Source organism: Kushneria aurantia DSM 21353, from assembly GCF_000382245.1.
Classification (GTDB): domain Bacteria; phylum Pseudomonadota; class Gammaproteobacteria; order Pseudomonadales; family Halomonadaceae; genus Kushneria; species Kushneria aurantia.
In genome coordinates, this window is sequence record NZ_KB907877.1 from 1 (window position 1) to 57,671 (window position 57,671).

The window sequence follows — 57,671 nt, forward strand, 5'->3', positions numbered from 1 at the left end:
CCTCGTTCATGGGGGCCGTCTCCAGGACGATCTGGAACTTCTCCTGGCTGGTCCACTGATCGGGCTGGTTGGATCGTGATGGCAAAACCTGTCCTCGTGCTCTGGCCTGTTTCCGCCAATTGTAGAGGGTTGTCGCGGTGATGCCTTCCTGCTCGGCCAGTTCCGGGATGGTCATGCTCATGGGCGGCGCCATCTTCCGGAGGATGGCTTCCTTACGCTCTGCGGGATAACGCACGTTGATCACCTCTCAATCCGCTTGGGTGACAACTACGCTGACGCATAGGGAAGGTGGCGACTATCAAAAGGTGGTGACTTTCAGCGCAGTGCCCCGTCCGCTCAAAAGTTGTAGACCACCGAGCCCGTGGTGGTGCGGTCGGTGTTGACGTCCGCCTTTCGGGGAGGGTTGGAATTGCTGCGCAGGTCGTGGGAGAGGCGCAGTGACAGGCTCGAGTTGATCGATACCGACAGCGCCGTATAGGAGCGCACGATGACATTGCGGCGAGCGGCCTCGATGGAGAACTGCTGAATGAAGCTGGCGGTGTCGGTAAAGTCTATTTGGTAGTCGGAGGCCAGATAGGTCAGCTCCAGATGTTCGCTGCCGCTCTCCTCGAAGTCGTCGAAGCGATAGCCCAGTCCGCCTTCCAGCGACAGGTCATGCAGGCTGGTATCAAAAATCTGCCGCCCGTAACCGAGGATGGTGGTGAACTGGTTGTCGTAGCCCGAAAAGCGCTCCTTTTCATAGCGGGCAAAGCCGAACAGATAGTTGGGCGAGTCGCTCAGTGAGTAGCGCTCGCGCTGTGCCACCAGATATTGCTCGGCGGTGGTGCGGTCGCTGTCGCTGACGTTCTTGATCTCCGCCCGCGTGGTATGGGTCCAGGCGTCGTCAAACCAGGTGATGCGCCCCTTGCCCAGCAGCGTCTCGGTGTTGGTATTGCCCGACAGCGCCGTGTAGCCCAGCTCGATGGCGCCCGAGAAGGGCACGGCATCGTCACTACCGGCCGGTGGAGCGTAGAAGAGGTTGTCATCGCCATGAGCATGGAATGCAATGCTCAGCGCCGCGACGGCAAGACACAGACGCGATGCAGTGTGGTGGCGGCTGTCTCGGATTCTGGGTCGCATTGTCATCGTGAGTGGATATGGCTGCCTCGCGCCGGGGCGCGAGGCAGGAGCCGAGGTTTAAAAGATGGCGTCATAGCTGCCGGTACCTTCGGAACCGCTCTGCGACTCCAGCTCGGGGCGCACCGAGCGTTCCTGATATGGCGGCAGGTTGTCGGCGCGGAAGATCTCGCTGATGCCGCCGCTCTGGTCGTCGCGTAGGCGCTTGCCGGTATCCGGATCGATGCGCGCCTGTACGATATCGGCGGGAGCCGGCGGTGTGCTTTCGGGGGTCCCCTCCAGCGCCTGGCTCATATAGTCGATCCAGATCGGCAGTGCCGCCTGGGAGCCGTACTCGGCGATCGACTCATTGCTGTCCTTGCCCACCCAGACACTGGTTACAAGGCTCGAATTGAAGCCGGAGAACCAGGCATCGCGCTGATCGTTGGTGGTGCCGGTCTTGCCGGCGATATCGCTGCGGTTCATCGACAGCGCCGCACGCCCGGTGCCGCGCTCGATGACATCGCGCATCATGCTGCGCAGGATGTAGACCGAATCGGGTGAGGCCACGCGCTCGGCGATCGGATAAGTACGGTCGTCGATGGTGACGGTCGAGGCCATCGGGTCGCAGTCACGACAGGCCGCCGGCGGGTTGGTCTCGTTGAGCAGGTTGGTGTCGTCATCACCTTTGGTGACGCGGCTGATGAACCAGGGCTGAACCCTGAAGCCGCCGTTGGCGATCTCGGCATAGCCGCGAGCGATCTCCAGCGGGGTCAGCTCGGCGGTCCCCAGACCCAGCGACAGGCCGTGCGGCAGCCGGTCGCGGGCAAAGCCCATGCGAACCAGAAAGTCGATGGCGTCGTCCAGCCCTATCGCCTGCAGGGCTCGAATGGTGACCAGGTTGAGTGAGCGGTAGAGGCCCACCCGCAAGCGGGTGGGGCCGCCAAAGCTGCGCTCGGCGTTCTCCGGGCGCCAGTCTTCCTGATTGCCGATACCGGCCTGTACGATGGGGGCGTCGTTGATGATGGTGGCGGCGGTCATGCCGTCTTCGAGTGCCGCCAGATAGATGAAGGGCTTGAAATTGGAGCCGGGCTGGCGGCGTGCCTGGGTGACGCGGTTGAACTTGCTGTCGGCAAAACTGAAACCGCCCTGCAGCGCTTTCACCGCACCGGTGTCGGGGTCGATCGACACCAGCGCGCCGGCAGCGTCCGGTACCTGTCCCAGGCGCCAGCCGTCGCCGTTCTGACGCGGCATGATACGCACCAGGTCGCCGCGGCTGGCGATATCGGCAGCACTGCTCGGCGCCGCGCCGCGACTGCGCGGACTGCGGTAAGGGGCCGCCCATTCGAGGCCCGGCCACCCGATGGTGATCACTTCGTCGTTATCGCTCAGTACCTGCATGGTGCGCCCGTCGGTGCCGATCACGATGGCGGGCTGCAGCGGCCCCAACTGCGGTGTGGCGTCCAGGGTGCGCTGCCAGTTGCTGACGTCGCCCTCCACGCCGGGCACCGTGGTCCGGCTGCGGGCGGCCGCTTCGCGTGCCGTCGACTCTACCTCGGGAGACTCCGACAGCTCCTCTTCGAGACCGGTACGGTCGGTCTGCGCCTGCGCCTCGGAAAGGCTCGGCGGAATATCGCTCTCTTCCGGACCGCGCCAGCCGTGGCGGGTATCGTAGGCGATCAGGCCGTTGACCAGCGCCTGCTGCGCCTCCTGCTGCAGGCGGCTGTCGATGGTAGTGGTGATGCGGTAGTTGCCGGTATAGGCCTCATCGCCGAAGCGCTCGACGGCATACTGGCGCGCCATCTCGGCGACCCAGGGGGCCTGCAGCTCGTTGTCTCTGCGGTGGCGGTTGGTCTCTATCGGTGCCTGGGTGGCGCTGTCGTAGGCCTGCTGATCGATGAAACCGAGCTGATGCATGCGCAGCAGCACCCAGTTACGGCGAATCAGCGCACGCTGCGGGTTGCTGATCGGATTGAGGCTGGAGGGGGCCTTGGGCAGCCCGGCCAGAGTGGCGACCTCGGGCAGACTCAGCTCGTCCAGCGGCTTGTCGAAGTAGGTTTCCGCAGCGGCACCTGCGCCATAGGCGCCCTGACCGAGAAATATCTTGTTGACGTAGAGCTCGAGGATCTGCTGCTTGGAGAGAATCTGCTCCATCTGCAGCGCCAGCAGAATTTCGCGGATCTTGCGGGTGAAGGTCTGGTCCAGGGTCAGCAGATAGTTACGCGCCACCTGCATGGTGATGGTACTGCCGCCGGAGCGGATCCGGCCGCTGGAAACCAGTTCGATAGCGGCTCGCAGCAGAGCGCGGGGGTCGACGCCGGGGTGCTGATAAAAGCCGGCATCCTCGGCGGCCAGCAGGGCGTTGATGAAATCCTGCGGAATTTCATCCCCCTCGACCAGCTGGCGGCGCTGAGTACCGAACTCTCCCATCAGTCGGCCATCGGCGCTGTAGACGCGCAGCGGCATCTCCAGCTCGTAGTTCTGTAGCTGGTGAACGTCCGGCAGGCTGGGGGCGAAATAAAGTGCTGCACCGGCAACGGAGAGCAGGGCGCCGGCGGTCAGGGCGACCAGCAGGCAGACAACATGAAAGACCAGGCGCTTGATGAACGTCATGTAAAACCTGTTGCTTGGAAGGCGTGGCCGGTGTGCTCGTGTCCCCGGCATGGTAGCGCTGACACTCTGAATCGGCGTCGTGTGAACCTGAAGCCGCACATTATATGTAGCCCCGGGCCGGGCGACCAGTGATGAACCGTAAACGTACCGATCGATCGTGATGTTACGGCCGCAAATGCCGGGTCAGGCGCGGTAGGCGTTCGCTTTTTGTTGCTTTGCCGAAGTGCCTCGCACGCTATAAAGAGACCTGATTCAAGCGGCCGATGTACACGGCCGATACGTCAGTTCTGTTCTGTTATCGCTGGAGATTGCCACAGTGCTCGGCTTGCGACGCTCCGTAAATGGCCTGATCGGTGTGGACATCACTTCCGCGACCGTCAAGCTGCTGGAACTCGAGCATCATGGCGATCGCATGCGCGTCGAATCGTGGGCGGTTCGGCCGCTGGCCGACAACGCCGTGGTGGAGCGCCGCATTCGCGATATGGGCCAGGTGGTCATGGCGCTGTCGCGCGCCGTCGACCACGCCCGTCCACGCTCGCGCCGGGCGGTCGTGGCGGTGCCTACCGGCTCGGTCATCACCAAGCTGCTGAGTATGCCGCGTGCCTTCGACGACGACGAAATTGCCGAGCGTATCGCTGCCGAATCCGACAAGCATATCCCTTTTCCGTTCAACGAGGTGGCGCTCGATTTTCAGAAACTGGGCGTCAACGCCCGCTACAGCGACCAGCAGGATATCCTGCTGGTCGCCTGCCGGCTGCAGGACGTGCAGCTGTTGACCGACGCGCTGGAACAGGTCGGGCTGGAGCCGGCGGCGGTGGATGTCGAGTCCTTCGCCATGGAGCGCGTCAGTCGCCACCTGCGCGCGCAGTGGGCGCGTGACAGCGATAACGCCACGGCGCTGCTCGACATTGGCGCCAATATGACCGCCTTCCACGTTATTCATCGCGGCCGCATCGTTCACTCCCGCGACAACGTGCTGGGCGGGCGCCAGCTCACCGACGAGATTCGCCAGCAGTATCGCGTCACCTACGATGAGGCCGGCCGCGCCAAGAAGGTCGGCGACCTGCCCGAATACGAGCAGCGCGTGCTGTCGCCGTTCCGTGAAACCCTGGTGCAGCAGGCCATGCGCCTGCTGCAGCTCTACCACACGACGGCCGGTGCCCATGACATCGACCGCCTGGTGCTGGCCGGCGGCACCAGCATGATCGACGGTCTGGCCGAACGGCTGGGGGAAGAGAGCCGGCTCGAGGTGGTGCACGCCAACCCCTTCAGCAGCATGCAGGTCGGTACCCGTATCGATCGTGACTCGCTGGGCCGCGACGCCCCGGCGATGATGACCGCCTGTGGTCTGGCGATGAGGTCGCCGACATGAGCGAGCTCGGATTGTCGCATCAGAGCGTGGGCATCGAGATCAATCTGCTGCCCTGGCGTGAAAAGGCCCGCGAGCGGCGTACCCGTCAGCTCTACGGCTGGATGCTGGGCTGCGCGCTGCTGGGCGTGGCGGTGGGGTTTGCCGGTCAGCAGTGGCAGCAGTGGCGGCTCGAGCGCGTCAACGCCGAAGTGGCGCTGGTCGAGGGGCGGATCGCGGCGCTGGAGCGCGATATCGCTCAGGTGCAGACGCTGGATCAGCAGCGCCAGCAGATGCAGGAGCGTATCCGGCTGATCAGCGAGCTGCAGTTCTCGCGGCCGCAGGTCGTGGCGCTTTTTCAGGCTCTCAACGACAGCCTCGTCGACGGCGTGGTCTACGACCGTGTCGAGCGTCACGATGGCCGTCTTGATATCAGTGGCACGGCGACCACCAACCGCCGGGTGTCGGATCAAATGCGCGCGCTGGCCGCTGCCGAGGTGTTCGGTGATCCGCTGCTGATGGACGTCTCGGCCGCCGAGCAGGGCGCGCGTCGACGCTTCAATCTGCAGGTACCGGAGCGCCGCCTGCAGGGTGCGGCGCCGCTCGAGGCCGATGGCACCGGAGGCGGCGCATGAGGGGGGGCGACTGGCGGCTCGAGTGGCAGCGCCTGCGGCGTGTACGCCCGGGCGAGATCACCCTCGAGGAGGGCGGCAGCTGGCCGCTATTGCTGCGCATTCTGGTCTGCACGCTGATCGCCCTGATCTTCGCCGTGGGGGCGCTGTGGTTTTTCGCCCTGCCGCGTGCCGATCAGGTCGAGCAGGCCGACGCGCGGGTCGAGGAGCTGATGTCGCAGTACGCCACACGCTCCTTTCAGGCGGCCAACCTGCCGCTGCTCGAGGAGCGCATGGCGACCCTCGAAGCGCGCATGGCGGAGCTTGTCGACATGCTGCCCACCGATACCGAGATGGCAGCGCTGCTGGACGACATCAGCGAAGCGGCGCGTCGCCAGCAGCTCGATATCGACTATCTGCGACTGGGCACGCCGCAGCCACAGCCCTTCTACGTCATTCAGCCCTTCGATATCCAGGTGCGCGGCGGCTATCACCAGCTCGCCGAGTTCGTGGCCAGGGTGGCGGCGCTGCCGCGCATCGTGACGCTGCACGACATGACGCTGGTGCCCGCCGATGGCGACGGCCTGGTGCTGACCATCGCCGCCGAGACCTATCGCTACGAGCCTGAAAGCGGCAGCGACGACGAGGGGGGTGCATGAACATCAGGGGGCCGGTCGTCGCTGCAGCGCTGCTGGTGCTGGCGGGCTGCGGCGACGATGGGCAACGTGATCTGACGGCGCGGCTCGATGAGATGCGCAGCCGCCCGGAAGGCCATATCGAACCACTGCCCGAGCGTCCCGAGTATCAGCCGTTGCGCTATCGCGCCGGCGACGAGCGCAGCCCCTTCGAACAGGGCGCGATAGCTGCCGCGCCGACGCTGTCGCAGGCCGATGCCGAGCCCGCCGACAGCGGGCCGCGGCCCGACCCGCAGCGCACCAGGGAGCCGCTGGAGCGCTTTGCCCTGGAAGCGCTGCAATTGACCGGCACTCTGACCGTTAACGGCCGCACCATGGCGCTGATTCGTACCCCGGAGGGCGAGCTGGTGAGGCTCTATCGCGGTGACTACCTGGGGCAGAACAACGGACGTGTGGTGGCTATCGACCGCAGCGGTATCGATATCGTCGAGCTGCAGCCCGGGGGTGACGGCTACAGCGAGGTGTCGCGCCGGATGACCATGAGCGGCACCGGCAGTGACAGCGGCCGCAACGATATCGGTTATAACAATCGGTCATAGCAATCGGTCATAACAACAGGAGCGACATGAGATGAGCCTGCCGAAGCCGATGCGAGTGGCGCGCTGCGGCCTGATACTGCTGCTGACGGTGCTTTTGATGGCGCTGTCGTTGGCGGCCGGGGCACGTTCGCTGACCGATATCGCGGTCAGCGAAGGGAGTCGTGGCGCCATGGTACAGCTGACCTTCGACACGCCGGTCAGCGAGCCGCAGGCGGTGGCGCTGACGGCACCGCCGCGGCTGGTGCTCGACTTTCCCGCCGCCGACAGCCAGCTGATGACTGCCCCGGGAGCGCTGGCGGGCGCCGGTATCGCCTCCATCGACGTAGCCGACAGCGGTGACCGTCTGCGTGTCACCCTGGCTCTGGCGCGGCCCATGGGGTGGCAGATCGATGCCGACGGCCGGGTGATTCGGTTGGCGCTTGATGGTGGTGCACAGGCCGCCACCGCCATGGCGGCGGAGGGCTTTTTCGACAGCGTGGCTACCGGCGCCGCGGGCGCCATGTCGGCCGATAACGGATCATCGGCGCGCAGTCGCTCTGCCGGCGCTACCACGGTGAATAGTCGCGTCTCGCCGGTTTCAGGGGCCAGTAGCGGCGCGGGCAGCCTGGTGGAGGTCAACGATATCGATTTCCGCATTACCGGCGATGGCAGCGGTGAGCTGTTGGTCGGTCTCGGTCGTGACGGTATTTCGCCGCAGCTTGATGTCGACAGCGGCCGTGCCACCCTGCGCCTGGCCAATGTTCGCCTGCCGCCGCAGTGGCGCCGCATTCTGGACGTCAGCGACTTCGCCACGCCGCTGTCGCGGGTCATACCCGAGCAGCAGGGCAGTGACACCCTGATGACGCTCGTCTTCGCACCCGGTGCGGTGCTCTCCGCCACCCAGCGCGGCCGTCAGGTGGCGGTCGAGGTATCGCCCGCCGGCTCCGATCAGGCGCGCGAGCAGCGCGAGCAGTTTCCTTTCGGCGGTCAGCGCGTGTCGCTCAACTTCCAGCGCATCGATGTGCGCGGCGCGCTGTCGATTCTGGCCGAGGAGGTAGGGCTCAACCTGGTGGTCAGCGACGCGGTCGGCGGCAACGTCACCCTCAACCTGCAGGACGTGCCCTGGGACCAGGCGCTGGAGCTGATTCTGCAGAGCAGCGGGCTGGCCAGCCGGCGCAGTGGCAACGTATTGATGGTGGCACCCGGTGACGAACTGGCGGCCATGGCGCAGCGCCGCGCCGAGGCCGAACAGGGCGTTGCCAACAACGAGACGCTGACCACCGACTATCTGCGCATGCGCTACGCCCGTGCCGCCGACCTGGCGACCCTGCTGCGCGGCGAAAACGGCCTTGGTCTGCTCTCCGAGCGGGGCCATATCTCGGTCGACGAGCGCACCAATACCCTGGTGGTACAGGACACCCGGGCGCGCATCGAGGCGATCCGCCGCACCATCGATCAGCTCGATATTCCGGTGCGCCAGGTGCAGATCGAGGCGCGCATCGTCATCGCCCGCGAGCGGGCGGCCAGCGAGCTGGGCGTACGCTGGGGCGCGACCTCGACCAATCAGGTGGATACCGGCTCGCGTAGCGTCAACGACAATGCCAGTGGCAGGGGGCGCGCCTTCGGCGGTCTGGCGGTGGATTACGGTGACGGCGAAGCGGCCAATACCACCTTCGGCATCGGTTATCTTTCCAGCGACGTGCTGCTCAACCTGACCCTCAACGCGCTGGAGTCGGAGGGCGACAGCCAGACCATCTCCCAGCCGCGGGTGATTACCGCCAACCAGCGCCCGGCGCTGATCGAGCAGGGCCAGGAGATTCCCTACCAGGAGGGCAGCGACGACGCCCTGACCGGCACCTCGGTAGAGTTCAAGGAGGCGCTGCTGTCGCTGCAGGTTACCCCGCAGATTACGCCCGACAATCGCATCATCATGGATCTGGTGATCCAGAACGACGACGTCTCCAGCACCCAGTACAACGGCGTGCCGGCGATCGACACCAATCGCATCGAGACCCAGGTGCTGGTCAACAACGGCGAAACCGTGGTGTTGGGCGGCATTCTCTCCAGCGAGCAGGTCAATAACCTGTCGAAAACACCGCTACTGGGTGACCTGCCCGGCATTGGTCGACTCTTTCGCTATACCGAGCGAAGCAATGAAAAGGTAGAATTGCTGGTATTCATCACCCCGAGAATCCTTGAGGATACACTCACGGTGCGCTAATGCAGGCTCTACCCAATCTGTTTCTGATCGGTCCCATGGGCACCGGCAAAAGTACCATCGGCCGCTATCTGGCGGCCGAATTGCAGCGCGATTTCTTCGACAGCGATCATGTGATCGAGCACCGCTGCGGCTGCGATATTCCCTGGATCTTCGATGTCGAAGGCGAGTCCGGCTTTCGCCTGCGCGAGGCGCAGGTGATCGACGAACTGAGTCAGCGCGCGGGCATCGTGCTGGCCACCGGCGGCGGCGCCGTGACCCATCCGGTCAGTCGGCGACTGCTGCACGAGCGCGGCATCGTGGTCTATCTTTCGACCACCGTGGAGCAGCAGCTCAGACGCACCGCCCGCGATCGTAACCGGCCCCTGCTGCAGTGTGACAATCCCGAAAAGCGTCTGCGCGAGCTGCAGGAAGTGCGCGATCCGCTCTACCGTGAAACCGCCACCTTCATTGTCAGCACCGATCGCCGCGGCCCGCGCTCGGTGGCCGCCGAAATACGCCGCCGGGCCCGTCGCTTCGGCATCGAGATACCGGCGCAGGCCTCCGGCTGAGCCGCGATCGCGTTTCCGTTCGCCGGCACGTCGGGGGTCGGCAGTACCTCCGTTTTCCCTCTCTGTTCATGGACACTGCTATGCAGACGCTTCAGGTAGCCCTTCCCCAGCGCCACTATCCCATCCATATCGGTCCCGGAGTGATGGATGACGCCTCGCTGCTGGCGCCCCATATTGCCGGTCGCCAGGTGATGATCGTGACCAACGACGCGGTGGCCGCCTGGTATCTCGAACGTTTGAAGGCGACGCTGGCCGGCTACGAGTTGGCCGAAGTAGTGCTGCCCGACGGCGAGGCGGCCAAGACCCTCGACCATGTCGAGCTGATCTGGGACGCGCTGCTGGCCGCCGGCTTCAACCGCCGCGCCACGCTGATCGCCCTTGGTGGCGGGGTGGTGGGCGACATGACCGGCTTTGCCGCGGCCTGCTACCAGCGCGGCGTGGGGTTCATTCAGATCCCCACGACCCTGCTGGCCCAGGTGGACGCCTCGGTGGGCGGCAAGACCGGCGTCAATCATCCACGCGGCAAGAACATGATCGGCGCCTTCCACCAGCCGCGGGCGGTGATCGTCGATACCGACACGCTGGCGACACTGCCTGCTCGTGAGCTCTCCGCCGGTCTTGCCGAGGTGATCAAGTACGGCCTGATCCACGATATCGCCTTTCTCGACTGGCTCGAGGTCAATATGGCGGCACTGCGGCGGCTGGAAACCGGGCCGCTGAGCGAGGCGATCCGGCGCAGCTGCGAGATCAAGGCCGACATCGTGGTCGAGGACGAGACCGAACAGGGCATTCGTGCTCACCTCAACCTGGGGCACACCTTCGGCCACGCCATCGAGACCGCCATGGGTTACGGCAGCTGGCTGCACGGCGAGGCGGTGGGGGCCGGCATGGTGATGGCGGCGGGGCTGTCGCAGCGGCTGGGGTGGATCGACGAGGCCTCATTCGAACGGGTCGAACGCGTTGTCGAGGCGGCGGGCCTGCCGCGTCATATGCCGTCGGCGATCAACGCCGACCGCTTTCTGTCACTGATGCATCTGGACAAGAAGGTGTTCGATGCCCGCCTGCGGCTGATACTGCTCAAGCCGTTGGGGCAGGCCTGCATTACCGACGAGGTGGGCGAGTCGGCGGTGCGTGAGCTGCTGGAGGGTTGGCCCAGGCGCTGATCTGGCTGATGATCAAAAACGGCATGGGTTATGCACGATCGGCATGGGTGTGTGTGCTGCTGTTAAATTGCGCGCTGACACCGCGCATGCTGATGACGTGACAATAACGTTTTGATAATAGATTACTTTTTCACCGGAGAGGGGGCGCTGCGACGATTTCAAGGGGCTTTCTTGTGCCCTGCGTAAGGCGTGGCGTTTGCGGTAGCGCCACGGTGTCGATATGCTCGGTGTCTCTCTTATTCCCGCCTCGCGCGCTCACAAGGCGCCTATGCAATAAAAATAACCGGGTAAGGTAACCTGCTTTTTAGTCAGTTTCAACTCTGTGACCCTAACGATGTTTCGCTGTTTTCAGCGGATTATGGAGAGGCGTGTCCATGACAAGAGGTCTCCATCGGCCCGACGAGTTTCGTGACAACTGCGGCTTTGGCCTGATCGCTCATATGGAAGGCGAGGCGAGCCATCATCTGCTCGAAACCGCGATCGAATCCCTGACCTGTATGACTCACCGCGGCGGCATCAACGCCGACGGCAGGACCGGTGACGGCTGTGGCCTGCTGTTGGGCATGCCGCAGGCCTTCATGCGCGCCATCGCGCGTGAATCGCTGGATGCCGAGCTTAACGACAACTTCGCCGTGGGTGTCGTGTTCTTCCCCGACGACGATGAGCGCGAAGCTCATGCCAAAAACGTTGTCGAGGAAGAGCTCGCCACGCGCCATCTGCACTGTCACGGCTGGCGCGATGTGCCGGTCGATATCGAGGTGTGCGGCCCGCTGGCGCGCGACTGCATGCCGCGCATTCGCCAGCTTTTCGTCTCCCCGGCCGAGGGCCGCGAGGGCGATCTCGACTTCAACGTCGATCTATTCATGGCGCGCCGCTACGCCGAGCAGAAGCTCAAGCGCGAGTCGGAGTTCTACGTCTGCTCGCTGTCGTCGAAGGTGGTCTCCTACAAGGGGCTGATGATGCCGGCGGACCTGCCGACCTTCTATCACGACCTCGGCGATACGCGCATGGAAACCGCTATCTGCGTTTTCCATCAGCGTTTTTCGACCAATACCGCGCCGCGCTGGCCGCTCGCCCAGCCGTTTCGCTTTCTGGCCCACAATGGTGAAATCAACACCATCGAGGCCAACCGTAGCTGGGCCAACTCGCGCAAGGAGAACTTTGCCACCGAGCAGCTCAAGGGTATCGAGGGGCTCGACGAGCTGGTCAATACCGAGGGCTCTGACTCTTCCAGCATGGACAACATGCTGGAGCTTCTGCTCACCGGCGGCATGGAGCTCTATCGCGCGGTGCGCCTGATGGTGCCGCCGGCGTGGCAGAACGTCGAGACCATGGACGCCGAGCTGCGCGGTTTCTACGAGTTCAATTCGATGCACATGGAGGCGTGGGACGGTCCCGCCGGCATCGTGCTGACCGACGGCCGCCACGCCGTCTGCATGCTCGACCGCAACGGCCTGCGCCCGGCGCGCTGGGTGATCACCGACAACGGCTATATCACCCTCTCCTCCGAGATCGGCGTGTGGCGCTACCGCCCCGAGTCGGTGGTGGCCAAGGGGCGCGTGGGACCGGGGCAGATCCTGTCGGTGGATACTCACACCGGCGAGGTGCTGCACACCGCCGACGTTGACGACCGCCTCAAGCGGGCCTGGCCCTACAAGCGCTGGTTGAAGGAGAACGCCCACTATCTGGAGTCGGCGCTGACCGAACTGGCGGTGTTCCAGCCGATCGATGAAAAGCAGCTGCTGGCGATGGAGAAGATGTTCCTCGTCACCAATGAGGAGCGCGACCAGGTGCTGCGGCCGCTGGCCGATACCGGCCAGGAAGCGGTCGGTTCGATGGGCGATGACACGCCGATGGCGGTGCTGTCACGCCAGCCGCGGCTGCTGAGCGATTTTTTCCGTCAGAAGTTTGCCCAGGTGACCAATCCGCCCATCGATCCGCTGCGCGAGGCGATCGTGATGTCGCTGGAGACCTGCCTGGGCGCCGAGCGTAGCGTCTTCAACCCCACGCCCGAGCACGCTCACCGGCTGATTCTGACCACGCCGGTGCTGTCGCCGCGCAAGTTTACCGCGCTCACCGAGCACGACGATCCGGCCTTTGCCAGCTGCCGCCTGCCGATGCTTTACAGCAGTGAAGAGAAGGGGCTCAAGCAGGCGCTGCAGAATCTGTGCCGCGACGCCGAGGCGCACGCGCGCAGCGGCTGCGTGGTGCTGGTGCTGTCCGACAACGGTATTGAAAAGGGGCAGCTGCCGATCCATCCGGCGCTGGCCGTGGGGGCGGTGCATCAGCATCTCGGCGCGCTGGCGCTGCGTCCCAGGGTCAATATCGTGGTGGAGACCGGCTTTGCCCGTGACGCCCACCAGATGGCGGTGCTGTTCGGCGTTGGCGCCACCGCGGTCTATCCCTGGCTGGCCTATCAGACCATGGCGGACATGTATCGCAGCGGCGAGCTGAGCGGCAACCCTGCCGACGGCCGCGAGAACTACCGCCGCGGGCTGCAGAAGGGGCTTTTCAAGATTCTCTCCAAGATGGGCATTTCGCACATCGCCTCCTATCGCGGCTCCCGGCAGTTCGAAGCGGTAGGGCTGGCCGCCGAGATCATGGAACTCTGCTTTCGCGGCATGACCTCGCGTATCGAGGGCACCGGTTTTGCCGAGCTGCAGCTACAGCAGGAGATGCTGGCGCGCGATGCCTGGCAGCAGCGCAAGCCGATCCGCCAGGGCGGTATCTACCGCTATGTCCACGGCCACGAGTATCACGCCTACAACCCGGATGTGGTGAAGAAACTCCAGGAGGCGGTGCAGGAGGGCAGTTACGAGAAGTGGAAGGGCTTCGCGGCGCTGGTCAACGAGCGCCCGGTGGCCACCATTCGCGATCTTCTCGGGCTCAGGTCCGGCTCTGAACCGGTGGCGCTTGAAGAGGTCGAGCCGGTCGAGAATCTGCTGCCGCGCTTTGACAGCGCCGGTATGTCGCTGGGTGCGCTGTCGCCGGAGGCGCACGAGTCGCTGGCCCAGGCGATGAACGAGACCGGCGGTCGCTCCAACTCCGGTGAGGGCGGCGAGGACCCGGCGCGCTACGGCACCATCCGCTCGTCGAAGATCAAGCAGGTCGCCTCCGGGCGCTTCGGCGTGACGCCGGCCTACCTGGTCAACGCCGAGGTGATGCAGATCAAGGTGGCTCAGGGCGCCAAGCCCGGCGAGGGCGGTCAGCTGCCCGGCGGCAAGGTCAACGAACTGATCGCCCGGCTGCGCTATGCGGTGCCCGGCGTCACCCTGATCTCGCCGCCACCGCACCACGACATCTACTCCATCGAGGACCTGGCGCAGCTGATCTTCGATCTCAAGCAGGTCAATCCCGAGGGTCAGGTGTCGGTCAAACTGGTCTCCGAGCCCGGCATCGGCACTATCGCCACCGGGGTGGCCAAGGCCTACGCCGATCTGATTACCGTTTCCGGCTACGACGGCGGCACCGCGGCCAGCCCGCTCACCTCGATCAAGCACGCCGGCTCCCCCTGGGAGCTGGGGCTGCCCGAGGTGCACCAGGCGCTGCGCATCAACGGCATGCGCGGGCGCATTCGGCTGCAGACCGACGGCGGCCTGAAAACCGGTCTCGACGTGGTCAAGGCGGCCATTCTGGGCGCCGAGAGTTTCGGTTTCGGCACCGCGCCGATGGTGGCGCTGGGCTGCAAGTATCTGCGCATCTGCCATCTCAACAACTGCGCCACCGGCGTTGCTACCCAGCACAAGGGGCTGCGCGAGGAGCACTTCCGCGGCACCGTGGACATGGTGAAAAACTATTTCCGCTTCATCGCCGAGGAGGTGCGCGAGCTGATGGCGATGCTGGGGGTGCGCCAGCTCACCGATCTGATCGGCCGGGTCGATCTTCTGGAGAAGATCGAGGGCCAGACCGCCTCGCAGCGCCGGCTCGAGTTCGTATCGCTTCTGCACAACGATTACGTTCCCGAAGATGCCGATCAGTTCTGCAAGGTGGAGCGCAACGTGCCCCACGACGCCGGCAACAAGAATCGCGAGATCATCGAGGCGACCCGCGAGGCGCTGGAGCATAAAAGCGGCGGTGAGTTTCATTTCACCACCACCAATTGCGACCGCTCGATCGGCGCTACGCTCTCCGGTGCCATTGCCAAACGTTACGGCGAGGCGGGGCTGGAGGATGCCCCCATCACGCTGCGCTTGAACGGCGTGGCGGGGCAGAGCTTCGGGGTGTGGAACGCCCGCGGGCTCAATATGTACCTCGAGGGCGATGCCAACGACTACGTCGGCAAGGGCATGAACGGTGGCCGGCTGATCATCACGCCGCCGCGGGGCAGCCGCTTCGAGAGCCAGCACACGGCGATCATCGGCAACACCTGCCTGTACGGCGCCACCGGCGGCACGCTCTACGCCGCCGGGACCGCCGGCGAGCGCTTCGGGGTGCGCAACTCGGGCGCCTTCGCGGTGATCGAGGGGGCCGGCGATCACTGCTGCGAGTACATGACCGGCGGGGTGGTCACCGTGCTGGGGCGCACCGGGCTCAACTTCGGCGCCGGCATGACCGGCGGTTTCGCCTTCGTGCTCGATCGCGACCGCGACTTTGTCGATAACTACAACCACGAGCTGGTCGAGATTCAGCGCGTCAACACCGAGTACACCGAGGCCTATCGGCGCTATCTGCGTGAGGTGTTGCAGGACTACGTCAACGAGACCGGTTCTGCCTGGGGCGCCGAGATCCTCGATGATTTCGCCGAGTTCGTGCGTTATTTCTGGCTGGTCAAGCCCAAGGCGGCCAGCCTCGGTGGCCTTCTGGCCCAGTCACGGCGTCAGGCCGAGTAAACGTGTATTCAAGACGTGCGTGTCCCGAGCGCTCTGTGCAGATTAAAACAAGGGTCTTCCATGAATGGCGGACTGAAAGGTTTCATGGCGCCCTTGCGGAAATCTGCATTGGGCAGAGGGGCGACACATTGCCAGGCCGAAGCGTGCTCTGGAGGAGATAATCATGGCAGAACAGCTCTCCAACGATTTTCAGTTTATCGACGTTGGCCGTCGCGACCCGGACAAGAAGGAGGCGCACCTGCGCGTGCAGGAGTTCGCCGAGATCTACGAGGAGTATCGGCCGCGCGACGCCGCCAGCCAGGCACACCGCTGCCTGCACTGCGGCAACCCGTACTGCGAGTGGAAGTGCCCGGTACACAACTACATCCCCAACTGGCTCAAGCTGGTCAGCGAGGGCAACATCCTGGAGGCCGCCGAGCTTTCCCACCGCACCAACTCGCTGCCCGAGGTGTGCGGCCGGGTCTGTCCGCAGGATCGCCTCTGCGAGGGGGACTGCACCCTCAATGACGGCTTCGGGGCGGTGACCATCGGCTCGATCGAGAAGTACATCACCGATACCGCCTTCGCCATGGGTTGGCGCCCCGATATGGCGGGCGTGGAGTGGACCGACAAGCGCGTGGCGGTGATCGGCGCCGGCCCCGCCGGGCTGGCCTGCGCCGACGTGCTGGTGCGCAACGGCGTCAGGCCGGTGGTCTATGACCGCTATCCGGAGATCGGCGGGCTGCTGACCTTCGGCATTCCCGAGTTCAAGCTCGAAAAGAACGTCATGCAGCGCCGCCGCAAGGTGCTCGAAGAGATGGGCGTCGAGTTTCGCCTCGGCGTCAATGTTGGTCGCGACGTGAAAATCGAGGAGCTGCTCGACAACCATGACGCCGTCTTCATGGGGATGGGCACCTACAAGTACATGGAGGGCGGCTTCCCCGGCGAACAGCTCGAAGGCGTGCACAAGGCGCTGGATTACCTGGTGGCCAACGTCAACCATAACCTCGGCTATAGCGCCTGCGACGATGACTTTGTCTCGCTGAAGGGCAAGCGCGTGGTGGTGTTGGGCGGTGGCGATACCGCCATGGACTGCAACCGCACCGCCCTGCGCCAGGGGGCCCGCGAGGTGACCTGCGCCTACCGCCGCGATGAGGCCAATATGCCCGGTTCGCGCCGCGAGGTGAAAAACGCGCGCGAGGAGGGCGTAGAGTTCATCTTCAACCGCCAGCCGATTGCCCTCATCGGCGAGGAGAAAGTCGAAGGGGTCAAGTTCGTGCGCACCCGCATGGGCGAGCCGGATGACAACGGTCGCCAGCGCGCCGAGGTGGTGCCGGATTCCGAAGAGATCATCGACTGCGACGCGGTGGTGGTGGCCTTTGGGTTTCAGCCCCACGAGGTCGACTGGTACAGCGACCATCGGGTCGAGATCGACGCGCGCGGTCGTGTCGTGGCGCCCGAAAAGGGCGACTTACAGGCGCGGCGTTTCGCCTTCCAGACCGGTAACGAGAAGATATTTGCCGGCGGCGACATGGTGCGCGGCTCCGATCTGGTGGTCACCGCGGTGTGGGAAGGGCGCCAGGCGGCCGAGGGAATTCTCGACTACCTGGAGGTTTAGCAGCCTGTCGGACCTGACGCTGAGCGGCTGCAAATCCCGGACTCTGCCGCTTTCGCTCCAGGCAAGAGCGCCGGCCTACGGGTCGGCGTTTTTGTTGCACGACTGCCGCCGATCAAGGGTATGAACAGGGCGGTTGAATCATTAGAGTGGCGCCTTCGCAAAATCCGCCATCTCATCGACAACACAAGGGAACGACATGATCCGACTGGAGCGCAACATTCTCGACCAGGCCAACAATGACCTGCGCGAGCTGGAAGAGCAGGTGCTGGAGGGCAACAACGCCGACCGTGACCGGGCGGTAGCGGCCTATCATCAGCTGAAGGCCATGTTCACCCTGGCCGGGCTGCCCGACAGCGGCATGTCGGATGAGTGTGTCGGCATGCTGGAGGAGATCGAGCGGCGCGCCGGCATGATGACTCAGAGGCTGGGTTTGCTGTAGCGCCGCCGACTGTCTGTTGGCTTCGAGGAGGGTCGCCAGCCCCCGTACGATAAAAGAATCGCGTTGAGTCAATGTCGACAGGAGGCGGCATGAGTGCAAGACACTATCTGGTGCGTTTTTTAATGGAAGCGCTGACCACTCTGGGTATTGCGGTCATCGCTGCTGCTCTGGTTTCGGCACTGATTACCCGTGAAGGTGAGACGCTACTGAGGTGGCTGGCAGCCAGTCTGGGGGTTATTGTAGTGCTATTGAGTATTTTTCTACGTAGTCGCCTCAGGGCCAGGGGAGGATCGGAATGAGTAACCTTCTTTTTGTTCTTGTGCTGCTCGGCATTATGTTGGCCGGATGTGGTTATGGCGCCTGGTACCTCTACCGCACCGGAGGCAACGACAGGGGCTGATGACATTCGGAGCGGAATGATTTGTGATCGCCTTCGGCTGTATCGGCGCCCGTGTGGGCGCCGATGTCGTTGGCGGCAAGCCCCGTCGTTACACCACCTCGATCCGCCCGATCAGCGTCTCGGCGCTCTGCGGCGCGTCATCCGCCAGTACAGCGCGGGCGTCGTCGAGTTTCTCCGCCTCGACGTTATAGAGCAGTACGCCCTTTACCCGCTCGCCTTCGAGGTAGTAGTAGATGGCGCGCTCGGGGCCGTTCGGCGCGTCCTCGATGACCGCCATGGTGCTGTCCAGCGTGCCCACCGCGCGCCATTTCATATCGAAAATCATCGAGTAGAAGAAGGGCGTATGGGCGTACTGCTCGTCCGAGCCGGCCATGATGCGCCCCACGGCTGCGCCCATCCGGTTGGCGTTGTCGACGTGCTCGGCGCGATTGCTGCCCAGCAGCGGGTCGGGGTAGCGGGCCACGTCGCCGGCGGCGAAGATGTTGGCATCCGAGGTGGTCAGCCGTTCGTTGACGACAATGCCGTCATCGACCTCTATGCCGGCCTCGGCGACGAAATCCACCGCCGGTTCGACACCCAGCCCCAGCACCGCGGCGTCGGCCTCGATAGTACTGCCGTCGTCGAGCTCGACAGTGACGCTGCCGTTCTCCTCGCGACCGCCGGTCACCTTGCGCCCGCCCAGCAGCATCACGCCGTTGTCGACGAAGCGCTGATGGAAGCGGCTCGCCAGCGCCGGTTCGAACATGGCGCTGCCCAGCACCTCTTCGGTGTGCACTAGAGTGACCCGGCAGTCGTTTTGTACCAGCGCGGCGGCCATCTCGGTGCCGATGTAGCTGCCGCCTACCACAACGATATGACGGCCCTCGCCGGCAATTTTCTTGATCGCGTCGAAGTCGCTGACGTTGCGGTAATAGCGCACCCGCTCGCTCTCCGGCAGTTCCAGCCGGATGGGTGCGCAGCCGGTAGCCAGCAGCAGTTTACCGTAGCCCCAGTGCTGGCCGTCCTGGGTAGTGACCTGGCCCTTGTCGCGGTCGATGGCGGTCACCCGGCTGTCGGTGTGCAGGGTCGTGCCATCGTCTTCTTCCGGCGTCATCCAGATTTTGTCGTAGGTGAAGTCGGGGTCTGTCCACAGTAGTTTGGACAGCGCCGGCCGCGTCACCGGGCCATTGGGCTCCTCGGTGAGAATGCCGATGGTGCCCTGTTCATCCCGCTCGCGGATGCCCTTGACGGCGTTGGCGGCGACCATGCCGCCGCCCACGATCAGATAGTCATAGCTGCGCATAACGTCTCCCTGTCTGCGGCCTGGCTGATGGTGTTACGCCGCAGCCGAAAAAGCGCCTCTCGGCGCTGCGCCGGCCGCGAACGATATATAAAAAGCGTAGCCCAGCCGGACGCCGCTGTCCGTAGCACCGGCGGATAGTGTTCGGTTCGTACGCTATATGCCCTTCGCGCGTTAGCGCGTTCGGGTTAGGCTAGGGCTTTGATGCTGCGGCGAGAGCCTTCCATGTCTGAACCCGAGCGCGGCGACAAGCCGCTGGCCATGACCCGCGAGGTGCTCGAGGCCGATCTGATTCGCGATCATTTTCGTCAAAATCATCCCGAAGAACCGCTGCTCTCCAATGAGGACTTCGAAAACTCGATTCGTTCGCTGCTCGATCATCGGCCGGCGGGCTCGGAGAGAATCGACGGCGTCTATCTGTTCGCCTACGGCTCGCTGGTGTGGAACCCCTGTATCGAGGTGGCGGAACGCAGGCGGGTTGTGCTGGAGGGGTATCACCGCGATTTCTGTCTCGACCTCGAGCAGGGGCGCGGCACTCCCGAGTGTCCGGGTTTGATGCTGGCGCTGGTGCCGGGCGGCGACAGCGAAGGCGTGGCGCTGCGGGTCGCCGAGGACGATCTGGCCAGCGAACTGCTGCTGGTGTGGCGTCGCGAGATGATTACCGGCGCCTATGTGCCGCACTGGGTCACGCTGGATACCGATGAGGGAGCACTGCCCGGTATCGCCTTTATTGCCAACCCGGCGCACCCTCGCTATCAGCCGGGGTTGGATGACGCCACCATCGTGGCGCGGCTGGCGGTTGCCAGCGGCGTACTGGGCAGCTGCCTCGAGTATCTCGATAATACCGTCGAGGGGTTGCGGGATCTGGGTATCGGGGACCACTACCTGGCGCGTATACAGCGGGCCGTTCACGCTCGCCACCGTGCGCAGCAGCGCTCGCGCTGACGCTCGCAGGGCGATCAACAGGATATGGCAACAGGGTATGGTGATAATGAAAAAACCGCAGACGCTCTACTTCCAGGACGATGGCCGTACCCCCAACAGCCGGTTTCCGGTGCTGCTCTACCGCGGTTTCGAGGCCAGCACGCCGGAGGCGCTCGCCGACCACTTCGAGGCGCTCTATAAGCAAAACGGCTGGCCGGCCCAGTGGCGTGGTGGGGTGTTCGACTACCATCACTATCACAGCCGCTCGCATGAGGTACTGGGCATCTACCGTGGCGCGGCGACGCTGCGCCTGGGCGGCGAAAACGGCGAGAATATCGAAGTGGGCGCCGGCGATGTCATCGTGCTGCCGGCGGGCACCGGCCACTGCCGCATCAGTGCCGGCAACGATTTCGCGCTCACCGCCGGCTATCCGTCCGATCAGCAGGACTGGGACCTCTGTGTCAGCGGCGAAACGCCCATCGAAGCGGCCCGCGAGCGTATCGCCGCCGTCGGCCTGCCGAAGTGCGATCCGGTGGCGGGTGAGCGCGGCGGTGTCGTCAGCGACTGGCGTTGAGCCGGGTCATCTTGATGGAGAAGCGCGCATGAGCGAAGCGAGTCAGCAGCACGCCGCGGTGCTCGGCCGGCAGGTCGTGGCCGCGCTTGGTGACTTTGGCGATTTGAAGCAGCTGGTACTGTTCGGTTCGCTGGCTACCGGAAGGGGCGAGGCGGAGAGCGATATCGACCTGGCTGTGGATGTCGGCGCGCCGCTCTCCCCCGCCTGCCGCATCGCCATGATTGAAGCCCTGGCAGCGGCGCTGGGACGAACGGTCGACCTGATCGATCTGCGCAGCGCCGGTCAGCCGCTGCTCAGTCGGATCGTGACGACCGGTATACGTCTCAAGGGCAGCGATACTGACTGGGCCGCAGTGATTTACCCTAACATCATCGACAACGAGGATTTCGTGCCGCTGCAGCGCAGAATTCTTGTCGCCAGGCAGAAAGCATGGATCAGGCACTGATCAATCAGAAGCTGGAGTCCCTGAGACGCTGTGTCATGCGCCTCGGGGACCGCTGTCCCGCCAGGGTTTGCCATTCCTGCTGCTTGTGACCACGCTTCAAGGATAGCCGTTCGGCGGTCGATAAAGACTCCCGAGCGGCGCCTGCCAAGAGGGCAGGGTCAGAAAACGGCGGAGAAGCGAGAATGGCAGCGTGACCAGACGTGACGCGACAAAAGAAGAAGAGCAGGGCAGCAGCGCCATCGTCTTCGAGGGTGTCAGCAAGCGCTATCCGGACGGCACGGTGGCGGTCGAGCACCTCGATCTGACGCTGCCGGCCGGTGAGCTGACGGTGCTGGTCGGCCCCTCCGGCTGCGGCAAGACCACGACACTGCGCATGATCAACCGGCTGGAAAACCCCAGCGAAGGGCGGTTGATGATCGGCGAGCAGGACGTGATGCGCATCGACGCCACCCGCCTGCGCCGTCGTATCGGCTATGTTATGCAACACTCCGGGCTCTTTCCTCACCATACTATCGCCGACAACATCGCCACCGTGCCGCGGCTGCTGGGCTGGAACAAAAAGCGCCGACGCGAGCGCGTCGATGAGCTGATCGAGCTGGTGGGGCTGGAACCGAGCCTTGCCTCGCGCTATCCCCATCAGCTCTCCGGTGGTCAGCAGCAGCGAGTGGGGTTGGCGCGCGCGCTGGCCGCCGATCCGCCCATTTTGTTGATGGACGAGCCCTTCGCGGCGGTCGATCCCATCGTGCGGCATCGCCTGCAGCAGGAGTTTCTCGACCTGCAGCGGCGGGTGCAGAAAACCATTGTGATGGTCACCCATGATATCGACGAGGCGATGAAGCTGGGTGATCGGGTGGCGATCTTCGAACCCGGTGGTGCTGTCGCCCAGTTCGATACACCTTCGCGGCTTTTGGCCGCACCGGCCAGCGATTTCGTCATCGATTTTATCGGCGCCGACCGCGAGCTGCGGCGACTGGCGCTAAAGCGTCTCGACAGTCTGACGCTGGACAGTGGCCTGACGGCGCCCTTCGACGAGGTGGTATCGCGCGCCCGAAGCTATCTGCAGCAGGCCGGCAGCGGCGGTATCGTGGTGCTGGATAGTGACCATGCGCCGCTGGGCTGGCTGGGCTGGGAACAGCTCAAGCGCGCCGGCGATGCCACCCGCCTTGACGCCCTGGATCTGCAGCCCTGGCGCCACCGGCTTTATCTGCACGACAATCTGCGTACTGCGCTCAATGCCCTGATCAGCGCACCCGGCGAGGTGGTACCGGTGGTCAACGACGAGGGGCACTACGTCGGCGTGATCGACCGCCTGCAGTTGACGAGACAGCTGGTATGAACTGGCGCTGGATCGCTTCCAATCTCGATACCATTCGCGATGCGCTGATCCAGCATGTCCAGCTCACCGGGCTGGCGCTGCTGTTCGGCTTTCTGATCGCCTTCCCGCTGGCGCTGCTGGCGATCCGCTGGCCACGCCTTTATACCCCCTCGCTGGCGCTCACCGGCGTGCTGTTCACCGTGCCGTCACTGGCGCTGTTCATTCTGCTGATGCCTTTCACGGGTTTGTCGATGGCCACTTCGCTGATCGGCCTGACGATCTACACCCTGCTGATTCTGTTTCGCAACATCGTTCAGGGGCTGCGCGGGGTAGCGCCCGACGTGCGTGAGGCGGCGCGAGCGCTGGGCTATTCGCGGGCGCGGCAGCTGTTTGGGGTGGAACTGCCGATCGCGCTGCCGGTGATCGTCGCCGGCATCCGCATCGCCGCGGTGACCATCATTGGCATGGTGACGGTCACTGCCCTGATCGGTCAGGGTGGCCTGGGGCGGCTTTTCATTACCGGTTTCACGCTGGATTTCACGACGCCGCTGGTGGTCGGTTTCGTGCTCTCGGTGGCGCTGGCCGTGGCGGTCGACCTGCTGCTGGTGGCGCTGCTTTACTGGCTGACTCCCTGGCAGCGAGGCGTGCGCGGATGAACGATGCCTTCAGCGAACTGCTTGCCGGCGTTATCCGCTGGTTTGGCGACCCGGCACACTGGAGCGGCGCCGGCAGCATACCGGCGCATACACTCAAGCACGTCTTTTATATGCTGATCTCGACGGTGATCGGTGCCCTGATTGCCCTGCCGATCGGCATCGGCCTGGGTCACAGCGGGCGTGGCGGGCTGTTGGCGATCAACATCACCAATATCGGCCGCGCGGTGCCTTCATTCGGGGTGATCATCTTTGTCTTTCTACTGGTCGGCTACGGTCTGGTGCCGGTCATCGTGGCGCTGGTGGCGCTGGCGATACCGCCGATGGTGACCAACAGCTATGTGGGCATGCGCGAGGTCGACCCTGCGGTGCGTCAGGCCTCGAAGGCGCTGGGTATGACCGGCTGGCAGCGTCTCACCCGGGTGGAACTGCCGATTGCCATGCCGCTGATCATGGCCGGCGTGCGCACCTCGGCGGTGCAGGTGATGTCGACCGCTACTCTGGCGGCCTATGTGGGCCTGGGTGGGCTGGGACGCTATCTGATCGACGGCCTGCAGCTGCGTGACATGGCGCAGGTGCTGGTGGGGGCGATCCTGGTAGCGCTTCTGGCCATCGTGACCGAACTGCTGCTGGCGCTTTTGCAGCGGCTGGTGACGGCCCGCGGATTGCGCGGGCGCCAGGGAAGCGCTGAGTAAATCGCCGAACGAGATGAAGGGCAAGGCGCACGGAACGCAGAAGGCGAGACATAACATGGGGTTAGGCGAGCCTTCGACCGGGCTGGCGCACCAGCACCGCGCAACGTAGTCATTCGCTCGTGCAGGCATTTATGCAGTGGTTCCCTAGCGGCCATCCGATTCATGCGCCATGCTGATGGCATGACACAACGGGAGCCATGATATGAGCGGGATCACGACATTTTCGACGCGCCTGTGGAAGCCGGCGCTGGGGGTTCTGGCGCTGGTACTGCTGGCCGGCTGTTCGGGCGGAGATGACGAGCAGCAGGCGTCCAGTGACCAGCAAAGCGGCGAGCAGGCGCAGACCTTCACCATCGGTTCGACCAACTTCCCCGAGCAGCTGGTTCTGGCCCATATCTACGCCGATGTGCTGGAAGCCGACGGCGTTGACGTCAACACCCGGCTCAACCTTGGCTCCCGTGAAGTGGTGTTTCCTGCCCTGCTCAACGGCGAGATCGATATGCTGCCGGAGTATACCGGCGCGCTGATGGCCTATCTGGATGACAACAATGCCCACGCCGATGCCCGTACCGAGCAGCAGGTAACCAGCGCGCTGCGCGAGGTGATGCCGCAGGGCATTGTGGCCCTCGACCCCTCGCCGGCACAGGATCGCGACGTGCTGGTGGTGACCAGCGCTACCGCCTCGCAGTATGACCTTCAGACCTACTCCGACCTTGCGCCGGTCGCCGGCGAACTTACCATGGGCGGCCCGCCCGAGACCCGCGAGCGCGACACCGGGCTGCCGGGTCTGGAGCGGGTCTACGGTATTACCTTCGGCAACTTCCGCTCGCTGGATGCCGGCGGCCCGCTGACCCGTGGCGCGCTCTCCAATGGCGATATCGACGTGGCGCGGATGTTCTCCACCCAGGGGGCGATCGCCGAGAACGGCTGGGTCATTCTGCGGGATGACAAGAATCTGGTGCCGGCCCAGAACATCATTCCGGTAGCGCGTGAAGATGCCCTGACGCCGGAAATTCGCGATGTACTCAACCGCGTCTCGGCGGCGCTGACCACCGAGGACCTGCAGCAGCTCAACCGTCAGGTCGAGGTCGACAAGGCCGACCCCGCTGACGTGGCGCAGCAGTGGGTGGATGACAATATGAGTGCCGAGGAGAGTTAGAGTTGATGCCTCGCTGCCAGGAGAGAGAACGTAAAGCTGTCCCTTGATGAACGTCTGGTGAGGCCCTGTTGCCGTTGCCCGGCGTTCGACATGAGCATTGACAGCTATACGCTAATAGCGTACTTGTTTGACATATGACGGCGCCCATTACCTTCGATCCTGCGAAGAATCGTTTTAATCTCGATAAACATGGCGTTCCATTGTCCCTGGCGGCGGGTATCCTTGCCGCCAGATCCTGTACTTTCATGGATGAGCGGCGCGACTATGGTGAGGATCGGTTTGTCAGCTTCGGCTATCACGACAGTCGACTTTATGTCGTGATATGGACGCAGCGGGACGTGACGCGACGCATTATCAGCGTCCGAAAGGCCAACCAACGTGAGATTAAGCGATATGGCAGACATGAATGAGGCCGACGACTTCGAGGACGTCGACGACTGGACCCGGGAGGAGAGACTGAGACCGCTTGATGCTGCGGCCATGCTCAAGGTGGCGCGTGGCGACCTGCAACTGAGCCAACAGGCCATGGCGCAGCTGATGCAGGTATCGCTAAAGAGCCTCAGAAACTGGGAGCAGCGTCGCACCCAACCTGAAAAGGCGGCAAGAGTGCTGATTCAGATGCTCTACAAGCGCCCCCAACAGGCCCGTGAACTGCTCGAAGAGGTGGTGGCCTGACAGGCTCGATGCCAACAGTCTGACAGGTCTGCCTCTGGCCAAAAAGCTCGTCCTTCCTGCTTTCCGCACCATCCTGTACAGAAAAAAAACTCTGTTGCACCACGCGAACCAGAAAAAATTCCTGCCCCGCGCACTGATGTCAGCAAAAATATCGGCACCGGCTTTGCCACACTGGGTCTGGCATCAACCTGCCTCATCGAGGCCAATCTTACCGACCTCTTTTTGTAACAAGAGGCCCGACAGCGGCGCAACGCCGCCCGGAGAACGTCATGCAGCTCAACGACCCGCGTCTTTTTCGCCAGCTTGCCTATATCGACGGCCGCTGGACGGCCGGTAACAGCAACCGCGATGAAGCGGTACTGGATCCCGCCAACGGCGAGACCCTTGGCCACTGTGCGCTGCTCGACGCCGAGCAGATTACCGAGTCGGTGACCGCTGCCGAAGGCGCCTTCGATGCCTGGCGGGCGCTGACGGTTGACGAGCGCGGTGCGCGTCTCAAGGCCTGGTATCGGCTTTTGCATGAACACAAGGAGGATCTCGCCCGCATCATGACGCTGGAGCAGGGCAAGCCGCTGCACGACGCCCGTGGCGAGATCGACTACGGCGCCAGCTTTATCGAGTGGTTTGCCGAGGAGGCGCGGCGCGCCTACGGCATGACCATCCCCAGCCATATTCCCGACGCCATGCTGGGTACGGTCAAGGAGCCGGTCGGAGTGTCGGTGATGTTCACCCCCTGGAACTTCCCGCTGGCGATGATCACCCGCAAGGCCGGGGCAGCGCTGGCGGCGGGCTGTCCGGTCATCGTCAAGCCGGCCAACGAGACGCCCTTCTCGGCGCTGGCGCTGGCGGAGCTGGCCGAGCGCGCCGGCATTCCCGCCGGGGTATTCAACGTGGTGACCGGCGACCCGGCCACCGTCTCCGAGATTCTGTGCGGCGACAACCGGGTACGTTCGGTGTCGTTCACCGGCTCGACACGGGTTGGCAAGTTGCTGATTCGCCAGAGTGCCGGTAGCGTCAAACGCATGTCGCTGGAGCTGGGCGGTAACGCCCCCTTTATTGTCTGCGAGGACGTCGACGTCGACTGGGCGGCGCGCGAGGCGGTGGCGGCCAAGTTCCAGACCGCCGGTCAGGACTGCCTGGCGGCCAACCGCATTCTCGTGCATCGCCGCATCTACGAGCGCTTTGTGGAGCGCTTCACAGCGCACATGAAGGCGCTCAAGGTCGGCAGTGGCATGATGGAGGTGGATATCGGGCCGCTGATTCATACCCGTGCCGTGGGGATGGCTCGTGAGCTGGTGGAGGACGCCACCTCACAGGGGGCGCGACTGATTCACGGCGACCAGTCGATGGCACCGGGAGCCAACTTCTTCATGCCGACCCTGCTGGCCGATATCACGCCGGGTATGAAAGTCTTCCGCGAGGAGAACTTCTCGCCGGTCGCCGGGATCGGCGTGTTCGACAGCGATGAGGAGGTGGTCGAGCTGGCCAACGACACCGAGTACGGCCTGGCCGCCTATATCTACAGTGACGACGTGCGCCGCATCTGGAAGATGATGCGCGGCCTCGACTACGGCATGGTCAGCGTCAACACCCTCAAGATGACCGGCGCGCCGATCCCCTTCGGTGGCATCAAGCAGTCCGGGCTGGGCCGCGAAGGCGGCGCCCAGGGGCTGGAGGAGTATCTCGATACCAAATACTTCTGCCTGGGCAACATGCCGAGTCCCTCGGGCAGCTGAGTCGGCAAGCGTATCGCCAGCGCTGGGGTTTGGGTCTGACGTGGCGGGTGGCATGAAGGCAGCGGGGTTGGCCGCCCAGCGCCAACCCCGAGTGAGACTACCTGCGTCTCGAATCCCCCGGTACCGGCGCGATGCCCGGGCCGGTAAACTCGCCCACCTTGTGCCATTTGCGACCGTCACGCTCGAGCAGTTCATGAGCGCCTGCCGGACCATCCTCGCCGGCGGCATACCCCTCGACGCTATCGTCTTCGGCCCAGGCGTCCAGGAAGGGCTGCACCGCACGCCAGCCGTTTTCAATGGTGTCGGCGCGCTGAAACAGCATCTGGTCGCCGGTCAGGCAGTCGTAGATCAGGGTTTCGTAGCCGGTGGCGGCGGGCAGGTCGTAGAAGTCCTTGTAGGCGAAGCCCATCTTGAGCGTATCCATCGCGAGCTCCGGCCCCGGCCGCTTGCCCTGAAAATCGAACCACAGGCCTTCGTTGGGCTGGATCTGAATAATCAGCCAGTTGGAGGCCATGCGGTCCACTTCGGCATCGCGGAACTGGGCATAGGGGGCCGGCTTGAAACAGATCGCGATCTCGGTATCGCGAGCGCTCATGCGCTTGCCGGTACGCAGGTAGAAGGGCACGCCTATCCAGCGCCAGTTATCGATCATCAGCTTCATGGCGGCGAAGGTTTCGGTATTGCTGTCGTCAGAGATATCTTCTTCTTCACGATAGCCGGGGACTTTCTCGTCGTTAATGCTGCCCGGGCGGTACTGGCCGCGTGCCGAGTTGTGGCGTGCTTCCTCGGTGTTCCAGGGGCGTACCGCGCTGAGCAGCTTGGCCTTTTCGCTGCGCAGGGCGTCGGCACCCAGCGCCGAGGGCGGTTCGATCGCGACCATCGCCAACAGCTGGAAAAGGTGGTTGGGCACCATATCGCGGGTGGCGCCATTGGCGTCGTAGAAGGCGGCGCGCTTCTCGACGCCCACCGTCTCGGCGGCGGTGATCTGGACGTGATCGATGTAGTGGTTGTTCCAGAACGGTTCGAACATCACGTTGGCGAAGCGCGCCACCAGAATGTTCTGCACCGTCTCCTTGCCGAGGAAATGGTCGATCCGGTAGATCTGCGTTTCGTCCATCACATCAAGCAGTTGGGCGTTGAGTTCACGGGCGCTTTGCAGATCGCGGCCGAAGGGCTTTTCCACCACGAAGCGACGCCAGCCGTCGTCCTCCTTCAAGAGCCCGGCCTTGCCCAGATTCCCGGCGATATCGCCGAAAAAGCGCGGTGAGGTGGCACAGTAGAAGATGGCGTTGGCAGTGTCGGCGCCTTCCAGCCACTCATGGAGGCGCTCATAGGCTTCTTCACCGGTGAAGTCGGCCTGGATGTAATGAAGCCGTTGCGCGAAGTTTGCCCAGGCCTCGTCGTTCAGATCGCTGTTACGGCCCTCGGCGTGGCTGGCGGCTTGCTTGTCGGCGAGAAAGGCTTCGATATGATCGCGAAAGCCGTCGTCGTCGTTGTCGGCGATATCGATGCCGACGATCTGCATGCCGTCGTCGAGCAGTCCGTCGCGGTCAAGGTTGTAAAGCGAGGGAACCAGCAGCCGCTTGACCAGATCGCCGCTGGCGCCGAAGACAAAAAGCGTGCTGTTTTCGGCGGCCGGGGCCGTTTTTTGCTGAGGTTGTTCATCGCTATGGCTCATGGATGGCGCCTCGTGGTTGGCTCGAAAGATGATGAATCACTCTTCCAAGCTTAATCCAGATGCGTCGATTTGCCCCAATTTACCGGCCGTTCAGGAGGGGTCGCGATGTTCGCGGTCGTCTTCGGGCTGTATGGCCGGTGGCTGACGGTCGCTACCTTCGGCGCGGTCGAGGCGCTCGCGCAGGAGTTTCACCTCCTTGTTGAGCTCGATGACCTGGTGGTAGAGGGCGCGGGTCATGTCGCGCTGGGCGCGTGCCTGGCGGTCGCCGCGTTCGCTGCCGTCCTCGATAAAGATCGAGCTGATATAGGCGGCGAAGCTGCCGAAAAGCCCCACGCCGCCGATCATCAGGGCGACCGCGACGACACGGCCGAGGGTAGTGACCGGATAGTAGTCGCCGTAACCGACCGTGGTGACGGTCACCACCGCCCACCACAGCGCCTCCTCGGCGGTCTTGATGTTGCTTTGAGGGTTGGGGCTCTCCACCATCAGCATGGTGATCGCGCCGAAGGCGACCAGCAGCACGGTAGCGGTGGCCGCCGAGGCGAATACCCCCTCGGCGCGGTTGCGAAACAGCAGCCGCCAGATCATCTCCATCGACTTGATTGCGCGCAGCACGCGCAGCACCTGCACCACGCGAAAAAGCCGTGCGCCCTGAAAAAGCCCGGCAGGGATGCAGGCGAGCAGGTCGATCCAGCCCCAGCGCATATAGGCGAGCTTGCTTTTGGCGCGATGAAAGCGCTGACAGAAGTCGATGAAAAAGAAAAAGCAGACGATGTAGTCCATGTACTGCAAAAGCCGCGACACTTCCGGCGGCAGTGTCACCGCCAGATCCAGCACCATGGCGATAATGACGTAGACCGACAGCACCAGGATAAAGAGCTGAAAGGGGGTGACGCGTTCTCGCACGGTACTGATTCCTCGCCGCTGCTATCGCATATGACGACCGGGTACAGGGCGCATCGCCAACCGGGCGCCGTGTTCAGCCGACGCTCAGGCCGGTCGTTTCATCGATACCCAGGTGGATGTTCATGTTCTGTACCGCCGAGCCGGCCGCGCCCTTGCCGAGATTGTCGAGCCGCGCCACCAGCGCCACTCGCTGCTCGCCACCAAACACGAACAGCTCGACCCGGTTGGTGTCGTTGCAGGCGGTGACATCGAAAAAGCCGCGGTCGAGGTTGTGCTCGTCCTCCAATGGCATGACCCGCACGAAGGGTTCGCCCTCGTAGTAGCGCTCGAGCGCCCGATGCAGCGCCCGGGCGTCGCCGTTGAGATGGGCAACGTGCAGCGGCACCGTCACCGCCAGCCCCTTGCGGAAGTTACCCACCACCGGGTTGAACACCGGTTCCTGTTCGAGCCCGCTGTGCCGTTGCATCTCCGGCAGGTGCTTGTGGGCGAGCGTCAGACCGTAGGGGCGCGGGGCGTCGAGTTCGCCGCGGCTTGCAGACTCGTACTCGGCAATCATTTTTTTACCGCCGCCGCTGTAGCCGGTCAGCGAAAAGGCCGACAGCGGGTAGTCGGCGGGCAGCAGGCCGGCGTCGATAAGTGGCCGCACCAGCAGAATGAAGGTGCTGGCGTGGCAGCCTACATTGGCGATGCGCCGGCTGGCGCGAATTGCCTCGCGCTGCCCAGCCAGCTCCGGCAGGCCGTAGGTCCAGTCGGGATGAGTGCGAAAGGCGGTACTGGCGTCGATCAGGCAGGTGTGAGGGTTGTCGACCAGCGCCGCGGCCTCGCGCGAGGCGTCATCCGGCAGGCACAGGAAGACCACGTCGGCGTCGTTGATCAGCCGGGCACGCTCGGCGACATCGCGGCGACGCGCGCTGTCGATACGCAGCAGTTCAATGTCGTCGCGCTGATGAAGGTAGTCGAAGATGCCGAGACCGGTGGTCCCCTCCTGACCGTCGACGTAGATCCTGGGCGTCATCATAGGCCTCCGCAATAGCCCTGCCGTAAGTCGCAAAGCCGCTATTGTAGCGGCTCGCCGGTGGTCCGTGCGAACGCTGGCCCGGCCTGTCGCGATGTGCCGATTGTGCTGCAGCTAGCAGCCTGTCGGACTTAACGCTGACCGGCTGCAAACCCCGGGCTTTTGGCCGGTTTCATCGCTCGGAATCGTTAAATAGCGGGGCTATTCGCCTCATCCGAGCGATGAAACCGGCTCAAGATCCGTCGTTTTCGCGACGATCGGTCAAGCCCGACAGGCTGCTAGGTCCGGGGCTCGGTCAGCCCGGCGATTCTCTGCGCCAGCGGCTCGCCGTGGGCGCAGGCGGCGGCGTCGACGATCTGCGCGGGCTCGGGGCGGATGCCGGTGTAGAGCACGAACTGCTCGATCGCCTGCATGACGATCACCTCGGCGCCCGAGATGAGCGTCTTGCCGGCCGCTTCGGCGGCGCTGATAAAGGGCGTTACGGCGGGCTGGGCGACGACGTCGAAGGCGATATCGCAGTCGTCGATCATTGTCTGCGCAAAAGCGAGCGTATCACTTTCCGCCCCTTCCATGCCCAGTGGCGTGACGTTGATCAGCATGGCCGCACCCTGTTCGGGCACTTCCCCGCGCCACTGGAAACCGTAGCGCGCCGCCAGCGTCTCGCCGGCTTCGCGGTTGCGCGCCACGATGGTGCCAGCGTGGAAGCCGCACGCCTTCAGCGCCGCGGCCACGGCCCGCGCCATGCCGCCACTGCCGCGCAGTATGAAAGGCGTGGCAGGGTCGATGGCGCGCGCGGTAACAAGATCGCGCACCGCAATGTAGTCGGTGTTGTAACCGCTCAGCCTGCCGTCGTCGTTGACGATGGTATTGACGCTGTCGAGCGCCCGTGCCGAATCCTCCAGCCGGTCGAGCAGGGGAATCACGGCCTCCTTGAACGGCATCGAAATGGCACAGCCGCGGATCCCCAGCGCGCGCACGCCGCCGATCGCGGCGGGCAGGTCGGTGGTGCTGAACGATTTGTAGACGTAGTCGAGGCCGAGCAGTTCATAGAGGCGATTGTGCAGACGCGAACCCGAATTGCCGGGTCGACCCGAGAGCGACATGCACAGGCGAGTGTCGCGCCCGATGGGCGGTTGGGTCATGCCAATACTCCTGTTGTCATCGGTTGAAGGGGGTGTGTCTCTATTGTACACGGTCGTTTTTGCCTCGCATCCACCGCCGGCAGTGTGCCCGGATGCGATGGGTCGGAGTGCGCCGGGGAACGAGGAGCCGTACTGTGCCGCAGCGATCGCGCCCGGGCGTTGCCGCACGGCTTTTCGTGTTCGCGGACGCCGGCTATCGGCCCGGATGAGAAGGTCGAATTGCGATGATATGGAATTCAAAATTTTGCGCTTTTTTTGCGCAAAACCGGTCCGCTATTTTTGCGATATGAGAGCGCCATGACGCCTTTAAATTGAAGATGGAAATTATATTTTTTTCTGTTTTTACGGCGTTTTTGAAGCCTATTAACCGAAAGCATCATGGCAGGTTGACGAGAGAAATGATTATCTGAGCAAACGTTATCTCAAGCGGCATATCGCGTCGCTGTAGACGAACCGGGAGGGGGATAAAGCGTGTCGACAATGCAGCCGCAAAAAAACCGTTCGACTTCAACTGATAGTGGTGCGCGCGTCACGCTGCGCGAAGTGGCGGCGCTTGCCGGGGTGAGCGTAACGACCGCTTCGCGCGCCCTTAACGATGCCGGCCGGATGCAGCCGGAAACCCGCCGGCGGGTGCGGCAGGCGGCGCAGACGCTGGGCTATCGGCCCAACTCGATAGCGCGCGGGCTGGTTCAGAACCGCTCCTTCACGCTGGGGCTGCTGACCAACGACATCTACGGCCGCTTCACGCTGCCGATCGCCACCGGACTGTCGCGGGTGCTGGCGGATCGGGGCGTTTCGGTGCTGCTCTCCTCCTGCCATGACGACCCGCGCATGACGCGCCTCAACCTGGAGGCACTGGAGGAGAAGCGGGTGGATGGGCTGGTGATTGCCGGCCGGCGTATCGACCGTTCCCTGCCCGTCGAACTGCCTCGCAGTGGCCTGCCGATCCTGCACGTCATGTCGGCGGTGCCCGAAGGTGGCGTGGGGTTTCTGCCCGATGACAGGGGCGGTGCGCGGCTGGCAACACAGCATCTTGTCAACCTTGGGCGACGGCGCATTGCGCATCTGACCGGACCGCGCGGCTTCGAGTCGGCGCGACTGCGTGAGCTGGGCTGGCGCTACACCCTGGAGGATAACCATGCCGATGCCTGGGGCCCGGCGCTGTTCGGTGAATGGTCGGAGCAGCACGGTTTTGAGGCGGCGCTGCAGATGTTCGGCGCCGATAGAGGGCAGCTGCCGCCGGATGCGGTTTTTTGCGGCAACGATCAGATCGCACGCGGGCTGATCGATGGCCTGACCCGGCTCGGGGTACGGATACCCGAGGATGTGGCGGTGGTCGGCTTCGATAACTGGGAGATTTTCGCCGACGCCACACGTCCGCCGCTGACCACCGTCGACATGGGGCTGGTAGAACTCGGTCGGCGTGCCGGGCTGGGTTTTCTGAACATGATCGAGGGGCTGCCGGTGACCGAGGGGGTGACTCATACGCCCACCGAGCTGGTGGTCAGAGCGTCCAGCGCCGACACATGAAGTGCAGCGCAAGGGACACCGCTTCAGTAGCCGGAAGGAGAGCGTCTCAGCGATAGAACCGTGCAGAGCGTTGTCAATCGGCGCGGTGCAAAGTAAATGCGTCGCCTCGCCGGATGTGAACGGGCAATGCGGGAAAGAATCGGCATGTTGTGTGCCACAGGGCCCGCAAAAGCCTTTGCTCTATAAACAGCAAGGAAGAGGGAATGGACATGATCGATTACAAAGCGATGATCAACGGCGTGGCAGTGATATCCCTGGCCGGTATGGCGCTGCCGGGTGCGGCGTCGGCGGAGGATTTTTCGATCTGGGTGCGCTCCGATGGCTCCGAATTCATGCCCAGACTCGTCGAGGCCTTTAACGCCGAGAGCGAACACCACGCCAATCTCCAGATCGTGCCCGTCGACGAACTGGTGCAGAAATACGCTATCGCCGCCGCCGGTGGTTCGGCGCCGGATGCGCTGTCGCTGGATGTGGTGTTCAACCCCGCCTTTGCAAGCGTCGGGCAGCTGCGCGATATGACCGATTTCGCTCACTCGCTGCCCTATTTTGACAGCCTGTCGAAGGCGCATCTCGAGGTCGGTAGCTGGGAGGGCAAAAACTACGGCCTGCCCTTCTCGGGCGACGCCTCGCTGTTGATCTGGAACAAGGATCTGTTTGAAAAGGCCGGTCTCGATCCCGAGGATGCCCCCGATAGCTGGGCGGAGATCGAAAAGGATGCCGAAGCCGTCTCCGCGCTCGGCGACAACACCTATGGCTTCTACTTCTCGGGCAACTGCGGCGGTTGCAACATCTTCACCTTTACGCCGCTGATCTGGGCCTCGGGGGGCGATATCTTCCAGCACAACGGTCGTACTGCGACGCTTGATTCCGACGAAGTGGCCGCGGCGGTCGAGTTCTATCGCGGCATGGTACAGAAGGGACTGGTCCCCGAGGGCGCCCGCACCGATACCGGCACCAACTTCTTCGGCGCCTTCGCCAACGGCAATATCGGCATCGCGCCCTCCGGCTCTTTCGCTATCGGGGCGTTGAACAATCAGTATCCCGATCTCAACTACGGCGTGACCTACCTGCCGGGGTCGCAGGCCGGAGAGTGGTCCTCCTTTGCCGGCGGCGACAACATCGTCATCTCCGCCGCGACCGATGAAAGCAAAATTCCCGCCATCGAGGATTTCATCAGATTTGCCTACTCCCCCGAGGGCCAGACCATTCTGGCCCGCAACGGCGCGATGCCGGTGCGCAGCGATGTCGCCGAGCAGGCGCTGGCGGGGCTCGACGAGCGCTATCTGATCTCGGTCAAGGCGATGGCGGGGGGGAGCACGCCCTACAGCGTGGTCTTCAACGACCTCATCAATTCGCGCAACGGCCCCTGGATCACGGCACTCAACGAGGCCTTCTTTGCCAACAGCGCCGAACAGGCCAGGCAGGCGCTCGAGCAGGGCCAGCAGGAGATGCAGTCGATCATCGACGCGGCCTACTGAACATCGGGTAGCGGGCTGCGGCCCGTCGCTCGAGCGCGCTGGAGGGAGGACAACAACATGAAGATGATCAGGGGTGCTATCGCACTGACCGCGCTGTTGGCACTGACACTCCCGGCGGCCGGCACTCGTGCCGAGACCTTCTCGCTGTGGGTGCGCTCCGGGGCCAACGACTACATACGCGAGTTGATCGCCTCCTTCGAGGCCGACAGCGAGCATCGCGTCGATCTGCAGGTGGTGCCGGTCGACGAGATGGTGCAGAAATATGCCATTGCCAGCGTCGGCGGCTCCGCGCCGGATGCGCTGTCACTCGATCTGATCTATACCCCGGCTTTCGCCAGGGCGGGGCAGCTGCGCGATCTCACCGACTTCGCCCATTCGCTGGCATGGTTCGACCAGCTCTCGCCGGCGCACCTGTCGGTCGGCACCTTTGATGGTCGTCTCTACGGGCTGCCCTTTTCCGCCGACGCCTCGCTTTTGATCTGGAACAAGGAGCTGTTCAAAAGGGCCGGTCTCGACCCCGAAAACGCGCCGCAGAGCTGGACGGAAATCATCGCCGACGCGCGCGCCGTAGGTGCGCTGGGGCCGGAGACCTACGGCTTCTACTTCGCCGGCAACTGCGGTGGCTGCAACATCTTTACCCTGGCGCCGATGATCTGGGCCGCCGGTGGCGAGATTCTGTCCGCCGACGGTCAGCAGGCGATGCTCGACTCGCCGCAGGTACGCGAGGCGATCGACTTCTATCGCACCATGGTGATGGACGGTCTGGTGCCGGCCGGCGCCCGGACCGATTCGGGAGCCAACTTCTTCGGCGCCTTCGCCAACGGCAATATCGGCATTGCCCCGCTGGGCTCGTTCGCCATTTCGATTCTCAACCAGCAGTATCCCGATCTGGATTACGGCGTCGCCTTCCTGCCGGGGCAGGAGGCGGGGCAGTGGTCCTCCTTCGCCGGCGGCGACAACATCGTCATTTCACGGAGCACCAGCGAGGAGAAGCTACCGGCGATCAAGGCCTTCATTCGCCATACCTATTCGCTTGCAGGGCAGAAGATCCTTGCCCGACGCATCGGCATCCCGGTGCGTGCCGACCTGGCACAGCAGGCGCTGGAAGGGCTCGACCCGCGCTACGCGCTCTCCACCGAAGCGATGCAGAACGGTCGCACGCCTTACTCGACCGTTTTCAACGACCTCATCAATTCGCGCAACGGCCCCTGGACCACCACCCTCAATCGCGCCTTCTTCGCCGACAGTGAGGCGGAGGTGGAGGCGGCGCTGGCGGCGGGGCAGGCCGAGATGCAGGCGATTATCGATGCGGCCCGATAACTTCCGCATGGCGCTGTATGCGCTGTCGTTCACGACCAGATCGAGGAGGTGCCGCCATGCCTGATGTGCAATCTCATCCGCTGCCCTCGGCGGCGCCCACGCCACGTCGGCGCCGGCGTCGCGGCTGGCACGGGTTGCTCTATACCCTGCCGGCGCTGGCGCTGGTGGTGGTCTTTTTCCTCATTCCGCTGGGCATGACGGTGTGGATGTCGCTGCACAACTGGCCGCTGCTGGGCAACGCGCGCTGGATCGGGTTGGCCAACTATACGCGGCTGTGGAACGACGCCAGTTTCTGGAATGCGCTGCTGTTCACCGCGCAGTACACCATCGTCTCGACCATCGGCCTGCTGGGCCTGGCGCTGGCACTGGCGCTGATGGTGCAGCACCAGGGGCGGGCGACCGGGCTCTATCGCACCGTCTGGTTTCTGCCGGTGGTGACGGGCTTTGCCTCGGCGTCGCTGCTGTGGGCCTGGCTCTCCAACGTCGATGCCGGGCTGTTCTCGCCGCTGGCCCAGCGTATCGGTCTGACCGAGGGGCGCTTCAACCTGCTCGCCGATTTCGATACCGCCTTCTGGTCGGTGACCGTCATGGTGGTGTGGAAGATGGCCGGCTTCTACATGATCATTCTGATGAGCGGCCTGCAGGCGATCCCCGGCGACTATCAGGAGGCGGCGCGCATCGACGGCGCCAGCGCACTGCAGCGCTTTCTGTGGATCACCGTGCCGCTGATTCGTCAGCCCTTCGCGCTGGCGCTGATCATGTGCGTGGCGGGTTCGATGCTGGCTTTCGATCAGTTCTACATCATTCTCAACGGCGGCCCGCGCAACCAGACCGTGACCGCCGTCTACAAGATCTTCAACGAGAGCTTCGTCTCCTTCCGTCTCGGTTACGGCGCAGCGCTGTCGGTGATTCTGCTACTGATTCTGATGGTGCTGTCGATCATTCAGCTGCGACTTTTACGCGACAGGGGGGAGAGCTGATGCAGACCTCTACGCGACAGGGTGGCGTGACGGCACCCACCGCGCGCGGCGGGCGTATCCGTGGCCACCGGGTGCTGTTTCATATCACCGCGGTGCTGGTCACGCTGATCTTTCTGGCGCCGATTTTCTGGGTGGTGATGGCGAGCTTCAGGCCCGCCGCGGTGTCGCTGCAGCCACCGCTGCCGCCCTGGCCGAGCGATGGTGTGGGGGTCACCTTCGACAACTATAGCCGGCTTGGTGACTACGGCGCCTCGGTGCTGCACTACACCGCCAACTCGGCCTTCGTGGCGGTGGGCACGGCGCTTTTGACCATCGTCGTCTCACTGCTGGCCGGCTACGGCTTTTCGCGCTACCGCTTTCCCTTCCGGTCGGTGGTCTTTGTGCTGATTCTGGCGACCATCATGATCCCCTTTCAGTCGATTCTGACCCCACTGTTCCTGCTGCTGGCGAAAATGGGGCTGCAGAATACCCTGACCGGGCTGGTATTCATTTACGCCACCCTGCAGCTGCCTTTCTCGGTGTTCATGATGAAAAACGCCTTCGACTCGGTACCCAAAGAGATCGAGGAGGCCGCGCGCATCGATGGCATGAAGGGCGTGCGTATGCTGGCCCGAGTGATGATGCCGCTGGTGACGCCGGGCATCGTCACAGTCGGCCTGTTCGCCTTTCTCAACGCCTGGAACGAGTTTCTCGCCGCTCTGGTGCTGCTGACCGATCAGAGCAAGTTCACCCTGCCGGTGCTGATGACCGCGGTGCGTTACGGCCGCTACGGCTCGGTCGACTGGGGCGCGGTACAGGCCGGGGTAACGATCATGATGATCCCCTGCCTGATTCTCTTTCTCATTCTTCAGCGCTCCTACATCCGCGGCCTGACGGCCGGCGCGGTGAAGTGAGTCGCGAACAAGGGAGTACTGCCCATGAGCCATGACCATCGCACGACCCGGGCGCAGCAGGATGGCGCCAAATTCCGCCCGCTGACGGTCGATCGGGTACGCCTGGAGGGCTTTTTCGGTCCGCGTATCGATACCATCTGCGCCACTACCGCGCGGACGCTTTTCGACCGCTGCATCGAGGCCGGCATGCTCGATCAGATCGACCCCGAGCGTCCCAATCCGGGCCTGGTCATACCTTTTCAGCACCACAATACCGTGACCACCCAGATGTTCTGGGACAGCGACTTCGGCAAGTCGATCGAGACCGCCGCCTATGCCCTCAATCGCCACCGCGACCCCGAACTGGAGGCGCTGTGCGATCAGGTGGTCGACGCCTACGCCCGTTTGCAGCAGGAGGATGGTTATCTCAACTCGTGGTATATCCGCATCGAGCCCGGCCGGCGCTGGACCAACCTGCGCGACCGCCATGAACTCTACAACGCCGGCCATCTGATCGAGGGCGCGGTGGCCTACTACCACGCCACCGGAAAACGCCGCCTGCTGGATATTCTGTGCCGCTATGCCGATCTCATCGATCGCACCTTCGGCCCCGGCGAGGCGCAGATGAGAGGCTACCCCGGCCATCCCGAACTGGAGCTGGCGCTGGTCAAGCTGGGTCGTGCCACCGGCGAGCCGCGCTATCTCGAGCTGGCGCGCTTTTTCGTCGACGAACGCGGCCGTCAGCCGTGCTGGTTCGACATCGAAGCCGAGGCGCGCGGCGAGACGCCCGATCAGTTCCATTTCGGCACGCTTGAATACTGCCAGGCGCATCAACCGGTGCGTGAGCAGACCCGGGTAGTGGGGCACGCTGTGCGCGCCGCCTATCTCTACGCCGGCATGGCCGATGTGGCCACCGAGTTTGCCGATGACAGTCTGAGTGCGCCACTCAATACGCTGTGGTCACACCTGGTCGATCGCAACCTCTACATCACCGGCGGCTTCGGCCCCTCGGCGGCCAACGAGGGGCTGACCTTCGATTACGACCTGCCCAACGCGAGCGCCTATGCCGAGACCTGCGCCTCGGTGGCGCTGGTATTCTGGGCCAGTCGCATGCTGGGGCGGGGCGCCGATGCGGCCTACGCCGACATCATGGAACAGGCGCTTTACAACAATGCGCTGGCCGGGCTGTCGCTGGACGGCACGCACTTTTTCTACGACAACCCGCTGGAGAGCCGCGGCGATCACCACCGCTGGAAGTGGCACCACTGCCCCTGCTGCCCGCCCAACATCTCGCGTCTTGTCGCCTCGGTGGGGGCCTATGTGTATGGCGTCGCGGACGAGGCGATCGCCGTTCATCTTTATAACGCCGGTACCGCCCACGCCGAGGTGGCGGGGCAGAGTGTGACCCTGACCCAGCGCACCGACTACCCCTTCGACGGCCGCGTGGCGCTGCGCGTCGAGCCCACCGAAAGGGTGCGCTTCACCCTCTCGCTGCGCGTACCGGGCTGGTCGGCCGGGGCGACGCTGACCCTCAACGGCGCGCCGGTCGAGGCCGAATCGCGCGCCGGCTATCTGCACCTGACCCGCGAATGGGCAGCGGGCGACGAACTGGTGCTGGAGATCGATCTGAGTCCGCGGCGCGTCCTTGCCCATCCGAAAGTGACGGTCGATCAGGGCCGCACGGCACTGATGTACGGACCGCTGGTCTACTGCCTGGAGGAGGTCGACAACGGTGCCGATCTCAACAGCCTCGTGCTGCCCGACAGCGCGACGCTGACACCCCGCGCCATCGAGCAGCCTGCCGCCATGATGGCGCTGACGGCGCCGGCGCTGCGCGAGAGCACCGACAGCGAGGCGCTTTACCGCATCACGCCGCCGGCCAGACAGCCGGTCACGCTGACGGCCATTCCCTATTACGCCTGGGACCACCGTGAACCGGGCGCGATGCTGACCTGGATACGTCGGGAGGGGCAGTCATGAGTCATGCCGAAGCCATCCAGAGCACGCACCACACCGCGGGGCTGCGGCTCAACCGTCTGCACAAGTCGTTCAAGGGCGATGAGGTGCTGCACGATATCAATCTCGACGTGGAGGCGGGTGAGTTCGTGGTCTTCGTCGGCCCCTCGGGCTGTGGCAAGTCGACACTTTTGCGCCTGATCGCCGGGCTCGAGGAGACCACTGCCGGCGATATTTTCATCGGCGATGATGATGTCACCGAGCGCGACCCCTCGGACCGCGGTATTGCCATGGTCTTTCAGACCTACGCGCTGTATCCGCACATGAGCGTAGCCGACAATATGGGCTTCGGACTCAGGGCGGCGCGCCACCCGAAGCAGGAAATCGCCGACAAGGTCAACGAGGCGGCGCAGATCCTGCATCTCACCGATCTGCTGCAGCGCCGACCCAGTCAGCTCTCCGGCGGGCAGCGCCAGCGGGTGGCGATCGGCCGCGCGATCGTGCGCGACCCCGACGTTTTTCTGTTCGACGAGCCGCTGTCCAATCTCGACGCCGAACTGCGGGTGGAGATGCGCCTCGAGATTGCGCGGCTGCATCGCCAGCTGGGCAATACCATGATCTACGTCACCCACGATCAGACCGAGGCGATGACGCTGGCGAGTCGCATCGTGGTGCTGCGCGCCGGCTGCATTGAACAGGTCGGCACGCCGGCCGATCTCTACAGCGACCCCGACAACGTCTTCGTGGCCGGCTTCATCGGCTCGCCGGCGATGAATTTCTTCGACGCTGAACTGGTGGAAAACGGCCGGTTGCGTCTCGGCGAGCACACCATTGCGGGGCCGAGGCTCGACAATCCGCCGTCGGCGGGCACAGGGGTCACCCTCGGCATACGGCCGGTCCACCTGCAGCCGGTGCAGGGCGACGTTGCGGGTCTGCAGTTCAGGGTCGAGTTCATTGAATACCTGGGGGATAACTCCTGTCTGCATGGCGCGCTGGACAACGGCGCGCGCTGTCGGATCGAAGCGCCACGGGGTATCGCTATTCGCCTCGGCGAGACGCTGCTGGTCAGCGCCGAGGTCGCCGACATGCGTCTGTTCGATCAGCAGGAGCAGCGTTTGCGTTAGGGGCCTGGCGGCCTCGGGATGAGGGTAGCGACAACAGGGCGTTTTCGAAGCCGCCACCGGACATAACAGAAAAGCCGGTGCACCAACACAAAAAACCGGCAACGAATGCCGGTTTTTTCTGTCTGGCGGAGAGGGAGGGATTCGAACCCTCGGTAGGCGTGAACCTACTCCGGTTTTCGAGACCGGCGCTTTCGACCACTCAGCCACCTCTCCTGAAGCAGGGCGGCATACTACAGCAGCGGCTCGGTATTGTCCATGGAATGACGACGCTCAAACGTCGAAGTCGTCGAAGCCACTACCGCCGCTCGATCAGGCAGAGGCGCCGTCCAGCCGTGCCACCAGCGCCGGCAGATCGCGCATCGACAGCAGCTCAAACGCCCCCTCGGCGTTCGCTTCGCGCTCCGGGAAGTGGTTGATGTGCGCTACTCGCATGCCGGCCGCCAGCGCCGCGCTGACGCCCACCGGGGCATCATCGATCACCAGGCAGTGCTCGGGGGCAATGCCCATTGCTTCGGCGGCGTGCAGAAAAAGCCCGGGCTCCGGCTTGAAGTGGCCGACCTCGTAGGCGGAGAAAAGGCGCTCGCCGAAAAAGCGTGTCAGTCCGGTTACCTGCATGGACTGGCGAATCTTTGTCAGCGGGCCGTTGGAGGCCACGCAGCAGGCGTAGTGTGGCGCCAACTGCTCGAGTGCCTGCTCGATGCCTTCGACCACCAGCAGGTTCTCCGCCAGCCCCGCCATGATGCGCTCACGCATGCGCGTTTCGGCGCCAAGGCGCGCGTCGTCGCTGATGGCGCCGTGGCGGCGCTCCAGTTCGGCGACGATATGGGCAAAGATGATGCCCCTGAACTCGTTCATGTAGTCGCTGGCCTGAAAGGGCAGGCCCGCTTCGGGCAGGGTCTGCGCCAGCACTTCGGCCAGCAGCGGTTCGCTGTCGACCAGGGTGCCGTCGCAGTCGAAGATCAAACAGCGGATAGGGGCCATGGCGTGCTCCGGGATTGATCGAGGGGTCGTTTTTGCTGTGGCGTCAGAGTAGCCTTCCGGTGAGATTGTGAAAACAGCATGAAAAAGGAGCTTGTGCCTTGGCCTCCACTATCGCGCTGCTGGGCGAGTGCATGATCGAGCTGCACGGTCAGCCGGAAGGAACCCTCCATCAGGGGTTTGCCGGTGACAGTTTCAACACGGCGACCTATCTGGCCCGGCTGGCCGACGCCCGGCTGCGGGTCGACTATGTGACCGCGCTGGGTGATGACAGCTTCAGCCTTGCCATGCGCCAGCGTTTTGAACGTGAAGGGGTGGGCACCTCGCGGGTGCGCACCCTGCCCGAGCGCCTGCCGGGGCTCTACTTCATCGAGACCGATGAACACGGCGAGCGTCGCTTTCACTACTGGCGCAGCGAGGCCGCGGCGCGCTTCATGTTCGATGACAGGGAGGGTGAGGCGCTGCTGGCGGGGCTGGCCGAGGTGGAGATGCTCTATTTGAGCGGCATTTCGCTGGCGATACTCACCGACGTTGGCCGTGATCGGCTGCTGGCGGCGCTGCCGCGCCTGCGCGAACAGGGGGTCAGGATCGCCTTTGACAACAACTATCGCCCACGCCTGTGGCCCGACGCCGATCGGGCGCGTGAGGCGCATCGTGCGCTGTGGGCGCATGTCGATCTGGCGATCGTCACCTTCGAGGATGACGCCGAGCTGTTCGGCTTCGAGACCCCGCAGGCGCTGTTTGACGCCTACCGCGAAGCGGGTGTGAGCGAGATCGTGATCAAGCGTGGCGGCGCGTCCTGTCTGATCGAGGCCGACGGCGAGCGCTTTGAGGTGCCCGGTGAACGGGTTTCGCAGGTGGTGGATACCACGGCGGCGGGGGATTCATTCAGCGCCGCTTATCTGGCCTGTCGGCTGAGCGGCGGTGAACCGCAGCGGGCGGCGCGCTGGGGGCATCGGCTGGCGGCCGGGGTGATCGGCCAGCGAGGTGCGATCATCGCGCCGGCGCAGATGCCGTCAATGCCGTAACGGTACGCGCTGGACGCGCTATAGGCAATAGTGGACGCCGAGACGCCAACCGCCAATCACCCCCTCAAAACCGCCAGGTCAGAGCCGCATTACCCCCGTGGTCGGTAAGGTCGTCGCCGAATCGGCCGGCGTAGCCGACGTCGAGCGAGACGTCGCGGGTGAGCGCCACGCCTACGCCGGCACCGACCTGGAGCTGGTCGCGGGCGGCGTTGGTGCTCTCCACGGTGAAGGCGTCGCCGCCGTCGAAACGGGCGCTGAGTTCGGGGACGTCATCGTCCAGGCGGCGCTGCCAAACGATCTCGCTGCGCAGCGTCACGCGATCGAGACCCAGCGTCTGCCAGTGGCGCAGGCCGAGCTGGGCGTACGAACTCGTCTCGCGCTCGCCGTCGAGAGTGAGGGCGGCGGGGCCGCCGTGCTCGTGGATATCGTCGATCCTGGCGGAAACGACGCTCACCCCGGCGAAGGGCGAAAGCGTCGCGGTGCTCAGTGTGAAGTGACGCGAAAGCTCGGCGAAGGCGTTGAGCGTCTCGGCGTCGAAGTCGGCCTCGAGCGTGTCGTCGAAGTCAGCGAAGCGCACGCGGCGGCGGCTGTCGGCGTCGCTGTACGTATAGGCGGCGCCGAGGCGCAGTTCGTTGTCGCCGAAGCGGTGCCGGGCATAGGCGCCGAGGTGGGTGTGATCCAGCTCGGTGCGGGCGTCAAAATCATCCATGCTGAGCCGGCCCTCGCCGGTGCCGATCAGCGCACCCACCTGCCAGCCGGTGCCGGTGGCGGCGTCGACGCCCACCACCAGCCCCTTGGAATGCATATCGAAGCTGGCGTCGTCGATCTCGCTGCGCGAGCCCCAGCCCTGCGTCCAGACATGAGTGCCGCTTGTCGTGGTCTCGGTCGTATCCAGTCGCGTCAGGCGGGACTGCATCAATGACTGCAGCTGCAGTGACTCCTGCGCCAGCGCGGTGAGCGTTGCCGGGTGTACCTCGCCAGCAAGCTGGCCAAAGGCGCGGTTGGCGGTGGCGGTATCCTGCGTCACGAGCGTGTCGAACAGCGCGTTACCCAGCCCCAGCGATTCGACGCCGTCGGCGCTTTCGCGAGCGTTGGGCGTAGTGGCGACATCGGCGAACGCTACATCGTTGCGGGTCAGCGCGATGACGGCGCGGCTGTCGGCGAAGCGCAGCCGTGGGGTGAGAAAGGCGAGGTCGGTGAGATCGATCACGCTGTTCGGTGCGAGCCCGCCGGGCCAGGTGAGCGGGTAGCCGTCGACGGGCGCGATCTCGATGTCGGAAAACGTGCCGTCGAGCGGGCGGGTGCCGACGAAGGGCAGTAGCCCTTCGCTCAGAGCGCCGGCGATGAAGGCGCGCTGGTTGGCGGTCTCGGTCGGGTAGGAGGTCGCGATCACGAACTTGCCCGCATCCAGCGCGGTGCGCAGGAATTCGAGATCGCCCTCGGTCCAGGGCGAGGGGCGGTCGTCGTCGTACCAGAGATCCTCGACGCCCACACCGTCGATGGCGGCAAGATAGGGGACGTTGGGTCGCTCGGGGGTGTCTTCGGTCTCGCCGAGCAGGCCGACGGCGTTCTGCGGCACGATCAGGAAGTCCGGGTCGAGCGCCTTGGCGTGCTCGGAGAGGCTGATGACGAAATCCTGCATCGCGGCGCGAATGTCCTCGCCCTTGAAGCGCGCCTGGACCGATGCCACTGTGTAGGCATCGACGATATCCAGATAGGCGCCGCTGTAGCCCAGTGCCACGGCTTCTTCGATCCGCTCGGCCATCAGTGCCTGCCACTCGGGCTGCCAGAACTCGACCCGGTAGTTGCCCTCCCAGTCGTCGTTCTCGTCGAGCACGTAGTCCGGGATGCCGTCGGCGCTCATCCGATCCCAGTAGTCGCGGTAGTCTTCGGCCTCGCCGATGCTGACGTAGGTGATCAGCGTTTTGTCCTGTGCTTCGATCGCCTCGACCTGGGCACGGCTCATGCCAGTGTCGTCCATGTCGACCACGGCGACGCTGAAGTGCTGCTCGACGAGCGTCTCGTAGGAGGCTTCTTGCAACTGATAGATATAGGGAAGGTCCACGGCGGGCTCCGGCATCGGGAAGGAGTGCCTAGGGTAAGCGGCGCGAGCGTCGGGAAGCCGAGGATTAGAGCGGGTTTTGCTGCGTTAATTCGCGGCAGGCGGCCCTCCGGGCATGAGATAATACCGACATCCACCGGATCCGCCATGAGCCACTTCCGCCCTGTCGATCGCCACACGTCCTATCTGCTTCCGGTTACCTCAGGATCATCCGGCACGCTGCATCGTCGAGGTCGTCGACGGCCTTGATCTGCGCGCCATGGTGGTGCAAAAATCGCCGGGGTGGGTCGCACGCCTCACCTGCCGACGGCAAGCCCGACAGGCTGCTAGCAGGACGCCTGCCCGGAGCGCTGGTGCATCGATGCCAGCAGGGTCGACTTGAGTGCCACCAGCGGCTCGCCGGAGAGGCCGCTGATCACCAGCAGCCGCGTATGGCGTCCGCCGCTGTAGCCCAGCCACAGCGGTAGTTCGACGCAGCCCGGCGTGGCGGGCAGCACCCGGCACGACCAGCGCCCGGGTCTGGCCAGCCGCTCCCACAGCCACCAGCGTTCGAAGCGTGTAAATGACGGGCAGGGGCCGCCGTCCAGCATCAGCGCCGCTTCGGCGTTGCCTGCCGGCGCGGCCGGCTCGGCGTTATCCGGCAGCAGCAGGGCGCGCGACATCGTCTCGGCGGCCAGCAGCCAGGCCAGTGGTCGACCCTCCTCGGTACCGACAGGGAGGCGCCAGAGCGACAGCCGCGCCGGCTCGAAGCGCTCCGCCCCCAGCCGCCGCAGTCGGGCGCGGGCGTCGTCGTCACTCAGTCGCCGCGCCAGTCGCAGTGTTTCAGCCATTGGCCCATACCTGCAGTAGTGCCAGGGTTGCCAGCAGCACGAAAAACCACACGATCAGGCCGAGACAGCGCCGGCGGGTCACCAGCGCGTCGCGACCGATGGCGGCGGCATCGGCGCTGCGCCCCTTGAGCAGCGCCTGCATGTCCGGCGCGGTTTCGTCGATCACCACGTCGGCCAGCTGCTCTCGACCTGGCTTCGGGGCGCTGAGGCTGACGAGATAGCCGGCCACCAGTGATACCGCCAGGCCGACGAAGTTGTTGTAGAGCCACGACATGCCGGTGTGCGACATCGCCCACACCGCCGCCATGCCCAGCAGCATGCCGGCCACCGCGCCGCGGCCGTTGCTGCGGTGGCTGAGTATCGCCAGCAGGAAGACTCCCAGTAGCGCACCGTAGAACCACGAGCCGATACGGTTGACCGCCTCGATAACGGGTCCCAGGTTGCCGGCGAAGAAGGCGAACAGGGTGGCGTAGACGCCCCAGAACACCGTTGCCCAGCGCGAGGCCTTGAGATAGTGGCGCTCGTCCGCTTCGGGTTTGACAAAGCGGGCGTAGAAGTCGCGCACCGAGACCGCTGCCAGTGAGTTGAGTGCCGAGTCGAGACTCGACATGGCGGCGGCGAACACCCCGGCGATCACCAGCCCGCTGATGCCCACCGGCAGGGTGCTGACCACGAAACGCGGGAACAGCTCATTGAGGTTGTCCGGGGCGGTCAGGCCGTGCTGCTGATAGTAGGCGGCGAGCATTACGCCAATGAACAGAAACAGCAGCATCTGCGGTACCAGCAGGTAGCCGCCGATCATCAGCGAGCGCTGCCCCTCGGCGATCGACGGGCTGGTCAGGACGCGCTGGATCTGACTCTGGTCGGTGCCGAAGTAGGCCACATGCAGCACCACGCCGCCGATCAGGCCGGCCCACAATGAGTAGGTGACGGTGGGGTCGAGGGAGAGGTTGATGGGGTTGAACATGTCGTTGGCGGCGCCGAAGGCGAAGACGTCGCTCCAGCCGCCGGGCAGACTGGCCACCAGCAGGATCATGCTCAGAATGGCGCCCAGCCAGAGCACGAACATCTGGATGACATCGGTCCAGATCACCGCGCTTATACCGCCCATCACGGTATAGCCGACGGCAATGACCGCCATCAGAATAATCGTCAGGTTGACGCTCAGGCCGGTGACCACGGAGAGCACCAGCGCCGGTGCGTAGAGCACCACGCCGGTGGCCAGGCCGCGGGCGACAAGAAAAAGCAGTGCGGCCAGCGAGCGGGTGGCAACGCCGAAGCGGCGCTCGAGCAGTTCATAGATGCTGTAGATGCCGGCGCGGTGGAAAATAGGCACCAGCAGTGCGATCAGCACTGCCATCGCCAGTGGGACGTTGATAAACGTCACCAGTCGTTCCAGGCCGCCATCAAACCCCCAGCCCGGGGCACCAATAAAGGTGATGGCGCTGGCCTGGGTCGCCATCACCGACAGCCCGATCGCCCAGCCGGGGATTTTGCGCCCGCCGAGAAAGTAGTCCTCGGTGTTGTCCTGATCCTTGCCGAAACGCGCCCCCACCCAGGCAATGACCACTACGTAAACGACCAGCACCAGCATATCCAGCCAGGTAAATGCCGCCATTAAAGCCACCCGTTGTTGATATTTTGCTGAACATGACAGGTTGGCGAGCAAATCGGAAGCCGTTTACCTCAGTATTTGGTCGTGTCCGGCTCGACTCGGCCGCTGTATCGGCAGGGATGGCAGGGCCCAAAAAATCACCGGGAGTGATTTTTGACGCCACGCAGTGGCGGCCCGAAGGGTGCCCGCCAGGAATGGCAGGGCCCAAAAAATCACCGGGAGTGATTTTTGACGCCACGCAGTGGCGGCCCGAAGGGTGCCCGCCAGGGATGGCAGGGCTCAAAAAATCACCGGGAGTGATTTTTGACGCCACGCAGTGGCGGCCCGAAGGGTGCCCGCCAGGGATGGCAGGGCCCAAAAAATCACCGGGAGTGATTTTTGACGCCACGGAGTGGCGGCCCGAAGGGTGCCCGCCAGGGATGGCAGGGCCCAAAAAATCGCCGGGAGCGATTTTTGACGCCACGCAGTGGCGGCCCGAAGGGTGCCCGCCAGGGATGGCAGGGCACAAAAAAGGCAGCGCATAACGCTGCCGTTGTCGTTCCCGGCAGTCAGCCGGTCGGACGCAGTGGGCGCCCGAAATTATTCACCTTCCTGCAGGTGCGCCTCAATGAACCAGAGGTTGCTGTCCAGCGTACGCGACACGCCGGTCAGCAGGTCGGAAGTGTCTTCGTCGCCCAATTCGCTGGTGTCATCGATCGACTTGCGCACCGCAGCACCGGTCGCGGCGTAGTGATCGGCCAGCGCCTTGAGATGATCGACTACCTTGTGGATATTGGTCGGGTAGGGCTCGAGGCTGGTGTTCTGCGAGACGCTCTGGGTGGTACCCAGTGCGGTGCCGCCCAGTTGCACCAGTCTTTCGGCAACTTCATCGACGTGGCCGTCAATGCCGGCGCGGAAGCCGTCCAGCATCTCGTGAACGCCAATAAACTGCAGACCCTTCAGGTTCCAGTGCACCTGCTTGATTACCAATGACAGATCGATCAGCTCGGCAAGACGAGCGTTCATCAGCGCGACGATCTGTTCGCGCTGTTTTTCGGGAATATCGTTGCGCGTGGGGTAGAGACGGGTCGCCGCCTTCCTGTTGGCATCCTTGATATCGCGCGGTTTGGCACTACTCATGAGTCAAATCCCTCTGTCCGAGTGAAACGTCACGTCGATACGACTTCGACGTTTATCCTTTCCTTGTACAATATTGGTACATGATGCGCCGATATCAAGTCCTGTCGAGCGAAATGTGAGCTTATCGTGCGTTGATCACCGAGAGGGTGCCAACTCCTCCTCAAAAAGGGGCAAGGAATAGCGGTCAACAAGTGTTTAGACTGGTTTCGGTACCGTCGTTCATGCCGATAGGATGGTTATCATGCGCTATCTGCCTGCCACACTGCTGCTGTTACTGGTTACTGCACCCGCTTTCGCCGCTCCCGGCGGCGCCCTGGGCGATGGCGTCTGGCTGCTGTCGCTGGGTCTTGTGCTGATCGCGGTGGAGGCGATCACGCCGATCTTTGGCGTAGTGGGGCTGGCGGGGCTGGTGCTGTTCGTGCTCGGCGCAGTGCTGATGGCCAATGCCGGGCTGTTGCCCGGCGGCGATTCGTTTGGCGCGCTGGCGCTGGTGATTGTGGGGGCGCTGGTGATCGGTACCTTCCTGCTGTGGATTGTCACCCGGGCGCTGAAGTTTCGACACATGACACCGCTCGGCGGCCGTGAAGCGTTGATCGGTGCCACGGGAGAGGTGCCGGATGACTTCACTCAGCAGCACCTCAATCACTACCTCGGTTATGTGCGCGTGCATGGTGAGCGCTGGCAGGCGGCGAGCGACTGCCCGCTGAGTGCCGGCGACAGCGTGCGCGTTACCACCGTTGATGGACTACGGCTGCGTGTCGAACGTGGTCCTTGCGCCGGCGAGTGACCAAACTCATATGACTCACCACTGCTTCAGGAGCCTTTTATGCTCACCTATCTGATCCCCGTGGTACTGATTATCGCCCTGCTGGCCGCTTCGGTTCGGGTGCTCCCCGAGTATCGGCGCGGTGTAGTGTTCTTTCTCGGTCGCTTCCAGGGCGTCAAGGGGCCCGGGCTTTTCATTATCGTACCGGTGATCCAGAAAATGGAGACGGTCGATCTGCGCACTATCACCCTCGATGTACCGGGCCAGGACGTGATCTCCCGCGATAACGTGACGGTGAGGGTCAACGCGGTGGTCTATTTCCGCGTGGTCGATCCCGAGAAGGCGATTATCCAGATCGAGAATTTCGGCATGGCGACCAGTCAGATCGCCCAGACCACACTGCGCTCGGTGCTCGGCAAGCATGATCTTGACGAGATGCTCGCCGAACGTGACCGGCTCAATGACGATATTCAGAAAATTCTTGATGAACAGACCGAGCCCTGGGGCATCAAGGTCTCCAACGTCGAGATCAAGCAGGTCGATATCAGCGAGGACATGGTGCGTGCAATCGCCCGCCAGGCAGAGGCCGAGCGTGAACGTCGTGCCAAGGTGATCGGCGCCGAGGGGGAACTGCAGGCGTCGCAGAAACTGGTTGAAGCAGCGCAGATCATGGACCAGAGCCCGGCGGCGCTGCAGCTGCGCTATCTGCAGACGATGAGCGACATGAGCACCCGTAACGCTTCCACCATTTTCTTCCCGCTACCGCTGGAGCTGACCAAATTCTTCGATCAGATGGGTGGCAAGGGGTCTGAATAGCACCTGAAGCCGGTAGCGGCGACTGCCGACTCATCTATGCTGAACAGCGTATCCGTTCAACCTTCAAGTTGGAGAAAGTGACATGATGCGCAGCACGACAACCCTGAGCGCCGCCGTTTTTGCCGGTATGCTGGCCAGCAGTGCGGCGCTGGCTTCGTCGCAGACGCCGCAGACACAGGACATCGATGACGTGCCGGCCGGCACTTATAGCCTTGACTCACTGCACTCCAAGGTGACCTGGGCAGTGGATCACTACGGTTTTTCCACCTACCAGGGGCAGTTCAGCGGCATTACCGGCACTCTCGAACTGGCCGATGACCCCGCCGACAGCAGTCTCAATATCGAGATTCCCCTTGATCAGGTCATTACCGGCAGCGCGCTTGACGACCATCTTCAGGGCGAGGATTTCTTCAACACCTCTCAGCACGCCACCGCGACCTTCACCTCGACGCGCATCGAGATGGATGGCGACGACGAGGCCACTATTCACGGCGATCTGACCCTCAACGGTCAGACCCATCCGCTGACTATCGATGCGCACTTCAATCGCGCGGCGATCTACCCCTTCGACGAGACCTATCGGCTGGGCTTTGACGGCGAGGCCACCCTGACGCGCAGCGAGTGGGGCATCACCTATATTCTGCCGGAGGGCGATAACGGCATGGGTATCAGTGACGACGTCGAACTCGATATCGAAGCCGAGTTTACGCCGCAGCAGTAAGTTCTCCCCATTCTGCGAAAGATGGCGCCAGGCCATGCATCCCGCCGTTTGGCGGGATGCATGGCCGGACTGTCGATGATAGACTGCGCCCCCGCAAACATGCTCGCTTCAGATTTGCCGACATGATCCCGACGCCCGTTACGACGCCCAGGCGCATGACGCCGCCCTGAGTTTTCAGGAAACCCACCGCTCGCACCGAGCGGCGCACTCGCACGAGTGCCCGTCGTGACGTTTCCTGCGTCATATTCCCGCATCTGACATCTGTTTTATTCAAAGTCGCCGCCCGGCAGGCCGAGTGTTGTGGCAAATGGCGGCGATACCGGTCCTGTCGACGCATCGCACGGCATGGCGCGGCTGCATTCCGTGGTGGTGAACGGTCTACAACGCCCGGAGCGTGTGAGCAGAGCGAGAGTGCATTTATTACTGCAAAAGAAGGAAGGAGAGAATGAGAGGTTCTATCAGGGAGAAGTGGTTTTCCAACGTCCGACCCGATGTGCTGTCCGGGCTGGTGGTGGCGCTGGCGCTGATACCGGAGGCGATCGCCTTCTCGATCATCGCCGGGGTGGATCCACAGGTGGGGCTCTACGCCTCCTTCTCGATGGCCGTGGTAATCGCCTTCGCCGGCGGTCGGCCGGCGATGATCTCGGCGGCCACCGGGGCCATGGCGCTGTTGATGGTGACGCTGGTGCGTGATCACGGCCTGCAGTACCTGCTGGCCGCTACCGTGCTGACCGGTCTGATCCAGATCGTGTTCGGTATTTTCAGGCTCGGCAATCTGATGCGTTTTGTATCGCGCTCGGTGGTAATCGGCTTCGTCAACGCGCTGGCGATTCTGATTTTCATGGCGCAGCTGCCGGAGATCACCGGCGCCAATGCCACCCTCACGGTATGGGCGATCATGCTGGGCGGGTTGGCCATTATCTATCTCTTTCCTTATCTGCCGCGTATCGGCACTGTGATCCCGTCGCCAATGGTTTGTATCGTGGTAATGACCGCGCTCTCCATGGTGATGGGGCTGGATATTCGGACCGTGGGCGATATGGGCAATCTGCCCGACAGCCTGCCGGTTTTTCTGATTCCCGATATTCCGCTCAATGTCGAGACGCTGGCAATCATCTTCCCCTATTCGCTGACGCTTGCAGTGGTGGGGCTGCTGGAGTCGATGATGACCTCAACCATCGTCGATGACCTGACCGATACCGGCAGCGACAAGAACCGCGAGTGCCGCGGCCAGGGTATTGCCAACGTGGCGACCGGTTTTCTCGGTGGCATGGCGGGCTGTGCGATGATCGGCCAGACGGTGATCAATGTGAAATCCGGTGGCCGTACCCGTCTCTCTACCCTGGTGGCCGGCGTCGGGCTTCTGATCATGGTGGTCTTTCTCGGCCCCTGGGTGGCGCAGATACCCATGGCTGCGCTGGTGGCAGTGATGATCATGGTGTCGATCGGCACCTTCGACTGGGGCTCGATCCGTGACCTGCCGAAAAAGCCGATGACCACCAATATCGTCATGCTGGCCACCGTGGCGGTCACCGTGGCGACCCACAATCTGGCGCTGGGAGTGCTGGTCGGCGTGCTGCTGGCGACGCTTTTCTTTGCCAACAAGATCAGCCGCATCCTGCGTATCGAGAGCGAGCGTCACGACAGCGACAGTGAGCGTCTGCGCGAGTATCGCGTACTGGGTCAGGTGTTTTTCGCCTCGACGACGCGGTTCGGCGACTACTTCGACCCTCGTGAGGATGTTGATCGGGTGCGCATCGATGTCAGCCAGGCGCACTTCTGGGATGTCACCGCGGTGGAAATTCTCGACCGGGTGGTGATGAAGTTCCGCCGCGAGGGTACCGACGTCGAAGTCGTGGGGCTCAACGCGGCGAGTCAGACCATGGTCGACCGTTTTGGCATTCACGACAAGACCGATGAGATCATCGAACCCGGCGCACATTGATCCGGCTCCGGACGCTGATCCGAACCGGACACCAGCGGCGGCCGGAGAGCGCCGGCTGCCCAACGATGACCACCGAATCGGAGAGATACCATGGACAGAATCGTTGCCTGCTTCGACGAAGGCGCCGGCGCCGACAGTGCTATCGGCGACTACGCCGCCTGGGCTGCCGAGCGCCTGCGTGCACCGCTGACGCTTTTGCACGTCCTGGAGCGCCATTCGCCTCCCGGCGGTAACTATTCCGGTCAGATCGGACCCGGCTCGCGAGAACAGCTGCTGGAGAAGATGACCGAGGAGGACGCCCGTGAGGCGAGGCGCGCTCGCGATGAACGACGGGAAATGCTGGAAGCGCTCAAGGCACGCCTGGGGCAGGAAGGCCCCGGGATTACTACCGAACAGCGCCTTGGCGAGCTGGCTCCCGAACTGGCCGAGATATGCAGCGCCCACGACCTGGTCGTAGTCGGCCGCTGCGGCCATCAGCACGAACAGCAGGCGTCACAGGGCGTTATCGGCGATCACCTCGAAGAGCTGGCGCAGCATCTGCCGTCACCGCTGCTGGTGGCACCTTCCACCTTTCGTGCCCCGGCACGCGTGATGGTGGCGTTTGACGGCAGCGAACGCGGCCTTGAACAGATTGCCGCACTGGGCGAGCAGGGCTGGCTCCGGGATGTCGAGTGCCACCTGGTACACGTTGCCGAGCCGCCCGATGAAAGCGGCGTCCGGCGCGCCGCCGAGCTTTTGCAGGAAAAGGGCATTGCGGCACAGTCGGTAAGTCTCGAGGGCGACGTGCGGCGAAAGTTGCCGGGCTATGTGGCAGAGCACGACATCGACCTGACGGTGATGGGCGCCTATGGCCACGGTTCACTGGTCCGCTGGCTCAAGGGCAGCACTACCCGCCGGCTGCTGGAGTCGATTCACTCGGCGATTCTACTGATGCGTTGAGTGCCGGGGGCGCGACAGCAGGGGAAGCCTGAAGTGTCGCAGCAAAGGTTTTGCGCTCCTGACCGGCGGCCCTGTTTCAGTCACGCGCCAGACTGCCGATAATGCTGGATTGAGCCGCCTGTGTCCGCCAACCCGCGGTGGATATACAGGCGTCAAAACGGCCACTGTGATACTGATTCAGTGGCCCCTCCTCGAAGCCCAATTCGAATGAAGGAATGCCGACCCATGACCCCTGATACGCCCGCCCTGGTCGCCGACATGATGAGTCGCGATATCGTCACGCTGCACATTGACCAGACGCTCAATGACGGTAACGAGGCAATGCGCGAACATAAAATACGCCACCTGCCGGTGCTGGATGACGAAGGGCGCCTGGCCGGCATGCTCAACCAGAAGGTCGTGCTGCGCGAGGCGCTGCGGGTGGCCGACAATTACGGCGCGCACCGTCTCAACCACCACCTGGGGCGAGTACCGCTGGCCGAGGTGATGACCACTGAAGTGTCAACGCTCTCCAGCGATACGCCGCTCGCTGAAGCCGGTCGCACGCTGCTCTCCCAGCGACAGGGCGCCATGCCGGTGCTGGACGCTGAGGGTCGACTGGTCGGCATTCTCTCTTCGGTCGATTTCGTCCGGCTGGCGGTACAGCTGCTCGACGCAGACTGAGCGATAAGCTTCATGCCGGATGTCTGACCATCCGACGCCGCTCGGCGGTTTCGCTTTCCAGCATGAAGCCGTGCCTGCGATAAAAATTTATCGCGGGATTGCCGGCCAGTACGCTGAGTCTTGTGGGTACGCCGCGGGCGTCTGCGGCAGATGTCAGGCGTGCCAGTAAAATACCGCCGACGCCCTGGCCCTGAAGCGTCGGCTCGATATAGAAGCGGTCGATCCAGCACTGTGTGTCATCGTTAATGGTGGCGATGCAACCGGCCCGGGCTTGCCGATATTCGACGATGCAAAATCGGTCCAGATACAGATCGTCGGCGTCTTTTCCTCGCCACTCTCCCCACAACGCCAGCGCATATTCGCGCATGCAGCGCTCTTCCAGATCGAGAATATAAAGCGCGTCCTGCTCGGTGGCAGGTCTTGTGCTGATGTCTCGCGCATCAATCGAGCCGCGATTCGCTTGCATGCTGTTGCTCTCCTCATCGACAGAAGCTGTCATTGTTGAAAGAAATGAGCGGCGCAAACGGCGCCACTTTCAAGTGCAATATTTTATTATTGCACTATTTTGAAGCGAGGTGTGGGTTGGATTAAATGCTTTATAATTGCATACTTACTTCAAAAGTATGAATGACTAATCATTCTTGTGTGTTGTTTCATTTTTGGTAAATTTGGCCTCCTGATGGGTTGTTGAATAAAACGGAGCATGTGCTGATTTTTCGATTCGGGACGGCGTAAAAACGATAAATACTAAAGGTTTTCCTATTGAAAGGGTCCGGAGGCGATCGTTGTCCCGCATCGCTGTTGCCTTTTTGATTCCTGTTTTTCATAAAAATACCAAGAGCGATCGATATAATGGCGACAACAAAAATGGCCGCAATGGCCGGGCGGGATGGCGCATCGGGATTTTCTTTCGGCAGCGAGACCAGGCGCTCCTGTGCGATGAAAATGTCAGGATTTCTGCTGGTTATTGGCTCCACATGGGCTCACCCTGCCCTGTCTACGGCAGCGCAGGTCGATGATCCCAAAACGGTCGAGCAGTGGCGCAATGATCAGGAGTACCTCGAGGACTGGGGTCTGCGCGGCATGAATACGGCGCACGCCTACGCCGCCGGTTATACCGGCAAGGGCGTGACAGTGGGGGTCATGGATTCCGGTGTCTTCGTCTCTCATCCGGAATTTGCCGATGGGCGAGTCCGCACTGTGGAAACCGGCGGCACCTACGCCGCTGACGGTTTTTACTATAGCAATGACAACTCTCCGGAAAATTTCTGGAAAGCCGGAGAGCAATTCTCTACTCCCGGGGTGTATAACAAGGCGTACAACGACCCCCACGGTACCCATGTGACTGGTACCATCGGCGCTTCGCGCAATGGTGAAGGCATGCAGGGCGTGGCCTTCGAAGCCGATGTAGTGGTGGCCAATACTCACGCCACCGACAGTTTCATCACCGGCCCCAATGCCGACTACAACTATTTCAGGGCGGCCCATAGCGCACTGGCTCAGTCGGGAGCGCGGGTCATCAACAATTCATGGGGACAGGATCCGCAATTTTCCAGTTATAACACGCTCCCTGACGTGTACACCGTGATGTCGAATTTTTCCGGCAAGCCCGATTTCCTGGATGCGATGGGAGAGGTCGCGCAAAAGCACGATCTTATCGAGGTCACCGCGGGTGGTAACAGCAGCGATGCCAATCCGACCTCCTACGCCGTTGTGCCCTATTTCAGACCCGATTACGAGCCCTACTGGCTGGGCGTGGGTGCGGAAGGTCGATCGGGTGGTCAGACGCAGATCCTGCCCGGAACGGTGACCCCTGCCGGTTTCTCGTCGCTGGCCGGGGTGGCCAAATACTGGTATGTCTTTGCCCCCGGAGCGGATATCGAGAGCACCATTCCCACCGCGACGGGCGACGAGCCGTGGACACATCAATGGCCCGCGACGTCCGGCTATGCCACCGTCAGCGGCACTTCCATGTCGGCACCGCACGCCAGCGGTGCACTGGCGCTGGTCATGCAGCGTTTTCCCTATCTCTCCTCCACGGACGCGCGCAACGTACTGCTGACCACCGCCGCGCATCGCGATGCCGTTGAAGGCACGCCGGACGCGGATCAGGGCGTGCCCAATGAAGTATGGGGCTGGGGCGCCATTGATCTGGAGAAGGCGATCAAGGGGCCGGGCCAGCTGTTCGGTAAAATGACGGCCGATCTTCCCGAAGGGACCCGCGACGTCTGGTCCAACGATATTTCCGACGTGGCGATCAAGGCGCGCAAGCAGGAGGACATCGCCGAAACGGCCGAGTGGCAGCAGCGCAAGGCCGAGCTGGGCCTGGGTGACAGCTTCGAGATGACGCCCGCACTGCAAAGGGAGATGGCGCAGAAAGAGGCTGCTTACACCGAGCAGCATGCTCAACTGGAAAAGACCATGGCGACCGCAACCAGTGTCGCCGTGGAGTTCATCAAGGCATACCGCGACCTTGGCCAGGGTGGTAGCTTCGAAAATTACAATCAGAAGTACGCCCTGCTTTTGAATACGCCGGGTGCTTCCGGCCTGTATCTCGATTTTATGGAAAGCCCCGAGGTTTCCGAAGACGATCCCGCCGGCTGGACCGATGCACGCATCGCGCAGTGGAAGGAAACGCGCCTGTCGTCCTATCTGG

General features: G+C 63.5%; 51 protein-coding genes and 1 tRNA gene (1 of these 52 running past the window's edge). 36 read left to right on the forward strand and 16 right to left on the reverse strand.

The genetic code is table 11. The annotated features are described in order from the left end of the window. The 3 genes from H146_RS0111790 to H146_RS0111800 all read right to left on the reverse strand — a co-directional run. A partial coding sequence (locus tag H146_RS0111790; protein ID WP_245558734.1) for a transposase occupies positions 1–181 on the reverse strand: 181 nt, incomplete at its 3' end. A 155-nt stretch (positions 182–336) separates the two neighbouring features. After that, positions 337–1,119, reverse strand: a complete 783-nt coding sequence (locus H146_RS0111795; RefSeq protein ID WP_083920854.1) for a DUF481 domain-containing protein — start codon at positions 1,117–1,119, stop codon at positions 337–339. 57 nt (positions 1,120–1,176) lie between these two features. Continuing rightward, on the reverse strand, positions 1,177–3,708 hold the full coding sequence (locus H146_RS0111800; RefSeq protein ID WP_019952080.1) for a penicillin-binding protein 1A: 2,532 nt from the start codon (positions 3,706–3,708) through the stop codon (positions 1,177–1,179). A 316-nt stretch (positions 3,709–4,024) separates the two neighbouring features. Between H146_RS0111800 and pilM the strand changes: the two genes are divergently transcribed. From pilM to H146_RS0111860, 11 genes are all read left to right on the forward strand, one after another. Then, entirely contained in the window at positions 4,025–5,080 is a 1,056-nt protein-coding gene (gene pilM / locus H146_RS0111805; protein WP_019952081.1) for a type IV pilus assembly protein PilM, read from the forward strand. Then, a complete protein-coding gene (locus tag H146_RS19240; RefSeq protein WP_019952082.1) occupies positions 5,077–5,691 on the forward strand; it encodes a PilN domain-containing protein in 615 nt (204 codons plus the stop codon). Before pilM ends, H146_RS19240 begins: the two co-directional genes overlap by 4 nt. Continuing rightward, the gene (locus tag H146_RS0111815; RefSeq protein WP_019952083.1) at positions 5,688–6,326 is read left to right on the forward strand and encodes a type IV pilus inner membrane component PilO; all 639 of its coding nucleotides are present in this window, start codon (positions 5,688–5,690) and stop codon (positions 6,324–6,326) included. The genes H146_RS19240 and H146_RS0111815 overlap by 4 nt, the downstream gene beginning before the upstream one ends. Continuing rightward, positions 6,323–6,901, forward strand: a complete 579-nt coding sequence (locus tag H146_RS19245) for a pilus assembly protein PilP (RefSeq protein WP_019952084.1) — start codon at positions 6,323–6,325, stop codon at positions 6,899–6,901. Before H146_RS0111815 ends, H146_RS19245 begins: the two co-directional genes overlap by 4 nt. Before the next feature lie 31 nt (positions 6,902–6,932). Further along, positions 6,933–9,101: a type IV pilus secretin PilQ gene (locus tag H146_RS0111825; protein ID WP_019952085.1), complete on the forward strand. Its 2,169-nt coding sequence runs from the start codon at positions 6,933–6,935 to the stop codon at positions 9,099–9,101. Next, positions 9,101–9,649 (forward strand): shikimate kinase AroK, encoded by a 549-nt coding sequence (gene aroK / locus H146_RS0111830; protein WP_019952086.1) that lies wholly within the window; start codon positions 9,101–9,103, stop codon positions 9,647–9,649. Before H146_RS0111825 ends, aroK begins: the two co-directional genes overlap by 1 nt. 80 nt (positions 9,650–9,729) lie before the next feature. Beyond that, positions 9,730–10,812, forward strand: a complete 1,083-nt coding sequence (gene aroB, locus H146_RS0111835; protein ID WP_019952087.1) for a 3-dehydroquinate synthase — start codon at positions 9,730–9,732, stop codon at positions 10,810–10,812. Positions 10,813–11,186: 374 nt separating this feature from the next. Next, positions 11,187–15,641: a glutamate synthase large subunit gene (gene gltB / locus H146_RS0111845; protein ID WP_019952089.1), complete on the forward strand. Its 4,455-nt coding sequence runs from the start codon at positions 11,187–11,189 to the stop codon at positions 15,639–15,641. Positions 15,642–15,804: 163 nt separating this feature from the next. Then, complete coding sequence (locus H146_RS0111850; protein WP_019952090.1) at positions 15,805–17,238, forward strand: FAD-dependent oxidoreductase; 1,434 nt, start codon at positions 15,805–15,807, stop codon at positions 17,236–17,238. A gap of 196 nt (positions 17,239–17,434) precedes the next feature. After that, a complete protein-coding gene (locus tag H146_RS0111855; RefSeq protein ID WP_019952091.1) occupies positions 17,435–17,677 on the forward strand; it encodes a hypothetical protein in 243 nt (80 codons plus the stop codon). An 89-nt stretch (positions 17,678–17,766) separates the two neighbouring features. Further along, a complete protein-coding gene (locus tag H146_RS0111860) occupies positions 17,767–17,976 on the forward strand; it encodes a hypothetical protein (protein ID WP_019952092.1) in 210 nt (69 codons plus the stop codon). Between the two features lie 189 nt (positions 17,977–18,165). On the opposite strand, the gene H146_RS0111870 is transcribed toward H146_RS0111860, so the two are convergent. Next, complete coding sequence (locus tag H146_RS0111870) at positions 18,166–19,359, reverse strand: NAD(P)/FAD-dependent oxidoreductase (protein WP_019952094.1); 1,194 nt, start codon at positions 19,357–19,359, stop codon at positions 18,166–18,168. A gap of 222 nt (positions 19,360–19,581) precedes the next feature. Between H146_RS0111870 and H146_RS19250 the strand changes: the two genes are divergently transcribed. From H146_RS19250 to H146_RS0111915, 10 genes are all read left to right on the forward strand, one after another. Beyond that, on the forward strand, positions 19,582–20,301 hold the full coding sequence (locus H146_RS19250; protein WP_019952095.1) for a gamma-glutamylcyclotransferase: 720 nt from the start codon (positions 19,582–19,584) through the stop codon (positions 20,299–20,301). Between the two features lie 46 nt (positions 20,302–20,347). Beyond that, the gene (locus H146_RS0111880; RefSeq protein WP_211213327.1) at positions 20,348–20,854 is read left to right on the forward strand and encodes a cupin domain-containing protein; all 507 of its coding nucleotides are present in this window, start codon (positions 20,348–20,350) and stop codon (positions 20,852–20,854) included. 28 nt (positions 20,855–20,882) lie between these two features. After that, entirely contained in the window at positions 20,883–21,299 is a 417-nt protein-coding gene (gene mntA, locus H146_RS0111885; protein ID WP_019952097.1) for a type VII toxin-antitoxin system MntA family adenylyltransferase antitoxin, read from the forward strand. A 190-nt stretch (positions 21,300–21,489) separates the two neighbouring features. Beyond that, entirely contained in the window at positions 21,490–22,635 is a 1,146-nt protein-coding gene (locus H146_RS0111890) for an ATP-binding cassette domain-containing protein (protein ID WP_019952098.1), read from the forward strand. Further along, the gene (locus tag H146_RS0111895; RefSeq protein ID WP_019952099.1) at positions 22,632–23,270 is read left to right on the forward strand and encodes an ABC transporter permease; all 639 of its coding nucleotides are present in this window, start codon (positions 22,632–22,634) and stop codon (positions 23,268–23,270) included. The genes H146_RS0111890 and H146_RS0111895 overlap by 4 nt, the downstream gene beginning before the upstream one ends. Further along, positions 23,267–23,962, forward strand: a complete 696-nt coding sequence (locus H146_RS0111900; protein ID WP_019952100.1) for an ABC transporter permease — start codon at positions 23,267–23,269, stop codon at positions 23,960–23,962. The genes H146_RS0111895 and H146_RS0111900 overlap by 4 nt, the downstream gene beginning before the upstream one ends. 202 nt (positions 23,963–24,164) lie before the next feature. Next, positions 24,165–25,121, forward strand: coding sequence for an ABC transporter substrate-binding protein (locus H146_RS0111905; RefSeq protein WP_019952101.1), 957 nt, complete (start codon positions 24,165–24,167; stop codon positions 25,119–25,121). A 134-nt stretch (positions 25,122–25,255) separates the two neighbouring features. Next, the gene (locus H146_RS22485; RefSeq protein WP_083920856.1) at positions 25,256–25,531 is read left to right on the forward strand and encodes a BrnT family toxin; all 276 of its coding nucleotides are present in this window, start codon (positions 25,256–25,258) and stop codon (positions 25,529–25,531) included. Continuing rightward, the gene (locus H146_RS19255) at positions 25,515–25,796 is read left to right on the forward strand and encodes a helix-turn-helix domain-containing protein (protein WP_019952102.1); all 282 of its coding nucleotides are present in this window, start codon (positions 25,515–25,517) and stop codon (positions 25,794–25,796) included. The genes H146_RS22485 and H146_RS19255 overlap by 17 nt, the downstream gene beginning before the upstream one ends. Before the next feature lie 269 nt (positions 25,797–26,065). Continuing rightward, positions 26,066–27,532 carry an NAD-dependent succinate-semialdehyde dehydrogenase gene (locus tag H146_RS0111915; protein WP_019952103.1) on the forward strand — a complete coding sequence of 489 codons (1,467 nt, stop codon included), beginning with the start codon at positions 26,066–26,068 and terminating at the stop codon, positions 27,530–27,532. Positions 27,533–27,629: 97 nt separating this feature from the next. On the opposite strand, the gene zwf is transcribed toward H146_RS0111915, so the two are convergent. From zwf to H146_RS0111935, 4 genes are all read right to left on the reverse strand, one after another. Further along, a complete protein-coding gene (gene zwf, locus H146_RS0111920) occupies positions 27,630–29,210 on the reverse strand; it encodes a glucose-6-phosphate dehydrogenase (protein WP_019952104.1) in 1,581 nt (526 codons plus the stop codon). A gap of 90 nt (positions 29,211–29,300) precedes the next feature. Beyond that, on the reverse strand, positions 29,301–30,116 hold the full coding sequence (locus H146_RS0111925; RefSeq protein WP_019952105.1) for an ion transporter: 816 nt from the start codon (positions 30,114–30,116) through the stop codon (positions 29,301–29,303). 73 nt (positions 30,117–30,189) lie between these two features. Then, positions 30,190–31,131, reverse strand: a complete 942-nt coding sequence (gene argC, locus H146_RS0111930; RefSeq protein WP_019952106.1) for an N-acetyl-gamma-glutamyl-phosphate reductase — start codon at positions 31,129–31,131, stop codon at positions 30,190–30,192. A 278-nt stretch (positions 31,132–31,409) separates the two neighbouring features. Next, positions 31,410–32,273, reverse strand: coding sequence for a shikimate 5-dehydrogenase (locus H146_RS0111935; protein WP_019952107.1), 864 nt, complete (start codon positions 32,271–32,273; stop codon positions 31,410–31,412). A 480-nt stretch (positions 32,274–32,753) separates the two neighbouring features. Between H146_RS0111935 and H146_RS0111940 the strand changes: the two genes are divergently transcribed. From H146_RS0111940 to H146_RS0111970, 7 genes are all read left to right on the forward strand, one after another. Beyond that, entirely contained in the window at positions 32,754–33,803 is a 1,050-nt protein-coding gene (locus tag H146_RS0111940; protein WP_019952108.1) for a LacI family DNA-binding transcriptional regulator, read from the forward strand. Positions 33,804–34,012: 209 nt separating this feature from the next. Then, a complete protein-coding gene (locus tag H146_RS0111945) occupies positions 34,013–35,281 on the forward strand; it encodes an ABC transporter substrate-binding protein (RefSeq protein WP_245558736.1) in 1,269 nt (422 codons plus the stop codon). A gap of 57 nt (positions 35,282–35,338) precedes the next feature. Continuing rightward, positions 35,339–36,601, forward strand: coding sequence for an ABC transporter substrate-binding protein (locus H146_RS0111950; protein WP_019952110.1), 1,263 nt, complete (start codon positions 35,339–35,341; stop codon positions 36,599–36,601). 56 nt (positions 36,602–36,657) lie between these two features. Next, positions 36,658–37,581: a carbohydrate ABC transporter permease gene (locus tag H146_RS0111955; protein WP_019952111.1), complete on the forward strand. Its 924-nt coding sequence runs from the start codon at positions 36,658–36,660 to the stop codon at positions 37,579–37,581. After that, entirely contained in the window at positions 37,581–38,474 is an 894-nt protein-coding gene (locus tag H146_RS0111960) for a carbohydrate ABC transporter permease (protein ID WP_019952112.1), read from the forward strand. The genes H146_RS0111955 and H146_RS0111960 overlap by 1 nt, the downstream gene beginning before the upstream one ends. Before the next feature lie 24 nt (positions 38,475–38,498). Next, positions 38,499–40,433, forward strand: coding sequence for a glycoside hydrolase family 127 protein (locus H146_RS0111965; protein WP_019952113.1), 1,935 nt, complete (start codon positions 38,499–38,501; stop codon positions 40,431–40,433). After that, positions 40,430–41,533, forward strand: coding sequence for an ABC transporter ATP-binding protein (locus tag H146_RS0111970; RefSeq protein ID WP_019952114.1), 1,104 nt, complete (start codon positions 40,430–40,432; stop codon positions 41,531–41,533). The genes H146_RS0111965 and H146_RS0111970 overlap by 4 nt, the downstream gene beginning before the upstream one ends. Positions 41,534–41,656: 123 nt before the next feature. Here the strand turns inward: H146_RS0111970 and H146_RS0111975 are convergent. Both H146_RS0111975 and H146_RS0111980 read right to left on the reverse strand, forming a co-directional pair. After that, positions 41,657–41,746: transfer RNA gene (locus H146_RS0111975), tRNA-Ser, on the reverse strand. A 96-nt stretch (positions 41,747–41,842) separates the two neighbouring features. Next, entirely contained in the window at positions 41,843–42,514 is a 672-nt protein-coding gene (locus H146_RS0111980; protein WP_019952115.1) for an HAD family hydrolase, read from the reverse strand. Between the two features lie 98 nt (positions 42,515–42,612). On the opposite strand from H146_RS0111980, the gene H146_RS0111985 reads away from it, so the two are divergent. Next, entirely contained in the window at positions 42,613–43,539 is a 927-nt protein-coding gene (locus tag H146_RS0111985; RefSeq protein ID WP_019952116.1) for a sugar kinase, read from the forward strand. 64 nt (positions 43,540–43,603) lie between these two features. Here H146_RS0111985 and H146_RS0111990 read toward each other — a convergent pair whose 3' ends face one another. From H146_RS0111990 to dps, 4 genes are all read right to left on the reverse strand, one after another. Next, the gene (locus tag H146_RS0111990; protein WP_019952117.1) at positions 43,604–45,604 is read right to left on the reverse strand and encodes an autotransporter domain-containing protein; all 2,001 of its coding nucleotides are present in this window, start codon (positions 45,602–45,604) and stop codon (positions 43,604–43,606) included. A gap of 323 nt (positions 45,605–45,927) precedes the next feature. Further along, positions 45,928–46,431 carry a hypothetical protein gene (locus H146_RS0111995; RefSeq protein WP_019952118.1) on the reverse strand — a complete coding sequence of 168 codons (504 nt, stop codon included), beginning with the start codon at positions 46,429–46,431 and terminating at the stop codon, positions 45,928–45,930. Then, on the reverse strand, positions 46,424–48,049 hold the full coding sequence (locus H146_RS0112000; protein WP_019952119.1) for a sodium:solute symporter family protein: 1,626 nt from the start codon (positions 48,047–48,049) through the stop codon (positions 46,424–46,426). The genes H146_RS0111995 and H146_RS0112000 overlap by 8 nt, the downstream gene beginning before the upstream one ends. A gap of 576 nt (positions 48,050–48,625) precedes the next feature. After that, entirely contained in the window at positions 48,626–49,165 is a 540-nt protein-coding gene (gene dps, locus H146_RS0112005; RefSeq protein ID WP_019952120.1) for a DNA starvation/stationary phase protection protein Dps, read from the reverse strand. Between the two features lie 241 nt (positions 49,166–49,406). Here dps and H146_RS0112010 point away from each other — a divergent pair, with 241 nt between their 5' ends. From H146_RS0112010 to H146_RS0112035, 6 genes are all read left to right on the forward strand, one after another. Beyond that, positions 49,407–49,952 carry an NfeD family protein gene (locus H146_RS0112010; protein WP_019952121.1) on the forward strand — a complete coding sequence of 182 codons (546 nt, stop codon included), beginning with the start codon at positions 49,407–49,409 and terminating at the stop codon, positions 49,950–49,952. A gap of 39 nt (positions 49,953–49,991) precedes the next feature. Continuing rightward, a complete protein-coding gene (locus tag H146_RS0112015) occupies positions 49,992–50,747 on the forward strand; it encodes a slipin family protein (protein WP_019952122.1) in 756 nt (251 codons plus the stop codon). Between the two features lie 82 nt (positions 50,748–50,829). Then, a complete protein-coding gene (locus H146_RS0112020; RefSeq protein ID WP_019952123.1) occupies positions 50,830–51,468 on the forward strand; it encodes a YceI family protein in 639 nt (212 codons plus the stop codon). 445 nt (positions 51,469–51,913) lie between these two features. Further along, positions 51,914–53,413, forward strand: coding sequence for a SulP family inorganic anion transporter (locus H146_RS0112025; RefSeq protein WP_019952124.1), 1,500 nt, complete (start codon positions 51,914–51,916; stop codon positions 53,411–53,413). Between the two features lie 90 nt (positions 53,414–53,503). Continuing rightward, positions 53,504–54,352, forward strand: coding sequence for a universal stress protein (locus H146_RS0112030; RefSeq protein WP_019952125.1), 849 nt, complete (start codon positions 53,504–53,506; stop codon positions 54,350–54,352). A 225-nt stretch (positions 54,353–54,577) separates the two neighbouring features. Then, positions 54,578–55,015 (forward strand): CBS domain-containing protein, encoded by a 438-nt coding sequence (locus H146_RS0112035; RefSeq protein ID WP_019952126.1) that lies wholly within the window; start codon positions 54,578–54,580, stop codon positions 55,013–55,015. A 10-nt stretch (positions 55,016–55,025) separates the two neighbouring features. Here H146_RS0112035 and H146_RS20265 read toward each other — a convergent pair whose 3' ends face one another. After that, on the reverse strand, positions 55,026–55,481 hold the full coding sequence (locus tag H146_RS20265; RefSeq protein ID WP_019952127.1) for a GNAT family N-acetyltransferase: 456 nt from the start codon (positions 55,479–55,481) through the stop codon (positions 55,026–55,028). A 187-nt stretch (positions 55,482–55,668) separates the two neighbouring features. Beyond that, positions 55,669–55,992 (reverse strand): hypothetical protein, encoded by a 324-nt coding sequence (locus tag H146_RS21730; protein WP_169433481.1) that lies wholly within the window; start codon positions 55,990–55,992, stop codon positions 55,669–55,671. Here H146_RS21730 and H146_RS20270 point away from each other — a divergent pair. Beyond that, on the forward strand, positions 55,961–57,671 hold the 5' end (the start) of the coding sequence (locus tag H146_RS20270) for an autotransporter domain-containing protein (RefSeq protein ID WP_169433482.1). It continues 3,278 nt past the right edge of the window; 1,711 of the gene's 4,989 nt are visible here — the first part of the coding sequence; it begins with the start codon at positions 55,961–55,963; its stop codon lies off the right edge, out of view. The genes H146_RS21730 and H146_RS20270 overlap by 32 nt on opposite strands.

What these genes read in the sequence shown, in the direction of transcription:
- H146_RS0111855 (WP_019952091.1), top strand. Translation starts at nt 17,435, where the DNA reads ATGATCCGACTGGAGCGCAACATTCTCGACCAGGCCAACAATGACCTG.
- H146_RS0112025 (WP_019952124.1), top strand. Translation starts at nt 51,914, where the DNA reads ATGAGAGGTTCTATCAGGGAGAAGTGGTTTTCCAACGTCCGACCCGAT.
- H146_RS0111795 (WP_083920854.1), bottom strand. Translation starts at nt 1,119, where the DNA reads ATGCGACCCAGAATCCGAGACAGCCGCCACCACACTGCATCGCGTCTG.
- H146_RS0111915 (WP_019952103.1), top strand. Translation starts at nt 26,066, where the DNA reads ATGCAGCTCAACGACCCGCGTCTTTTTCGCCAGCTTGCCTATATCGAC.
- H146_RS0111870 (WP_019952094.1), bottom strand. Translation starts at nt 19,359, where the DNA reads ATGCGCAGCTATGACTATCTGATCGTGGGCGGCGGCATGGTCGCCGCC.
- H146_RS0111800 (WP_019952080.1), bottom strand. Translation starts at nt 3,708, where the DNA reads ATGACGTTCATCAAGCGCCTGGTCTTTCATGTTGTCTGCCTGCTGGTC.
- gltB (WP_019952089.1), top strand. Translation starts at nt 11,187, where the DNA reads ATGACAAGAGGTCTCCATCGGCCCGACGAGTTTCGTGACAACTGCGGC.
- H146_RS0112035 (WP_019952126.1), top strand. Translation starts at nt 54,578, where the DNA reads ATGACCCCTGATACGCCCGCCCTGGTCGCCGACATGATGAGTCGCGAT.
- H146_RS19240 (WP_019952082.1), top strand. Translation starts at nt 5,077, where the DNA reads ATGAGCGAGCTCGGATTGTCGCATCAGAGCGTGGGCATCGAGATCAAT.
- dps (WP_019952120.1), bottom strand. Translation starts at nt 49,165, where the DNA reads ATGAGTAGTGCCAAACCGCGCGATATCAAGGATGCCAACAGGAAGGCG.
- argC (WP_019952106.1), bottom strand. Translation starts at nt 31,131, where the DNA reads ATGACGCCCAGGATCTACGTCGACGGTCAGGAGGGGACCACCGGTCTC.
- H146_RS0111900 (WP_019952100.1), top strand. Translation starts at nt 23,267, where the DNA reads ATGAACGATGCCTTCAGCGAACTGCTTGCCGGCGTTATCCGCTGGTTT.
- H146_RS22485 (WP_083920856.1), top strand. Translation starts at nt 25,256, where the DNA reads ATGACGGCGCCCATTACCTTCGATCCTGCGAAGAATCGTTTTAATCTC.
- H146_RS0111895 (WP_019952099.1), top strand. Translation starts at nt 22,632, where the DNA reads ATGAACTGGCGCTGGATCGCTTCCAATCTCGATACCATTCGCGATGCG.
- H146_RS0111980 (WP_019952115.1), bottom strand. Translation starts at nt 42,514, where the DNA reads ATGGCCCCTATCCGCTGTTTGATCTTCGACTGCGACGGCACCCTGGTC.
- H146_RS0111970 (WP_019952114.1), top strand. Translation starts at nt 40,430, where the DNA reads ATGAGTCATGCCGAAGCCATCCAGAGCACGCACCACACCGCGGGGCTG.
- H146_RS0112030 (WP_019952125.1), top strand. Translation starts at nt 53,504, where the DNA reads ATGGACAGAATCGTTGCCTGCTTCGACGAAGGCGCCGGCGCCGACAGT.
- H146_RS0111905 (WP_019952101.1), top strand. Translation starts at nt 24,165, where the DNA reads ATGAGCGGGATCACGACATTTTCGACGCGCCTGTGGAAGCCGGCGCTG.
- H146_RS0111940 (WP_019952108.1), top strand. Translation starts at nt 32,754, where the DNA reads ATGCAGCCGCAAAAAAACCGTTCGACTTCAACTGATAGTGGTGCGCGC.
- H146_RS0111960 (WP_019952112.1), top strand. Translation starts at nt 37,581, where the DNA reads ATGCAGACCTCTACGCGACAGGGTGGCGTGACGGCACCCACCGCGCGC.
- H146_RS0111880 (WP_211213327.1), top strand. Translation starts at nt 20,348, where the DNA reads ATGAAAAAACCGCAGACGCTCTACTTCCAGGACGATGGCCGTACCCCC.
- H146_RS19245 (WP_019952084.1), top strand. Translation starts at nt 6,323, where the DNA reads ATGAACATCAGGGGGCCGGTCGTCGCTGCAGCGCTGCTGGTGCTGGCG.
- aroK (WP_019952086.1), top strand. Translation starts at nt 9,101, where the DNA reads ATGCAGGCTCTACCCAATCTGTTTCTGATCGGTCCCATGGGCACCGGC.
- H146_RS0111815 (WP_019952083.1), top strand. Translation starts at nt 5,688, where the DNA reads ATGAGGGGGGGCGACTGGCGGCTCGAGTGGCAGCGCCTGCGGCGTGTA.
- aroB (WP_019952087.1), top strand. Translation starts at nt 9,730, where the DNA reads ATGCAGACGCTTCAGGTAGCCCTTCCCCAGCGCCACTATCCCATCCAT.
- H146_RS19255 (WP_019952102.1), top strand. Translation starts at nt 25,515, where the DNA reads ATGGCAGACATGAATGAGGCCGACGACTTCGAGGACGTCGACGACTGG.
- H146_RS0111995 (WP_019952118.1), bottom strand. Translation starts at nt 46,431, where the DNA reads ATGGCTGAAACACTGCGACTGGCGCGGCGACTGAGTGACGACGACGCC.
- H146_RS0111825 (WP_019952085.1), top strand. Translation starts at nt 6,933, where the DNA reads ATGAGCCTGCCGAAGCCGATGCGAGTGGCGCGCTGCGGCCTGATACTG.
- H146_RS0112000 (WP_019952119.1), bottom strand. Translation starts at nt 48,049, where the DNA reads ATGGCGGCATTTACCTGGCTGGATATGCTGGTGCTGGTCGTTTACGTA.
- H146_RS0111965 (WP_019952113.1), top strand. Translation starts at nt 38,499, where the DNA reads ATGAGCCATGACCATCGCACGACCCGGGCGCAGCAGGATGGCGCCAAA.
- H146_RS0112015 (WP_019952122.1), top strand. Translation starts at nt 49,992, where the DNA reads ATGCTCACCTATCTGATCCCCGTGGTACTGATTATCGCCCTGCTGGCC.
- zwf (WP_019952104.1), bottom strand. Translation starts at nt 29,210, where the DNA reads ATGAGCCATAGCGATGAACAACCTCAGCAAAAAACGGCCCCGGCCGCC.
- H146_RS0112010 (WP_019952121.1), top strand. Translation starts at nt 49,407, where the DNA reads ATGCGCTATCTGCCTGCCACACTGCTGCTGTTACTGGTTACTGCACCC.
- H146_RS0111950 (WP_019952110.1), top strand. Translation starts at nt 35,339, where the DNA reads ATGAAGATGATCAGGGGTGCTATCGCACTGACCGCGCTGTTGGCACTG.
- H146_RS0112020 (WP_019952123.1), top strand. Translation starts at nt 50,830, where the DNA reads ATGATGCGCAGCACGACAACCCTGAGCGCCGCCGTTTTTGCCGGTATG.
- H146_RS0111935 (WP_019952107.1), bottom strand. Translation starts at nt 32,273, where the DNA reads ATGACCCAACCGCCCATCGGGCGCGACACTCGCCTGTGCATGTCGCTC.
- H146_RS19250 (WP_019952095.1), top strand. Translation starts at nt 19,582, where the DNA reads ATGTCTGAACCCGAGCGCGGCGACAAGCCGCTGGCCATGACCCGCGAG.
- H146_RS0111850 (WP_019952090.1), top strand. Translation starts at nt 15,805, where the DNA reads ATGGCAGAACAGCTCTCCAACGATTTTCAGTTTATCGACGTTGGCCGT.
- H146_RS0111955 (WP_019952111.1), top strand. Translation starts at nt 36,658, where the DNA reads ATGCCTGATGTGCAATCTCATCCGCTGCCCTCGGCGGCGCCCACGCCA.
- mntA (WP_019952097.1), top strand. Translation starts at nt 20,883, where the DNA reads ATGAGCGAAGCGAGTCAGCAGCACGCCGCGGTGCTCGGCCGGCAGGTC.
- H146_RS20265 (WP_019952127.1), bottom strand. Translation starts at nt 55,481, where the DNA reads ATGCAAGCGAATCGCGGCTCGATTGATGCGCGAGACATCAGCACAAGA.
- H146_RS0111860 (WP_019952092.1), top strand. Translation starts at nt 17,767, where the DNA reads ATGAGTGCAAGACACTATCTGGTGCGTTTTTTAATGGAAGCGCTGACC.
- H146_RS0111945 (WP_245558736.1), top strand. Translation starts at nt 34,013, where the DNA reads ATGATCGATTACAAAGCGATGATCAACGGCGTGGCAGTGATATCCCTG.